This is a genomic window from Bacteroides helcogenes P 36-108 (assembly GCF_000186225.1).
Classification (GTDB): domain Bacteria; phylum Bacteroidota; class Bacteroidia; order Bacteroidales; family Bacteroidaceae; genus Bacteroides; species Bacteroides helcogenes.
This window is the reverse complement of sequence record NC_014933.1, coordinates 2,710,556-2,768,226: the sequence shown is the minus strand read 5'-3', so window position 1 is coordinate 2,768,226 and position 57,671 is coordinate 2,710,556. Positions and strand designations below refer to the sequence as shown.

At 41.4% G+C, this 57,671-nt stretch carries 48 protein-coding genes, 1 tRNA gene and 4 riboswitches (2 of these 53 running past the window's edge); of the genes, 12 read left to right on the top strand and 37 right to left on the bottom strand.

Annotation, left to right across the window (positions count from 1 at the left end):
• Nucleotides 1-1,276, top strand: partial view of a translocation/assembly module TamB domain-containing protein gene (locus tag BACHE_RS11240; protein ID WP_013547829.1) — the 3' portion only. The gene continues 3,212 nt to the left of window position 1, outside the view; only the last 1,276 of its 4,488 coding nucleotides appear in the window; the start codon falls outside the window, past its left edge; its stop codon occupies nt 1,274-1,276.
• A gap of 171 nt (nt 1,277-1,447) precedes the next feature.
• Here the strand turns inward: BACHE_RS11240 and BACHE_RS11235 are convergent, their stop codons facing one another.
• From BACHE_RS11235 to BACHE_RS11205, 7 genes are all read right to left on the bottom strand, one after another.
• Nucleotides 1,448-2,356, bottom strand: coding sequence for a Ppx/GppA phosphatase family protein (locus BACHE_RS11235; protein WP_013547828.1), 909 nt, complete (start codon nt 2,354-2,356; stop codon nt 1,448-1,450).
• Nucleotides 2,357-2,359: 3 nt separating this feature from the next.
• Nucleotides 2,360-4,408, bottom strand: coding sequence for an RNA degradosome polyphosphate kinase (locus BACHE_RS11230; RefSeq protein WP_013547827.1), 2,049 nt, complete (start codon nt 4,406-4,408; stop codon nt 2,360-2,362).
• A gap of 44 nt (nt 4,409-4,452) precedes the next feature.
• Complete coding sequence (locus BACHE_RS11225) at nt 4,453-5,592, bottom strand: glycosyltransferase family protein (RefSeq protein WP_013547826.1); 1,140 nt, start codon at nt 5,590-5,592, stop codon at nt 4,453-4,455.
• Nucleotides 5,593-5,616: 24 nt separating this feature from the next.
• Complete coding sequence (locus BACHE_RS11220) at nt 5,617-6,405, bottom strand: UDP-2,3-diacylglucosamine diphosphatase (protein ID WP_013547825.1); 789 nt, start codon at nt 6,403-6,405, stop codon at nt 5,617-5,619.
• Between the two features lie 222 nt (nt 6,406-6,627).
• Nucleotides 6,628-6,810: a hypothetical protein gene (locus BACHE_RS11215; RefSeq protein WP_013547824.1), complete on the bottom strand. Its 183-nt coding sequence runs from the start codon at nt 6,808-6,810 to the stop codon at nt 6,628-6,630.
• A 146-nt stretch (nt 6,811-6,956) separates the two neighbouring features.
• Entirely contained in the window at nt 6,957-8,450 is a 1,494-nt protein-coding gene (gene proS, locus BACHE_RS11210) for a proline--tRNA ligase (protein WP_013547823.1), read from the bottom strand.
• Nucleotides 8,451-8,600: 150 nt separating this feature from the next.
• Nucleotides 8,601-8,673: transfer RNA gene (locus BACHE_RS11205), tRNA-Gly, on the bottom strand.
• Nucleotides 8,674-8,823: 150 nt separating this feature from the next.
• Here BACHE_RS11205 and cobU point away from each other — a divergent pair.
• From cobU to cobC, 4 genes are read left to right on the top strand one after another with little or no spacing between them, the layout of a single operon-like run.
• A complete protein-coding gene (gene cobU / locus BACHE_RS11200) occupies nt 8,824-9,333 on the top strand; it encodes a bifunctional adenosylcobinamide kinase/adenosylcobinamide-phosphate guanylyltransferase (RefSeq protein ID WP_041579810.1) in 510 nt (169 codons plus the stop codon).
• 34 nt (nt 9,334-9,367) lie between these two features.
• Nucleotides 9,368-10,405, top strand: a complete 1,038-nt coding sequence (gene cobT / locus BACHE_RS11195) for a nicotinate-nucleotide--dimethylbenzimidazole phosphoribosyltransferase (protein ID WP_013547821.1) — start codon at nt 9,368-9,370, stop codon at nt 10,403-10,405.
• A gap of 3 nt (nt 10,406-10,408) precedes the next feature.
• Nucleotides 10,409-11,164, top strand: a complete 756-nt coding sequence (locus BACHE_RS11190; RefSeq protein WP_013547820.1) for an adenosylcobinamide-GDP ribazoletransferase — start codon at nt 10,409-10,411, stop codon at nt 11,162-11,164.
• A 5-nt stretch (nt 11,165-11,169) separates the two neighbouring features.
• Entirely contained in the window at nt 11,170-11,700 is a 531-nt protein-coding gene (gene cobC, locus BACHE_RS11185) for an alpha-ribazole phosphatase (RefSeq protein WP_013547819.1), read from the top strand.
• A gap of 8 nt (nt 11,701-11,708) precedes the next feature.
• Here the strand turns inward: cobC and BACHE_RS11180 are convergent, their stop codons facing one another.
• From BACHE_RS11180 to BACHE_RS11150, 7 genes are all read right to left on the bottom strand, one after another.
• Entirely contained in the window at nt 11,709-13,664 is a 1,956-nt protein-coding gene (locus BACHE_RS11180) for an ATP-binding protein (RefSeq protein ID WP_013547818.1), read from the bottom strand.
• A complete protein-coding gene (locus BACHE_RS11175; RefSeq protein WP_013547817.1) occupies nt 13,661-15,547 on the bottom strand; it encodes a tetratricopeptide repeat-containing sensor histidine kinase in 1,887 nt (628 codons plus the stop codon). The genes BACHE_RS11180 and BACHE_RS11175 overlap by 4 nt, the downstream gene beginning before the upstream one ends.
• Nucleotides 15,548-15,659: 112 nt before the next feature.
• Nucleotides 15,660-16,628: an adenosylcobinamide-phosphate synthase CbiB gene (cbiB, locus tag BACHE_RS11170; RefSeq protein WP_013547816.1), complete on the bottom strand. Its 969-nt coding sequence runs from the start codon at nt 16,626-16,628 to the stop codon at nt 15,660-15,662.
• A complete protein-coding gene (locus BACHE_RS11165) occupies nt 16,625-17,656 on the bottom strand; it encodes a threonine-phosphate decarboxylase (RefSeq protein WP_013547815.1) in 1,032 nt (343 codons plus the stop codon). The genes cbiB and BACHE_RS11165 overlap by 4 nt, the downstream gene beginning before the upstream one ends.
• On the bottom strand, nt 17,649-19,160 hold the full coding sequence (locus BACHE_RS11160) for a cobyric acid synthase (protein WP_013547814.1): 1,512 nt from the start codon (nt 19,158-19,160) through the stop codon (nt 17,649-17,651). The genes BACHE_RS11165 and BACHE_RS11160 overlap by 8 nt, the downstream gene beginning before the upstream one ends.
• Before the next feature lie 6 nt (nt 19,161-19,166).
• A complete protein-coding gene (locus BACHE_RS11155; protein ID WP_013547813.1) occupies nt 19,167-19,589 on the bottom strand; it encodes a Riean_0653 family protein in 423 nt (140 codons plus the stop codon).
• 12 nt (nt 19,590-19,601) lie between these two features.
• Nucleotides 19,602-20,267: a hypothetical protein gene (locus tag BACHE_RS11150; RefSeq protein WP_013547812.1), complete on the bottom strand. Its 666-nt coding sequence runs from the start codon at nt 20,265-20,267 to the stop codon at nt 19,602-19,604.
• 292 nt (nt 20,268-20,559) lie between these two features.
• Between BACHE_RS11150 and pncB the strand changes: the two genes are divergently transcribed.
• Nucleotides 20,560-21,732: a nicotinate phosphoribosyltransferase gene (gene pncB, locus BACHE_RS11145; RefSeq protein ID WP_013547811.1), complete on the top strand. Its 1,173-nt coding sequence runs from the start codon at nt 20,560-20,562 to the stop codon at nt 21,730-21,732.
• Nucleotides 21,733-21,775: 43 nt separating this feature from the next.
• Here the strand turns inward: pncB and BACHE_RS11140 are convergent, their stop codons facing one another.
• The 18 genes from BACHE_RS11140 to BACHE_RS11055 all read right to left on the bottom strand — a co-directional run bounded on the left by BACHE_RS11140 (nt 21,776) and on the right by BACHE_RS11055 (nt 39,928).
• Entirely contained in the window at nt 21,776-22,348 is a 573-nt protein-coding gene (locus BACHE_RS11140; RefSeq protein ID WP_013547810.1) for a cob(I)yrinic acid a,c-diamide adenosyltransferase, read from the bottom strand.
• Between the two features lie 127 nt (nt 22,349-22,475).
• Entirely contained in the window at nt 22,476-23,426 is a 951-nt protein-coding gene (locus tag BACHE_RS11135; RefSeq protein WP_041579368.1) for an MraY family glycosyltransferase, read from the bottom strand.
• Nucleotides 23,427-23,523: 97 nt separating this feature from the next.
• Nucleotides 23,524-24,420, bottom strand: coding sequence for an NAD-dependent epimerase/dehydratase family protein (locus tag BACHE_RS11130; protein WP_013547808.1), 897 nt, complete (start codon nt 24,418-24,420; stop codon nt 23,524-23,526).
• Nucleotides 24,421-24,439: 19 nt separating this feature from the next.
• Nucleotides 24,440-25,582 (bottom strand): glycosyltransferase family 4 protein, encoded by a 1,143-nt coding sequence (locus BACHE_RS11125; protein ID WP_245530872.1) that lies wholly within the window; start codon nt 25,580-25,582, stop codon nt 24,440-24,442.
• Between the two features lie 75 nt (nt 25,583-25,657).
• Nucleotides 25,658-26,842 (bottom strand): non-hydrolyzing UDP-N-acetylglucosamine 2-epimerase, encoded by a 1,185-nt coding sequence (wecB, locus tag BACHE_RS11120; RefSeq protein ID WP_013547806.1) that lies wholly within the window; start codon nt 26,840-26,842, stop codon nt 25,658-25,660.
• Between the two features lie 31 nt (nt 26,843-26,873).
• Entirely contained in the window at nt 26,874-28,022 is a 1,149-nt protein-coding gene (locus BACHE_RS11115; protein ID WP_013547805.1) for a capsular polysaccharide biosynthesis protein CapF, read from the bottom strand.
• Nucleotides 28,023-28,065: 43 nt separating this feature from the next.
• Nucleotides 28,066-28,470 (bottom strand): putative toxin-antitoxin system toxin component, PIN family, encoded by a 405-nt coding sequence (locus BACHE_RS11110; protein ID WP_013547804.1) that lies wholly within the window; start codon nt 28,468-28,470, stop codon nt 28,066-28,068.
• Nucleotides 28,467-28,688 carry a hypothetical protein gene (locus BACHE_RS11105; RefSeq protein WP_013547803.1) on the bottom strand — a complete coding sequence of 74 codons (222 nt, stop codon included), beginning with the start codon at nt 28,686-28,688 and terminating at the stop codon, nt 28,467-28,469. The genes BACHE_RS11110 and BACHE_RS11105 overlap by 4 nt, the downstream gene beginning before the upstream one ends.
• 100 nt (nt 28,689-28,788) lie before the next feature.
• Entirely contained in the window at nt 28,789-29,862 is a 1,074-nt protein-coding gene (locus tag BACHE_RS11100; RefSeq protein WP_013547802.1) for a polysaccharide biosynthesis protein, read from the bottom strand.
• A gap of 28 nt (nt 29,863-29,890) precedes the next feature.
• Nucleotides 29,891-31,102 (bottom strand): glycosyltransferase, encoded by a 1,212-nt coding sequence (locus BACHE_RS11095; RefSeq protein ID WP_013547801.1) that lies wholly within the window; start codon nt 31,100-31,102, stop codon nt 29,891-29,893.
• Nucleotides 31,103-32,272 carry a glycosyltransferase gene (locus tag BACHE_RS11090; RefSeq protein ID WP_013547800.1) on the bottom strand — a complete coding sequence of 390 codons (1,170 nt, stop codon included), beginning with the start codon at nt 32,270-32,272 and terminating at the stop codon, nt 31,103-31,105.
• Complete coding sequence (locus BACHE_RS11085; RefSeq protein ID WP_013547799.1) at nt 32,269-33,189, bottom strand: glycosyltransferase; 921 nt, start codon at nt 33,187-33,189, stop codon at nt 32,269-32,271. The genes BACHE_RS11090 and BACHE_RS11085 overlap by 4 nt, the downstream gene beginning before the upstream one ends.
• Nucleotides 33,182-34,291: a hypothetical protein gene (locus BACHE_RS11080; protein WP_148229841.1), complete on the bottom strand. Its 1,110-nt coding sequence runs from the start codon at nt 34,289-34,291 to the stop codon at nt 33,182-33,184. Before BACHE_RS11080 ends, BACHE_RS11085 begins: the two co-directional genes overlap by 8 nt.
• Before the next feature lie 125 nt (nt 34,292-34,416).
• On the bottom strand, nt 34,417-35,424 hold the full coding sequence (locus tag BACHE_RS11075) for a hypothetical protein (RefSeq protein WP_013547797.1): 1,008 nt from the start codon (nt 35,422-35,424) through the stop codon (nt 34,417-34,419).
• Between the two features lie 23 nt (nt 35,425-35,447).
• Complete coding sequence (locus BACHE_RS11070; protein ID WP_041579363.1) at nt 35,448-36,779, bottom strand: lipopolysaccharide biosynthesis protein; 1,332 nt, start codon at nt 36,777-36,779, stop codon at nt 35,448-35,450.
• Between the two features lie 116 nt (nt 36,780-36,895).
• Nucleotides 36,896-37,381 (bottom strand): UpxZ family transcription anti-terminator antagonist, encoded by a 486-nt coding sequence (locus BACHE_RS11065; RefSeq protein WP_013547795.1) that lies wholly within the window; start codon nt 37,379-37,381, stop codon nt 36,896-36,898.
• A 27-nt stretch (nt 37,382-37,408) separates the two neighbouring features.
• The gene (locus tag BACHE_RS11060) at nt 37,409-37,942 is read right to left on the bottom strand and encodes a UpxY family transcription antiterminator (RefSeq protein ID WP_013547794.1); all 534 of its coding nucleotides are present in this window, start codon (nt 37,940-37,942) and stop codon (nt 37,409-37,411) included.
• A gap of 648 nt (nt 37,943-38,590) precedes the next feature.
• Nucleotides 38,591-39,928, bottom strand: coding sequence for a cobyrinic acid a,c-diamide synthase CobB (locus BACHE_RS11055; RefSeq protein ID WP_013547793.1), 1,338 nt, complete (start codon nt 39,926-39,928; stop codon nt 38,591-38,593).
• 81 nt (nt 39,929-40,009) lie between these two features.
• On the opposite strand from BACHE_RS11055, the gene BACHE_RS11050 reads away from it, so the two are divergent.
• Together BACHE_RS11050 and BACHE_RS11045 are read left to right on the top strand one after the other, a co-directional pair.
• On the top strand, nt 40,010-41,437 hold the full coding sequence (locus tag BACHE_RS11050) for a RapZ C-terminal domain-containing protein (RefSeq protein ID WP_013547792.1): 1,428 nt from the start codon (nt 40,010-40,012) through the stop codon (nt 41,435-41,437).
• The gene (locus tag BACHE_RS11045; protein ID WP_013547791.1) at nt 41,434-42,168 is read left to right on the top strand and encodes a nucleotidyltransferase family protein; all 735 of its coding nucleotides are present in this window, start codon (nt 41,434-41,436) and stop codon (nt 42,166-42,168) included. The genes BACHE_RS11050 and BACHE_RS11045 overlap by 4 nt, the downstream gene beginning before the upstream one ends.
• On the opposite strand, the gene BACHE_RS11040 is transcribed toward BACHE_RS11045, so the two are convergent.
• The 4 genes from BACHE_RS11040 to accC all read right to left on the bottom strand — a co-directional run bounded on the left by BACHE_RS11040 (nt 42,165) and on the right by accC (nt 47,542).
• Nucleotides 42,165-43,850, bottom strand: coding sequence for a putative transporter (locus BACHE_RS11040; protein ID WP_013547790.1), 1,686 nt, complete (start codon nt 43,848-43,850; stop codon nt 42,165-42,167). The genes BACHE_RS11045 and BACHE_RS11040 overlap by 4 nt on opposite strands.
• Nucleotides 43,851-43,954: 104 nt before the next feature.
• Nucleotides 43,955-45,487 (bottom strand): acyl-CoA carboxylase subunit beta, encoded by a 1,533-nt coding sequence (locus BACHE_RS11035; protein ID WP_013547789.1) that lies wholly within the window; start codon nt 45,485-45,487, stop codon nt 43,955-43,957.
• A 2-nt stretch (nt 45,488-45,489) separates the two neighbouring features.
• A complete protein-coding gene (locus BACHE_RS11030; protein ID WP_013547788.1) occupies nt 45,490-46,005 on the bottom strand; it encodes an acyl-CoA carboxylase biotin carboxyl carrier protein subunit in 516 nt (171 codons plus the stop codon).
• A gap of 25 nt (nt 46,006-46,030) precedes the next feature.
• Complete coding sequence (gene accC / locus BACHE_RS11025) at nt 46,031-47,542, bottom strand: acetyl-CoA carboxylase biotin carboxylase subunit (protein WP_013547787.1); 1,512 nt, start codon at nt 47,540-47,542, stop codon at nt 46,031-46,033.
• Nucleotides 47,543-47,721: 179 nt separating this feature from the next.
• Nucleotides 47,722-47,929: riboswitch (cobalamin riboswitch) on the bottom strand.
• A gap of 131 nt (nt 47,930-48,060) precedes the next feature.
• A riboswitch (cobalamin riboswitch) is annotated at nt 48,061-48,262 on the top strand.
• 62 nt (nt 48,263-48,324) lie between these two features.
• Between accC and BACHE_RS11020 the strand changes: the two genes are divergently transcribed.
• Both BACHE_RS11020 and BACHE_RS11015 read left to right on the top strand, forming a co-directional pair.
• Nucleotides 48,325-50,418, top strand: a complete 2,094-nt coding sequence (locus BACHE_RS11020; protein ID WP_013547786.1) for a TonB-dependent receptor plug domain-containing protein — start codon at nt 48,325-48,327, stop codon at nt 50,416-50,418.
• Between the two features lie 47 nt (nt 50,419-50,465).
• Entirely contained in the window at nt 50,466-51,491 is a 1,026-nt protein-coding gene (locus BACHE_RS11015; RefSeq protein ID WP_013547785.1) for a sirohydrochlorin cobaltochelatase, read from the top strand.
• Nucleotides 51,492-51,638: 147 nt separating this feature from the next.
• On the opposite strand, the gene BACHE_RS11010 is transcribed toward BACHE_RS11015, so the two are convergent.
• Entirely contained in the window at nt 51,639-53,996 is a 2,358-nt protein-coding gene (locus BACHE_RS11010; RefSeq protein WP_148229840.1) for a TonB-dependent receptor, read from the bottom strand.
• Between the two features lie 184 nt (nt 53,997-54,180).
• Nucleotides 54,181-54,382: riboswitch (cobalamin riboswitch) on the bottom strand.
• 94 nt (nt 54,383-54,476) lie between these two features.
• Nucleotides 54,477-54,743: riboswitch (cobalamin riboswitch) on the top strand.
• Between the two features lie 53 nt (nt 54,744-54,796).
• On the opposite strand from BACHE_RS11010, the gene BACHE_RS11005 reads away from it, so the two are divergent.
• Together BACHE_RS11005 and BACHE_RS11000 are read left to right on the top strand one after the other, a co-directional pair.
• Entirely contained in the window at nt 54,797-57,037 is a 2,241-nt protein-coding gene (locus tag BACHE_RS11005; RefSeq protein WP_013547782.1) for a TonB-dependent receptor, read from the top strand.
• Nucleotides 57,038-57,047: 10 nt separating this feature from the next.
• Nucleotides 57,048-57,671, top strand: partial view of a sirohydrochlorin cobaltochelatase gene (locus BACHE_RS11000; RefSeq protein ID WP_013547781.1) — the 5' portion only. It continues 321 nt past the right edge of the window; the window shows 624 of its 945 coding nt (coding positions 1-624); the start codon lies at nt 57,048-57,050; its stop codon lies beyond the right edge, outside the window.

The following is a 57,671-nucleotide window of genomic DNA, read 5'->3' as shown; positions in this document are numbered from 1 at the left end:
TTTCACCTATATAAAAGACAACATATCTACTGCAACCAGTACCCAGTTTATCAAGTTTGTGGATAAGACACCACGCCGTGCCGTGCAAGATTCCATCCGGCTTTCCGACTATGAAATCGCCCAGAAAGAGAATGAAGAAAGGGAAGAAAAAGAAAGTGACACAGACATCCGGCTGAATCTTCTGGTAGATGCCACTCCCGATGCCACCATGAAAATTATCATGGACCCCATTGCAGGTGATTATATCAGCGGACGGGGAAACGGAAACATACGTACGGAGTTCTTCAACAAAGGAGATGTGAAGATGTTTGGCAGCTACCGTATCAGTCAAGGAGTCTATAAATTCAGTTTGCAGGAAGTTATCCGCAAAGACTTTACCATAAAAAATGGAAGTACCATTGCCTTCAATGGAAATCCTCTTGATGCCAACCTTGACATACAGGCCAGCTATACCGTGAACTCTGCTTCCTTGAACGACCTGATGCCCAGCAGCATCACGACGGACAACACTTTTATGGGGCAGACCAGCGTCAAAGTAAACTGTATAATGAACCTGACCGGACAGTTAACCTCTCCAGACATCAAATTGGGCATCGAGCTTCCCAATGAGCGCGAAGAAGTGCAAGCTATCGTACGCAACTACATTCCCACGGAGGAGCAAATGAACATGCAGATACTATACCTGTTAGGAATAGGAAAGTTCTATACTTCCGAGTACGCAGATGCCGCACAGAACTCAAATATGATGTCCAGCGGAATTTCCTCCATTCTTTCCGGGCAACTGAACAACGCCCTTTCGCACATCATCAACAATAATAACTGGAATGTCGGAACCAATTTCAGTACCGGTGAAAAAGGCTGGACGGATGTTGAGTTTGAAGGAATTCTTTCCGGACAATTACTGAACAACCGCTTGCTTATCAACGGTAACTTCGGTTATAGGGACAATCCGTTGGCAAACACGAACTTTGTGGGTGATTTTGAAGCAGAGTGGCTTGTCAATCGCTCCGGAGATATCCGTCTGAAAGCGTACAACGAAACAAACAACCGTTATTATACTCGCACCAATCTTACCACTCAAGGTATCGGCATCATCTTCAAGAAAGACTTCAATAAATGGAATGAACTGCTATTCTGGAACAGGTGGAAACTCAAAAGACTAAAAGACCGGCAAACCGGAAAGCGTGCTTCCGTTCCCTCTACCGACAAAAACCATTTGACTGAAATGCATGACAGTACACTTCCTGAAGCACAATCCAAACGGGAAAGAAGATAAAGTAAACTATATAATCCGTCCGTACGCTGCGGATATGTATTCACACGGCCCGAATATATATCCGAGCCGTGCGTTTATCCGTTCGCGCACTGCGAACAGAGATTGCATCAAATACCTTTGAGGTTTTCTACCTGTATCAAAGGATTTTATCATTAATATCTTGCAGGTTTTCTACCTGACTTCCACGGACAGAGTCTTGGCATAGAGATTATCAATGATACCATCTGCCAGACCGATAATAGGTACATGCACATATTCGGCTTTGACGATACCGGCAATCGCCAGAAATATCTCGGCGGCAGGTACGATTACATCCGCACGGTCCGCTTTCAAATTGAATTCTTGCATGCGTTGTTCCGGTGTAAGAGGCTGCAAGACATCATATAAGGACCGCAAAGACGAAACAGGCAAACGTTGCTCCTTCTTATCTTTCTTGTCGGCGAGACGATAGAGCTTGTTGATGTTTCCACCCGAACCGATGATATTGATGCTTTGGAAATCAGCAGTCAGCCGGGAAAGGTCATCTTTCATCTGCTGCCAACTTTCTTCCTTTACGGCATTGCTCAGCATCCTAACCGTACCTATATTATAGGAAAGAGACTGTATTAATTCTCCATTAGCCAGAAGGTTTATTTCTGTACTGCCACCGCCTACATCCACATATATATAATTCCCGGTACGGTCTTCCAGGCACTCCACATGATTGTTGTAAATCATGCGCGCTTCTTCCTGGCCGTCGATAACCTCAATATCAATACCCGTATCCTGCAGAATCTTCTTGATGATGTTTTTTCCATTCTTGGCATCGCGCATGGCCGAAGTGGCACAGGCACGATAATCCGTCACCTCATAGATTTTCATCAATTGGCGGAAGGCCTTCATCAACCTGCGCAGCTTAACCGCCTTTGTATCAGAAACCTCTCCCAAAGAGAAAACATCAAAGCCCAAACGCAAAGGTACACGAAGAAGCATTGCCTTGTCAAGACGTTTACTGACTAAATTCTCGTCATCCTTAACTTTCTTGATCAATAGCCGCACGGCATTGGAGCCAATGTCAATGGCTGCATAACATTTATCCATAAATCACAAATTATAATTCTTATAAAGTTCTTCCTGCGAACGGAAAGCTTCCTCACTGCCCGTCACCCAAGGATGGTTTTCGCCGGTTCCATCCACTATACACCCCTGACAATTGTCCCTCAGCCCGAAGTCTATGACTCTCCACAGGTCTTCTTTGATTTGCGGATCATATACAGGAGTAACCACTTCGACCCTGTTATCCAGATTACGCGGCATCCAGTCCGCCGAACCGATGAAAGTTCTGTTCTCTCCGCCTGCCGCAAAAATAAAGATGCGCGAATGCTCAAGATAACGGTCTATAATGCCGTTTATACGGATCGTATCACTCAGGCCGGGAATTCCCGTCATCAAAGAACAATTGCCACGTACCAGCAAATCGACAGCAACTCCGTTGGCAGACGCCTCATAAAGCTTCTTCACCATAACGGCATCGGTAATATGGTTGATCTTTATACGGATGTATGCAGGTTTACCGGCTTGCTTATTCTTGATTTCCTCATTTATCAATTTGATGAACTTCTGCTTCATTTCATTGGGAGATACCAGGAGCTCTTTGAAGTGAACGGGTGCATATGGTTTCTCGATGAAAGCAAACACAGTATTCACTTCATGCACCACGTTGCGGGCAGCAGTCATCAGCATGCAGTCCGTGTACATACGGGCATTGCCTTCATGGAAATTTCCGGTACTGATGCAGGCAATGTCATTCCCTGTCCTCATGCTGATATGCGTAATTTTAGAGTGTACTTTTAGTCCTTCCACCCCAAAGATAACGTGAATGCCGGCATCCTGCATTTTCTTGGACCAGCCGATGTTGGAGGCTTCGTCAAAACGGGCCAACAGCTCGATTACAACAGTCACTTTCTTACCGTTGCGGGCCGCACAAATAAGTGCCTTCACTACTTTTGAATCTTTGGCAAGACGATAAAGGGTAGTTTTGATGCTTCTCACCTCCTTACTGATAGCAGCTTCCTGCAACACACGAATGTAGTAATCAAAACTATGATAAGGCACATGAATGAAGCGGTCTCCTTTCTGTATCAACTTCAAAAGACTTTCGCCGCTATTCAATTCGGGCTTCACAATCGGCTTCCATACAGGATATTTCAGGTCACTGCGTCCACAATCGGGAAAAGACATCAAATCCTTGTGATTATGATAACGCCCACCGCCCTGGACTGTATCCAACTTACCCAAATTCAATTTATTCATAACACGTCTCAGCAAATCCTTCGGCATTTCGGCATCATAAATCACCCGCAGTGCATCTCCCTGCTTACGGCTTTTCACACCTTTGGAAATTTTCTGCAACATGCCGTTGCGGAGATCATTGTCTATTTCCATCTCTGCATCCTTCGTAAACTTGAATGCATAAGCATTGAAAGACACATAGTCCAAACCGGAGAAAATCATTGGCAGGCAATAGCGGATTACATCGTCCAGATACATCAGGTAACTTTTCCCGTCTTTGTCCGGCAATTGCACAAAACGTCCGCATTCGGTCACAGGAAGCGCAATCAGAGCATAGTCGAAACTTTTCTTTCCGAATGCCTGCATCTTGGCCGCCAGATAAATATTCTCGTCTGTCTCATCCGTCAACTGCCTCACAGCCGACAACCAGACAGGACTGACAAAGCCACTCAACCTCTGCCGATAGAACCGGCGGACAAATTCTTGTTGTTCCTCATCCAGTTCATCCTCTTTCAACAAGCAAATATTTTCTTCCCGCAACTGGCAAGTTACTTCGTAAATAGCATGCTCATATTCTTTGGAATACTTGTTATTCAACTTGTTCAGTTGCTTAATCAGTTTTTGTGCATGCTCTTTTGCGGCATGCAGACTTCTGTCTTCACACTCTGTAATACGGCTGAGGGTAGCCATGCGGACACGGAAAAATTCATCAAGGTTGTTGGAATAAATACCAAGAAAACTCAATCTATCCAATAATGGGACTTGCGTTTTGGTAGCCTCCTGCAAAATGCGGTGGTTGAAGTACATCCAGCTTAAATCGCGGTCTATATATGCTTCCGATACATTTTTTTTATTAACCATTTTCTATTTATCAATAATTATCCGGCAAAAATACGCAACACCAATTACAAGGAGGTGTCGGAAATATTACAATACGAATACGGAAAATCCGATACAGGATAATGAGACAAGGACACCGTTGTTTCTATACTGTGCAATATTCTCCGATCGCAACTGCGCACCCAATACCTGAATGTAACGTCTGGAAAATAATTCTCCGAAAATGCCAGCAATCGTTCCAAATCAAATCCATCAGAAATGATTCCGACACCGGTACGTAGTGCATCATAAGCATTACAGTCCTGTTCAATATGAACGGGAACCATCAATAAAGGCTTCCCCAAATACATGGCCTCACAAACCGACTCAAATCCTGCTGTCGTAGCATAAGCCTTGCATCCGGCCATGTAACGCAAAAATTTCACATCATCAATCTGGTGGAAACTCAGCGTATCGTCAATCCGGCAAACCTCCTCCTCATCCTGTTTATCCCAAAAGAAATGAAGCGGCACTTCTGGATGGATGCTGTGCCAGCCCTTCACATTTTCACTGAAACCTGCATTTACCATATAACCGTGAAGATAATCTCCCCGCATGCCTTCGCACGAAAGGACTTCCCGGCGCAACAATGGTGGTACGACACGGATATGCGCCGCACTGTCATCTTCCATCTCGCGAAAAGACAATGCCAGCTTTTCCTTTGCCCCCAAACAAGTGAGCCGGGTGAAAAAGCGCAGAAACCACAGGCTGCACCTGTTCTTATCGGGAAACTCGAAATCCCGATGTAGAAAGAGATACTGATGCCCTATACTGATTTGAGGCACGGAAGGATGGTAAAACAGATAAGTCAATCCGGTAAGCAATTCGTAGAAGTTAATAACAAGCTCCGCACCGCTTTCTTCAATACGGGTATGTATATAGTGCATGCTTTTTACATAAGCAGGTATCTTCACAATATTATATGCCACACTGCGAGATAAACTGACCCGCTTATTGGCAGGTGCGGGCAAGAAGTTAGGGCTCAAAAAGCGTTTTATCGGTGCTTGAATACTACGGTTGAAGAAACCCGGCAAACGGCGTGAATTGCTTTTTCCGACTAATACTTCCACAACCTCATGACCGTTACGACGCAACAAGTCTTCCATGGTGATTGCTTGGGTGAGATGTCCACGACCTTCTCCCTGAACTATAAAAAGGACCTTCATCGGTTATACGTTTTTAATTATGGGTTATGAGGCAACCGGAACATTGGTAATATGCTCATCCATCTGCATCTCATCATAGCGGACAATATCCCAATTACCATTCTCATCTTCCGTCAGAGCAGAAAGTGTTTCTACCCAATCACCGGAATTCAGATAGTGAATATCGCCATAATAAGTATTGGCAGGATGGTGAATATGGCCGCAAATCACTCCGTCACATTTGCGCGCCCGTGCAAATTTCACCAATTCTTTTTCAAAATCCGAGATGTAGGAAACTGCTGATTTCACTTTTTGTTTGATGGCTTGTGACAGGGAATAGTAAGGTAGCCCATGCTGCATGCGGTAATTGTTATAGATACGGTTTGCCCATAACAAGAAGTCATAGCCTACTCCACCCAATTGAGCCATCCATTTCATTTTGGTAGTCACCGTATCAAAAATATCTCCATGCGTTACATAGTATCGTTTACCATGACTCTCGTGAATAAATTCCTTCACTATCTTGATGTTATAGAAAGTCATCGGCGCAAGGCTGTCCAGAAAGTCATCATGATTTCCACGTATATAAATGACCTCTGTTCCCTGTTTCTCCATCATCTTCATGATGACTTTGAAGAAATCCGTATGCTTTGCCTGCCATTTACGAGTACCGCCTCTTTTTAGAGCCCATCCGTCAATAATATCGCCATTCAATATCAAACGGCGGCAATTCACCGTTTTCAGAAAATTGCTGACCTCAACAGTCTTAGAATTTGATGTGCCCAGATGAATATCAGATAGCACAATCGTAGAATAAAAAGTACGTAAGCGCATAGCATTGTATTTTTAGTTGTTGCAAATATCACGCTTCATTGTTACAGGAACGTGTACGGAATATGACAATTGCGTTATCATTGCAAGCAAGCCGCCTCCTACCGTACAGATATAAGTTAAAACAAAAGCCACACCGGCATCACACAGGCATGACTTCAAGAGAATTTATGGAATTGATACATAAAAAGGATGAAATTATCAGTATATTATAGAACCGAAACTTCAGACAAATTCCTCGACCATATACATATCACTGACAAAATCATCAACAATCTGCTCCAGATTTTCGCAGGCTTCGTCCGGTGTTTCACCGTAAGCGCTACACAACATGTTATTCATAAAATAAGCAAAAAAACCGCCACCGGCTGCCGCCTCTACGGTATAATCCTTTCTGTTTAGTTTCATAATCTACTCTCCTTTTATTTTTACACTGCAAAAATGTTGGAAAGTTGTTTCAAAATGATGTGATAGAAGTTACAAAAATGATAAAACAAAAAGGATGTAGCCTATACAAGCCACATCCTTATGTACAAGAAATAAAAAGATCCTGATTAATAAGAGCGTGCGAATATCACGCGACAAGCAGACGGTTTACCGGTAACCATACATTTTCCCGGTTCTTTATCACCCGGAATGAAAGAGTCGAACGGAATGCAGCGGATGGTTGCCTTGGTATCTTCCTTGATCTTCTCTTCCGTCTCAGTGGTTCCGTCCCAATGGGCCAAGATAAATCCACCTTCTTCAATCTTTTCCTTGAATTCGTCGTAGCTGTCCACGCTGACAATATGACTATTGCGATAGTCAAGTGCTTTCTTATAAATGTTTGCCTGTATATCTTCAAGTAAATCCTTTATGTACTCTTCAATACCTTCGCAAGAACGGGTCTCTTTCTCCAGAGTATCACGACGCATCACTTCCATCGTGCTATTTTCCAAATCACGTCCCCCCATTACAAGGCGCACAGGTACACCTTTCACTTCATAATCGGCAAACTTGAATCCCGGACGCTTATTGTCGGCATTATCATACTTCACGGAAATTCCCATTGACTTCAGTTTTGCAACAATACCTGCCACTTTCTCGTCAATCTTCGACAGCATCTCCGCATTCTTGTAAATGGGAACAATCACTACCTGTATCGGAGCCAGATGCGGAGGCAATACCAGACCGTTATCATCGGAATGTGTCATGATAAGAGCCCCCATCAAACGGGTAGAAACGCCCCAGGAAGTAGCCCATACATATTCCATCTTATTTTCTTTATTGACGAACTGTACATCGAACGCCTTGGCAAAGTTCTGACCGAGAAAATGAGAAGTACCACTCTGCAAAGCCTTGCCATCCTGCATCATCGCTTCAATGGTATAGGTATTAAGTGCACCCGCGAAGCGTTCATTGGCAGACTTCACTCCTTTTACAACAGGTACTGCCATATATTTCTCTGCAAACTCGCCGTAAACATTCAGCATTCTTACCGCTTCTTCTTCCGCCTCTTCACGAGTGGCATGGGCAGTATGCCCTTCTTGCCACAAAAACTCTGCGGTACGCAGGAACAGACGGGTACGCATTTCCCAACGGAATACATTTGCCCATTGGTTACACAGAATAGGAAGGTCACGATATGAATTAATCCAGTTCTTATAGGTATTCCAAATGATGGTTTCGGAAGTAGGGCGGATAATCAGCTCTTCTTCCAGCTTTGCAGCAGGGTCAACCACCACTCCACCGCCATTCGGATCATTTTTCAAACGATAGTGCGTTACTACGGCACACTCTTTGGCAAAACCTTCTACATGTTCTGCTTCACGGCTAAGGAATGATTTCGGAATCAGTAAGGGGAAATAAGCGTTCACGTGTCCTGTTTCCTTAAACATATCGTCCAACTGACGCTGCATCTTCTCCCAAATAGCGTATCCGTAAGGCTTTATCACCATACAGCCACGCACAGCCGATTGTTCTGCCAAATCGGCTTTTACCACCAACTCGTTATACCACTGAGAATAGTTCTCACTGCGTTTGGTAAGGTCTTTCAATTCTACTGCCATTCTGTTTTGCTTTTAAAGTTTTCATTCAGTTCTTTTAAACAGTCGGCAAAAGTACAAATTTTAAAGGAAATCTATTGGAAATTCAAATAGTATTTTGAGTATATAAATAAAAAGCAGCCACATTTACTGTAGCTGCTTTTTATTTATCAGAGCGGCAAGCGAGACTCGAACTCGTGACCCTCAGCTTGGGAAGCTGATGCTCTACCAACTGAGCTACTGCCGCAAACCGGATTTTTAATCCTTCACTATCAAAACGGTGGCAAAGATAATGAAAACCTTCTGAAAAAGACAAATGTTTTCTCCATTTTTTATTATATTCCTTGTCTCTACCATAGAATTCGTGTACATTTGCCCTGCAAAATATCCAAGCGTCATGAAGGAAATTATACTAATCACCGGAGGAGCCCGTTCGGGCAAAAGCACGTATGCTGAAAAATTAGCGCTCAGCCTCTCTCCCCACCCTGTTTACCTTGCCACAGCACGGATTTGGGATGAGGAGTTTCGCAAACGGATTATCCGGCATCAAGAACGTCGTGGTCCGGAGTGGATTAATATAGAGGTGGAAAAAGAACTTAGTCTCCATAATTTGGAAGGACGCATAATACTGATAGATTGCGTCACTTTGTGGTGCACTAATTTCTTTTTTGATCTGAAATCGAATACAGATCTTGCACTTATTGCTGCCAAAGCGGAATTTGACCGCTTTACGGCACAGGACGCTACTTTTCTTTTTGTGACTAACGAAATAGGAATGGGAGGCACTTCTGATAATGAGATACAACGAAAATTTACCGATATGCAGGGATGGATGAATCAATATATTGCTGCCAATGCGGACAAAGTCATATTGATGGTATCCGGCATTCCCGTGCAAATAAAATAAAGACAGCTCCAGTCATAATATCAAAATCATCAAAATGAAAAGATTTCATATCACCACTCCGGATAACGCCATCCGTCCGGCACTTATCAATAAAATCAATAATCTGACTAAACCTAAAGGTTCATTGGGAACCTTGGAAGAACTGGCATTACAAATAGGGCTTATCCAGCAAACACTTACCCCAGCACTACAACATCCTCAAAACATTATTTTTGCTGCCGACCATGGTATCGTAGAAGAAGGCGTCAGCCTTTCCCCTAAAGAAATAACCTGGCAGCAGATCAGTAATTTCCTTCATGGAGGCGCAGGAGTAAATTTTCTCTGCCGCCAGCATGGTTTTACTTTAAAAATTGTAGATGCAGGCGTAGATTATGATCTGCCTTACGAAAAAGGAATCATTGATATGAAAGTGCGTAGAAGCTCCCGGAATTATTTGCATGAAGCTGCCATGACCGAAGAAGAAATGGAACTCTGTCTGGAACGGGGAGCCGAAGTCGTACGCTGTTGCCATGCAGAAGGAAGCAACGTTCTCAGTTTTGGTGAAATGGGGATCGGAAACACTTCTTCTTCCTCCATGTGGATGACGTGCTTCACCGGTATTCCTTTAGAATTATGTGTTGGCGCAGGCAGTGGACTGGACAATGCAGGTATCCGTCACAAATATGAAGTATTGAAACAATCTCTTGATAATTATAAAGGTGATTATTCTCCCCGTGACATTATCCGCTATTTCGGCGGATTGGAAATGGTAATGGCTGTAGGTTCCATGTTGCAGGCTGCCGAACTGAAAATGATCATCTTGGTAGATGGCTTTATCATGACTAATTGTATTCTTGCTGCGGGCAAATTATACCCCGAAGTATTAGATTATGCAATTTTCAGTCATTGTGGAGATGAAACAGGACATAAATTGGTACTTGAAGCTATGCATGCTAAACCATTATTGAGCTTAGGATTACGACTTGGGGAAGGAACCGGAGCTATCTGTGCTTACCCCATTATCGACTCTGCCGTACGGATGATTAATGAAATGGATAATTTTGCACATGCCTCCATTACGAAATACTTTTAAGCGATGAACAATATACTTGCCGCATTTATCTTTTTTACACGTCTGCCTTTCTGGAAAATCAAGAAAGTACCGGCAGAATCCTTCAAACATGTAGTTCCCTATTGGCCGTTAACCGGATGGCTGACAGGTGGCATCATGGCAGGTGTGTTGTGGCTGGCAGGACAAGTCATGCCTGTATCTCTTGCTTGGATAATAGCCATTATAACGAGGCTTCTCATCACAGGATGCCTGCACGAAGACGGTTTGGCCGATTTCTTTGACGGTTTCGGTGGAGGTACTACCCGCGAAAAGATTCTTTCCATCATGAAAGATTCCCATATAGGCAGTTATGGAGTGATCGGGCTTATTCTTTACTTTCTTTTATTATTTCAACTGAATAGCCTGCCTCTGAACTTTCTGTGCATCCTTGTCTTCAGTGGTGACTGCTGGTCTAAGCTCTGCGCTTCTCAAATCATCAATTATCTGCCTTATGCCCGGAAAGAAGAAGATAGTAAAGCCAAAATAGTATATAACCGTATGAGCTGTGCTGAGCTTCTGACAGCTATTGTTTGCGGAGTTATTCCTTTTGTGTGGCTTCTACCTCTCAAGGTATGGCCTGCCACTCTTTTTCCACTACTCATCTTTATATTACTATACCGGTCTATGAAACACCGTCTGCAAGGATACACCGGTGATTGCTGCGGAGCCGCTTTCCTGCTTTGCGAACTTTCGTTCTATATAGGAAGCCTATGCCTTTATATATTCACTAAAACCCAATAATAATTATGGAGATATTTTTAATCCGCCATACTTCGGTAGATGTGCCGCCGGGAGTATGCTACGGACAAACGGATGTTCCTCTAAAGCCTACTTTTGAACAAGAAGCTGCCATTACAAAAAAAAATCTGCAAACCAGTCTGCCTTTCGATCATGTTTACAGCAGCCCTCTCACCCGCTGCGTACGCCTTGCCACCTATTGCGGCTATCCGGACGCTGAAAAAGACAAGAGAATCATGGAAATCAACTTCGGCAGTTGGGAAATGAAACCTTTCGACTGTAATGATGATCCGCGTCTGCAGCAATGGTATGCCGACTATCTGAACGTAGCTGCTACCGGTGGCGAATCATTTGCTATGCAATACCAACGTGTCAGTCAGTTTCTGGACGAACTGAAAAAGAAGTCCTATAAACGGGTAGCCATTTTCGCCCACGGCGGAGTGCTGATTTGCGCACAGATTTATGCAGGACTCATTAAAGCCGAAGAAGCCTTCAATAACCTGACACCCTATGGAGGTATTATCAAGATTGGATTGTAAAAGCTATCTTATAAAGGAAGGGTAAATGAAATAGTAGGTCCTTCTTCCGCTTCGGCCTGTACCTTATATATGCCTCCAAAATAATGGATAAAATGCGCATTGATTTCATGCCGAATTAAACTTGTCTTACTTTCAAAGCGTACCTTCGCCAACGGGCTATTGATGACATCAAAATATAATATAGATTTGTTTTTTTCATAATTAATGCGAACAGTTGTCCGGTAACATTCCATATCTCCTTCTGTCGGTGTCAGTAAACTGGTAAGAAATGATACGAACCTCTCCTTATCCGTCAAGATTATCAGGCTATCTATCCCAACCTGTAAACTTACCATTCCATTCAACACATCTTTTTCCGTCACCATCTGTATGACATTATGGCATAATCTCACAATATCGCATTCTTCCTTCTTATACTGAATCTTTCCCGACTCCAAGCGAGATAACTCCAGAATAGTATTGATATAATTCAGCAGACTTTCTGCATTGGTTTGAATCATTTGCCCATATTCTCTTTTAGCCTCACTGTCCAGTATTTCCGAACTGGTAATCAATTCGGCAAAACCCACCACCACATTCAGCGGTGTCCGCACGTCATGGCTGATTTCAGACTTCAAGCGATCTTTCGCCATATTATCCGCCTCTGCTTGCATAGCCGCTTCAGTTGTCTTCTTCTCTACAATCACAATTTTTCGAGAAAGATGACGTGTATAAAGGTAGAATGCCAACATCAGTGACAGAAGAATTGTCAGCACTATCACCACTCTGTAATAAATAGAGTCCTGTATCTTCTGCTTTTCCAGCAACAGTTCATCAATGTGGTAAATCTCCTTCACCTGCTGCAACTGGTCAGTAGAGAAAGCACTATCCAGTGAATCTTGTGTATGTATCAAATAACGTCGAGTGGCGATAGCGCCATCAATATCTCCTTTCTCGTATTGCTTTTTAGCCTTAAAATCAGTCAGGATTCCAAAAGTGCTGCTATGCCTCTGCAATATGATAGGAGTTATCTCATCAGTCAGAGCAATGCTCTTGTCCCAGTCACCTTGTGCTCCGTATAGCTGAAGTTGAACCAACTGAATGTTTACCCAAAATACAGGATCCACATAAGGTTTCAGCAAACTCTTAGCCTTGTCAAGATGTCGCTGTGCTTCACCAAACTCTTTACGGTTCATAAAATGCATCTCATATTTTGTTTCGCAGTCTATTGCAAAATTAGTCCAATTATCCTGTGTTTCAGGATCGTGACAAATGATGTCACGCAATGTGCTATCCATTTCCTGAATAAAAGAAAAGCGTTCATCAGTTTTGCCCATATTGCCATACATACTCGCCAATCGCGACAAGATGTCAATTTTTAAAAATGGTACAGTCTGTGAAGTAAAGCTATTATATGCCTTCTGAAAGACACTTAATGCTTCCTTGTGGCGGCTCGACACGGCATAAGCACATCCCAAACTATTATAAGCTGCTATTTTCCCATTTTCACTATGATGCTCCATTGATTCTTTCAGCGTTTCTTTAGCCACATATACAGCTTTTTCTATCTGCCGTTTAGAGGCGAGCGCACGACTTATGGCAGCCTTTTGTTCCAGATAATAATCATAAGTCCCTACTTCGGGCGCAAATCTCTCCAGTATGTTCACCCAATAGGCCAAACTGTCAGCATCATGCTTTTTATCATAACATCCAGCCATGTAATATGCTCCCCAATTCTCATATATCATATTTTTCTGCTTCTTCGCTTCCGTATATAAGCGAGTGGCAAAAAACATATTGTAAGGTATATATTGATGTCTATGAGCCATACGCTCCAGATAAGCCAGCCTAACCGGGGTAGCTGGTAAAGCATCCACTATCTTCAATATACTGTCCCGGTAATGAAAATCAATGAAATTCTGCCCTGCCAATGAATAGAAATATCCGCAGAACAAAGCGAATATGATGGATAATATTTTTTTCATGATTTTGTATTCTCTTGTAAAGCGGGTTTGTATTTCATAGGATGAGTGAAACAGAAGCGTGCACCCTGTGTATATTCACTGTCCACCCATAGCCGTCCATTCATATACTTCACTATTAACTGGCAAATAGACAATCCCAATCCAGAGCCTTGCACAAAGTCATTCAGTTTCTCGAAACGCTCGAATATCAGTTGTTGCTTTTCCATTGGAATACCACATCCTGTATCAGTCACGGTGAAAAATGCCGTATCGTTATCGGCCATATCCAACTTCAGGACAATGGAACCTTGCTTCGTAAATTTAGTGGCATTCACCAGCAGATTAATCAATACTTGACGAAGGCGTCCATCATCCGTCTCCAGTGACAAGACCGATAAATCCGTATCAAAACGTATTTCCACCCCCTCCAACTTATGAGATGCAATAACTGTTTCTACAGTCTCATGGCACAATTTCACAGCATCATAGCTCTGTATATGGAAAGTTATGTTATCATTTTCAAAATCAGAGAAATCCAAAATATCATTAATCAATTTCAGCAATTGAAAAGAATTGACCTTAATGATTTCACAAAACTCTTTTCGCGACTCATCATCAAATGTTTCATCTTCATCCGTCAATATAGCAGAAAATCCAACAATAGCATTCAATGGAGTACGTACTTCATGGCTCATATTCGAGAGGAACATATTTTTTCGCTGTATAGCACGTTCCGCCTTCCCTATCATCACTTCTTGCAACTTCTGCGAGTGTCTCAAACGGAATATTTTTTTCCAACCCAAAAAGATAAATAATATCATCAATAGAACACAGACGGCAATGCCCACTATATAAAAACGCATGGAAACAATGCGCACACGCTCATTCTGATAAATCAGTTGGTCTGCCTGAAAATGGGTACAGAGCTGTTCGATTTCTTCCGGATAATTTTTCTCGAAAGAAGTCTTTATATAATTATAAATATCCCCATACAGTTCATAAGCTTCTTCTTTCCGTCCCGTCTTTAACAGCAAAGCGGCTTTCTCCTCCATAACATCTTTATAAACATTATGGCTGACTTTCGCATATTCCGTACCCAAGAATTGATTATAGGTAGCCAAAGCCTCCTCCGTATTTCCGGTAGCAGCCGCATATCTCGCTTCTGTAATCAGCAGAAATTGCTGAATACTGGATATGGTATAGCCTTTAAGTTTTTCCGCCTTGCCCAAATATTCCCGAACTGCCTGTAAATTTCCAACCAGAAGCTGGAAAGAGGCATTGGCTATACAACGTAGCATTTGTTCCTGTATTGAAAGCTGCTCCTCTGGATAAGCATTGATATAACCAATGTAATGCGCCGCTGCATTTTTGTCTTTTATCTGTATGCTATAATTTATCAGTTCGTCCAGCAGCATCCGTTTATGTATGGCATGCCCGCCCAATCCACTCAATATTTCAAAAGATCGTTCATACGCTTCTCCTGCTTCCTTTATACGCCCAGTATAAGTGTAAACTTCTCCTAATGCACTCAAGGCAAGTACATTGCCCAAAGGATTAGAAAGAGCCAATGCTTTGGAATACATCCGGTCACTTTGGGCAATAGCCATACGTATCTCTCCACGAAAAAGATAGGATTTGACAAGCATTCGATCAAAGTCAAAATAAATATCATATAGGCCAGCCTCCTCCAATTGTTCAAGCAAGCCATCCACATTCAAAGAATCGCATGCTCTTTTATCCAAATATTCAAAACCTAAGCTATTGTGAAAGTCAGAAATCGCCTTTTGCACTACACTATCCCTATTATATTTTTTCAAAGTGTCTTCCCCCACTTCTGCCACCGCAAAAAGGGAAAAGCAGAAACAGTATAGTAATAATAGTAGTGTGTAGTGCAATTTATTCATTTATAAAACGTCTCATACGAGGTTTATTTTCCGCCATCAGATATAAGAGACACACAAAGATATTATAACATCTCCAATAAACAAAGAAAAAATAAATGAAATTATAACAATTTTAAGAACAAAAGGAAATCAGTGTGGCAGTGAATATCACTGCTACTACCATCAGCCATTCCGCACGCCTATTGATGTGAACCGCAATATTCATGTCGTCAGTTGTCAGAGGACGGTTATTATATCCGATATAAGGTTTCCAAATTTCTTCTCCGAAATAGTTGTGAGGACCGCCAAAACGACAATTCAAAATACCGGCAAGAGCAGATTCCGGATAACCGGAATTGGGACTGGCATGCTGACTGCCATACTTCCCCACAAAAGAAAGTAGTCTGGGACGTCCGGAAGCCAGTATCATAAGAAAGGCAGTTAGACGGGCAGGTATATAGTTGGCAATATCATCCAGGCGGGCTGCAAAGCAACCGAAATGACGATAACGTTCGTTTTTATAACCCGTCATTGAGTCCAGCGTATTAATCATCTTATATGCAAGCATACCCGGAACTCCTAATAACAAATACCAGAACAAAGGAGCTATAACTCCATCGCTGAGATTTTCTGCCAGTGTTTCCAAAGCAGCCATACGCACTTCCTGAACGGACAAATCAGAAGTGTCACGGCCTACGATGCGTGCAACCTGCTTCCTGCCCTCATCCAGCGAACGATCCGTCGCCTTGAAAACCTCACGCACTTCGCGCACTAATGTAGTACCTGCCAAGCAGTAAAAAATCAGAAGAATCTGTAAAGTGAGCAGTAAACCGGGAGAAAAATATGCCGCTTGGCGAAGCAGGAAGAAAGTGATGAAATATACACTCACAACCAATATAACAGACATCAACGCACCTTTCAGAAAGCGCCCGTTCCCTTTGTTCAGCCGATGCTCGCAAAAAGAGATTGCCTTACCGAAAGCCACTACAGGATGCGGCATCCAAAGCGGGTCTCCCAGCCAATGATCAAGAAGCCAGGCAGTCAACAAAGGTAAGTTCAGATTGAAAATAAGCCCTAAAAGTATAAATACATCTTCCATCATATTACCATCCATTGTTTTATTGCATCCACAAGCCTATCATTTTCTTCACGTGTCTGTGTGGCGATACGGAAAAAATGTTCATCAAGTCCGTCAAAATTAGAAGCGTCACGAATAAGAATACCATGCTCTCCGGCAAGATACTCCTTCAGTGCAGAAGCCTTGCCGAAACGAAGCCGTACCAACATGAAGTGCGTTTCAGTGGCCCATACCTCCAAACCGCCGACACTCCCAAGAACCGCACACAACCGGGCAGTTTCCTGTAAATATCCGGAAACATCCAAAGAGTTAGGCACATCGTTCTCCAGCAGATAAAGTCCGGCTTCAATGGCAAGCTGATTCACAGACCAAGGCATTCGATTGACTCGCAAACGCTTCAACAACCCTCCGTTACCGGTCACATATCCCAAACGCAATCCCGGAACTGCATAACGCTTAGTCATAGAGTGCAACAAGAGCACATTAGGAAATTCCACAGCTTCAGATGGAGAAAACAACGGGTGTAAGGTGAAATATTCGTAAGACTGGTCTATGACAAATCCCACCTTCGAATTATGCCTGATAAGTTCCGTCAAATACTTTTTATCAACCACTGTCCCTGTCGGATTGTTCGGATTGCAGAGCCACAACATCTGCACTTTTTCCGGAAGAAGATAACCATCTTTGGCTTCTGGAAGCCGATAGAGTGAAGTTATCTTATGCCCATGCATGCGGCACGCATCGGCATACTCACTGAACGTAGGCTGCACGATAGCAGTATTTGTACCACGAAAAGTCTGTGCTATCAAATAGATTGCCTCGGTTGCGCCGTTTGTCACACATACTGCATCAGCCGGCAGATGGTATTCGGTTGCCAGGCGGGCCTCAAGCGTATATGGCTCCGGTTCGGGATAATTCCCTATACTTTCGATGTGGGCACATAAATGTGCTTTCAGGCAGGAAAGATCCACTTTGCTGTAAACATTTGAACTGAAATTCGCCGTTATCGGGCGCTTATATTTATAGGAGTCATCTCCATGTCCTTCAATCATAATTTTCTGTAAGTATTTGATAGATAAGTGGCATATTCACATGACGACGTACGTGTTCGGCAAGCTTGTCATATTGTTCTTCTTTAAAGCTATGGTAATCAAAAGTCTTTGCCGTTCCGGCAAGTTTATCCGCAAAAGGTTCGAGCAGGAAATCAATAAATTCCGGATTATCAAGAATGCCATGAATATATGTACCCATACAGGTAGAATCCACGAAATACCCATCTGCAGTGCCTCCTTCCAATATATTCAGAGGAGAAGCGGGAGTGTCTCCTGCCGGAACAGTGGTTCCCATGTGTATCTCATAGCCTTGCAATGGAAACTTCTCCATATTCCGCTTTTCGCCATCCATTAACCGGAATCGTACCTGTCTCGTCACTTTCTCTCCCATCATCCGGGTGCTTACTGGTAGCAGTCCCAGACCTGGCAGACGCTCTATGTCCCCCTCCACATGAGCCGGGTCAAGCACTTCCTGTCCCATCATCTGGTAACCACCGCATATACCCATTACCGTAACTCCTTCACGATGTGCACGAATGATGGCAGCAGCCACCCCATTGCGGCGCAATTCATATAGATCATCAAGCGTACTCTTGCTACCGGGCAGTAGGATAATGTCGGCTTTTGCCAATTCCTCCACATTATTAGTATAAAACAAGTGCACACGAGAATCACGTTCCAGTACATTGAAATCCGTAAAATTACTGAGATGGCGCAACAGAATAACAGCCACGTTAACTTTACCACATTCTGCCTGCACGGATTTTGTGGCAAGAGCCACCGAATCTTCTTCCTCTATATAGATATCTTTATAGTATGGAACAATCCCCACCACAGGAATACCGCAAAGTTCTTCCAGCATCCTGACTCCGGACTCAAAAAGACAAATATCTCCGCGAAACTTATTGATAAGGATACCTTTTATACGTTCCCTTTCATGAGGACGGAGCAACATCATAGAACCATAAACACTGGCAAAAATACCACCACGATCAATATCTCCCACAAGGATAACATCTGCTCCGGCATGCAGCGCCATAGGCAAATTTACCAGATCTGTATCGCGCAAGTTAATCTCAGAAATGCTTCCAGCTCCTTCCAGCACCACAGGATTATACCGTGAAGACAGTCGGTCGTATGCATCACAGACTTCACGGCGTAACTCCTCCCGTCCTTCTTTACGGAAATAATCATAAGCGTTCCGGTTGCCGATAGGACGGCCATTAAGAACCACTTGCGAAGTATGGTCAGATTGCGGCTTCAATAATAAAGGATTCATGTCTGTGTGACAGGGAATACCGGCAGCTTCAGCCTGTACAGCCTGTGCACGTCCTATTTCCAGACCTTCGGGAGTTGCATACGAATTCAAAGCCATATTCTGCGCTTTAAATGGAGCAGGCCGATGACCGTCTTGTCTGAAAATACGACAAAAAGCGGCAGCAATAATGCTCTTACCCACATCGCTACCGGTTCCGGCAAACATGACGGGATGAAGTTTATTCATAATATATCACTCTTTATATCTCAAATCGAAACGACCTTTTTTCAAACGCGTTCCTTCAAAAGTCCCGCTGATAATGCCATCACTCATACGGGTAACGATGACCTTCCCGTCTTCAAGTTCCTGAGAATCAAAGCTGGCTTTAATATAAGCGACAGCCTTTTCTTGCTGAGGATTGACGATACTGATACGTATATGGGAGGTTGGTCCTACTTTTGCATCTATCGTCAGATAAGTGTTTCCATCCTCCTTCGAAACACTTGTAACGGGTGTTCCCCATCTGCCGCTTACATACACCCAGCCATCTATCAAACAGCCGAAAGTGTTCTCACCGGTAGTAGTTTCCTGCGGCATGAGTGTCGGGTCAACAGACTTATCTTCCTCGCAGGAGAGGCAAAGCAGGAGTGTACAAATAAGCAATATATATTTCATAATCTGCCTGTATTAAAAATGAAAGTTCAAACCTATTAAAAAAGATAGTTGGGAAAATGCCCCACCTCCATCGCTTAATTGAGGAGTTTCCACCTGCCATTCCCTACCATGATATTTGACGGAATAAGTGTCCGAACCTGAAGTAATCCAGTTCAATTTTACCGCAATTCCTACATGGGAAGTAAACAGATACTCTCCTCCTGCCGAAATATTAAAGGCCAGTTTATTCATTGACACATCACGAGGCTTGTCAAACACGGTACTCTTATCTTTATATAACTGATACCCTACACCGACTCCTGCAGAGAAGCTATATTGGGGCTTCACATAATAGAATGCTGCCTGTGGAGCAATATAATGCATTTGTATCTTGTCCGTCCCTTCTTCATAATAGTTGTTGTATCGACTCCCCTGATACATAAAACCGGATGCAAACCTGCAGGAAGAAGTACCGATGCCCGTATAATAATAATCCGCACTCCAGACTGTACCATTTCTCAGACCGTTCCGATAGGAAGAAGAATTATTGGTAATGCCGACGAATTTGCCCATATAACGGGATGTACCCGCATAAACAGATAGCTTAGAATTCCCTCCAAAAGTGTTTTGGGCAGAAAATGGTACACCTTGCATCAGCAATCCAAACAACAGGAAACAATGTTTAACAGATATTTTCATGATAGTTTTTATAAGTAATCGCCTTCAATATTACAAGCGCAAAAGTACAAAAAAAAAGGCTATCTATCCCAGACAGCCAATCTTTTGTTAACCTTAAATCTAATACTATGAAAAACACAGTACAAATGTACGACATTCTAAAAAACTTCCAAAATTTATATATCCAACAAGTGATCTTATAACATGGTTTAATAAGAATATTCGGTTGTTAACAGATTGATGGCAATAAAATGAAAAAAAGTCACTATCTTCATGCCCGAAATAAATTGTCATAACTTAGAAATATCAGCTAATGATTCATACAATATTAGATACAGACCTATATAAATTCACAACTTCGTATGCCTATATCAAATTGTTTCCCAATGCTATGGGGACATTCAGCTTCAAGGATAGGGATGAAACGGCTTATACAAATAAATTTTTGAAGATTCTCAAAAAGGCAGTTATCCAACTTGCACAAGTGACACTCACCGGCGATGAACTGGACTACATGACCCGCCACTGCCGTTTTTTGCCCCCTGTTTACTGGGAATGGTTGTCCTCTTTCCGATTCCAGCCCGATAAGGTCAAAATACATTTGGATGACGAGCATCACCTCAACATTGAAATAACAGACTACTTATATAAAGCAACCCTATATGAAGTACCCTTACTCGCCATCGTATCGGAAATCAAAAACAAATTTCTTGGAAACATTGCAGACTTGGACAGTATTATCTGCAAGCTTTCCGAAAAGGTAGCCCTATCTAATGAGCATCGGCTGCCTTTCTCTGAATTCGGGACACGCAGGCGTTTTTCCTTTGACGTACAGGACAAAGTGATAAACTATCTGAAACAAACCTCTCAATATTGTACCGGAACTTCCAATTGTCACTTTGCCATGAAGTATGGTATGAAGCCTATGGGCACGCATCCTCATGAATGGTTCATGTTTCATGGTGCACAGTTCGGCTATAAGCATGCCAATTATATGGCACTGGAAAACTGGGTGAATGTATATGACGGTGATTTAGGTATCGCCCTGTCGGACACCTACACTTCCGGCATCTTTCTGAGTAACCTGAGCCGCAAGCAAGCCAAGCTATTCGACGGAGTACGCTGCGACTCCGGTGATGAATTTGATTTTACCGATAAACTTGTTGCCCGCTATCATGAATTAGGAATTGACTCAACCACCAAAACCATCGTATTCAGTAATGCTTTGGATTTTGACAAAGCGCTCGACATTCAGGAACATTGTCGCGGAAAGATACGTTGTGCTTTCGGCATCGGCACAAATCTGACCAACGATACCGGCTTCAAGCCTTCTAATATCGTAATGAAACTGACCCGGTGCAAAATGAATGTCAACCAGGAATGGCGGGAATGCGTGAAGCTATCGGACGATGCGGGAAAACACATCGGCAGTGAGGCAGAGGTACAGGCTTGTTTGTACGATTTGCGGCTGATGGTTAATGATTGATTGTCATATACCGATATACCTGAATTGTATCAATCATTAGTCATCATTTCCCGTTCTTTCTTTTATATGCAAATTCCTGCCACTTCTCCTCCGGCCATTTCTGGCGCTGCATCTCCATGCGCGCCATCACAAAGAACAAATCAGAAAGACGGTTTACGAGGCACAGAATATCTCCGTTGACAGGTTCCCGATGCTTGAGTGTCCATAAGCGACGTTCTGCACGGCGAGCTACGGTACGGGCAAAATGAAGTTGGGCAGATACGGGTGTTCCGCCCGGCAAAAGAAAATAACCGTTCTCTTGCAATTGCCCTGTCATGCTATCCATTTCTTTTTCACAACGCAAGACAAGTTCCGCTGCCGAGACAGGATTAGGATTCACCACCCCCGGAGGAGTTGCCACGTGACTCATTACAACCATCAACTCCCGCTGAACCGTATGCAACAGATTCTGCCACTCATCATCAGCCGGGAGCATGGAACGTATAATGCCGATTATAGCATTCAGTTCATCCAGACAACCATTAGCTTCAATACGAATATCATCTTTCGGAACACGTGCACCACCGTGAATGCCGGTCATTCCTTTATCACCGGTTCTGGTATAGACTCTTTTCATTATAATTCTGATCTTTATTGTGCAAATATACGCAAAAGGCGGTGAAGATTCAAAATCCCCACCGCCATATACAAAGAAAGTAGCCTATTAAGACTACTTTCTAAATCTAATATATAAAATACTGACATTACGTAAATTGATGAAGTTTAAAATATCTCTTCATAAAACAGATGTAAACCAGACTCAGTAACAGAACAACTACCGATAAATAGAGATAGCCATGATTCAGACAGAATACATATCCTATTATAATGGCAGCTTGAACCGCCATATAAACAGAAGAAACCACCACATGAGGGATCTGCAGTTCATTCGCCATAAGCTGATACAAATGCTTACGGTGAGGCAAACCGATATTCTCATGAAGCATCAGGCGGTGAATGATAGTCAACACGCTGTCAACACCATAGACGGACAGCAAGACAATCCAACTGAAATCTCCTGTACGGATAATCAGTTTGCCTATCAGGAAAAGAAGAATAAAAGCAATACTTACAGAACCCACATCACCCGCAAAGCATTTCGCTCTCTTGCGGAAATTAAAGAAACAGAAGACCACGACAGAACAAATCACTGTATAAATGAAATCTGCTTCAACAAAAGGAATAATTTTCGCATTGATGATCGCCAAGGCAATTAGCACAACCAAGGAATAACCACCCGTGATGCCGTTGATCCCATCCATGAAGTTATAGGCATTGATGATACCCGTACAGACAATCAAGGCAATGACAATCCACCACCAAGACAAGGAGAACAAGCCCCATTGGCAGAACATCAATCCCATAGCCGAGAAATGAAAAATCAATCTCGTAATCTGTCGGGTGGACTTGATATCATCCACAAAGCTGATGAACGTGACCAGTGTCAAGGCAAGCATAAACAAAGGATATTCAAAGCCACTTGTCAGAAAGTAGGCCAACGCACCGAAATAGAAGATGATGCCACCGCCGCGCAAAGTGACCCTTGTATGGGAACTGCGCTCATTCGGCTTGTCAATGATATTACACTTGTCAGCCACCCTGAAATAAAAAAGTTCTGTCACGAATAGCAGAACCAGAACTACCAAATAATACATCATTCGTTTCTGTCTATCAGATAAAACCAAAGCTGAATACAGGCAAACAGGAAAGAGACAATTCCTGTCACAGCCAATATGATCCAAAAATATACGCTCATTCTATCTTGAAATTCTCCAATACGCTGGTCGGCCTCCATCCCAACTCATGTATCGCCTTCTCGTTACTGAAAGTCAAGGACTTCGTTATCTTCCTTAATTTCAGAGAATTGATCGGAGCTTTCTTCCCCAAGCAATCACCTACCAAAGCCATACATTTAGCTATCCAGTACGGAATTGATAATGGCAGATTCCTATTAAGCTGCCTGCAAATGACAGTTTCAAGTTCCCTGAAAGTGGGCTGATAGCTGTCACATACATTATAGACACCTCCTTTTTCCGCCAGCAGAGGAACTAATTTTGCAATGTCCTGCACCATCAATACGCTTTTCCGTGCCCGGCTTCCGGCAATGCTGAGATATCTGCCGCTACGGATACCGTAAATCATGGCACCTAAATTACCCGGAGGATTGGGACCGGCAATTAGGGAAGGACGAACAATACCCAAAATAACGTTATGCTCATAGCACCATTTCTGCAAATACTCTTCAGCAAGGCGCTTGCTCACAGCGTATGGAGTAACCCCGTCCAAAGAGTGTTCTTCCGAGATGTTCTCTCCATAATCACAGCCATATACAGCTACGGTAGATATAAAGATGAAAACCCGTGGCATTCCTCTTCTCTCCAATGCAGTACAAAGATTCTTTGTGCCTTGCAGGTTCACGTCAAAGAACACCCGTTTCTCCTCTTCCGTTTTAGGCACAGAATGCGCCTTTCCGGCTGCGTGAAGAACAACATCATACTGTTCACGCAGTTCCGGAATTTCCCTCGCTATGTTTACGGTATAGTTATCCTGCGGCAGCAAGCCAACAGTAGTAACGTCGTACATCCTCTCTAAAAGAGGATACACGTTATTACCCAAGAACCCGGAGGCTCCTGTGAATAAAAGTTTCATGAAAAATGAATTAATAATACTAATTCAACAACTTATAATATTCTTCTAATATACGTTTCTTTGCAAAAATAGTATCAGCTACCATCCTTGTGTTATTTTGTATTGCAGATAAACCATTTTTACAAAAGAAAATATATTCCATCACTTTAGCAAGTTCTTTTGGATCATTTGGTTCTACAACCCAGCCTAAAGAGTATTCATCAATACATAGAGCTATCTCTGAATTTCTGTCACCTATATATAGGATTGGCTTACCAGCTGCCATTATATTATATGATTTAGAAGGAACTCCTAAGCCAAACATTCCATCAGACAACGTAACAATACCAATGTCACAAGCATTCAGAAAATCATTTTGGTTAGCACGATCCTGAAAACCCAATAAAGATACATTCTTATGCATTCCTGCTTTTATGTATGAAACTATTTCATTTGATTTAGCACCATCACCTATAAACAAAAAATGAATATTATCATTTTCAACCAATTTTATAGCCTCCAAAAGATTATCCAAACCTTGAGCGCTACCTAAATTCCCAGCAAATTGAAAAATAAATTTGTCTTGCAACCCTAAATCCAAACACGTCTTTGTATCTTCTTTCTTTACAGGAAAAACCTCTTCATTTTCGGCCCAAATTGGTATAAAGCAGATTTTAGAAATATCCTGTACTTTTTTACCCAATACTTCACTCATATCTCTACCTATAGAGATACAAAGTTGAGCTTTAGAATATGCAGCATCAAAAATTTTCTTTAGATTGCAGTAAACAAAAGATGAGGAAGAAAATTTTTTTATAGCTACCAAATTTTCAGGGAATATATCATGTACAAGAATTTTATATGATATACCTTTTATCCACGCAATAAATGGCATCATAAGAAGCAAAAAAGCAGGATTGGTTACTACTAATATTTCATCATTCTTCCTTACTGCCCCCAACATTCTTACAAATAACAGCAAGCTTGATAATAGCAATCTAAAAGTTCTTTTTATAAAGTTATTCTTATTAATATTGGGTACATACACCCTATGAATATTTACTCCATTATGCAATTCTTTCTGTGAACAAGATTGCTTTTCACCACTATTATATACAGCACATGTGCATAGCACATGTACATCCATTTCTTTAGCAGCCAAATATTCAGCTATTTCAGTCATATAATACGCTGTAGAAGTTTTTACAGGATAATATATCTCAGAAATAATCCATATCCTTTTAGAAAGCATTTCTTTTCAAAATTTTCTCCAAACCATTTTGTTTACTACTCCCGTATAGCTCTGAATCAATTTCACAACCTTGGTCGATACATTCTCATCAATATAGTTCGGAACAGGCAAACCATTATCGCCGTTACTGTTCATCTCAACTGCCGTACCAATAGCCTGCAACAACGACCGTTCATCAATACCCGCAAGAATAAAGCAGCCCTTGTCCATCGCTTCCGGACGTTCCGTACTGGTACGGATACAAACTGCCGGAAAAGAACGGCCTACCGAAGTAAAGAATGAACTCTCCTCTGGAAGGGTTCCACTATCCGACACTACGGCATAGGCATTCATCTGAAGGCAATTGTAATCATGAAAACCGAGCGGTTCATGTTGAATTACGCGTTTGTCCAACTCGAAGCCGCTTGTTTCCAAACGATTCCGGCTACGAGGATGGCAGCTATAAAGGATAGGCATATCGTATTTCTCAGCCATGGCATTGACAGCCCTGAATAAAGAAAGAAAATTCTTTTCAGTGTCTATATTCTCCTCCCGGTGAGCGGAAAGCAATATGTACCGTCCTTTTTCCAGGTTCAGGCGGCTGTGAATGTCACTGTCCTCAATCGCTGCAAGGTTCTCACGCAGCACTTCAGCCATAGGGGAACCCGTTACATAAGTACGCTCCCTCGCCACACCCGAAGCATTGAGGTATCTGCGTGCATGTTCCGAATAGCAAAGGTTCATATCTGAAATAATATCTACAATCCGGCGGTTCGTCTCTTCCGGCAGGCACTCGTCAAAGCAACGGTTGCCGGCCTCCATGTGAAAAATAGGGATATGGAGTCTTTTGGCACCTATCACGCTCAGACACGAATTTGTATCACCCAACACCAATACGGCATCCGGCCTTGTCTGTGCCATCAGCTTGTAGCTCGCATTGATGATATTCCCCATCGTGGCACCAAGGTCATCACCCACGGCATCCATATACACTTCGGGTTCTTTCAGCTTCAAGTCGTGGAAAAACACACCGTTCAGGTTATAGTCATAATTCTGTCCCGTATGGGCCAAAATGGTATCGAAATACTTGCGGCATTTGTTGATGACGGCAGCCAGGCGGATAATCTCCGGACGGGTGCCCACTATGATCAAGAGTTTCAGCCTGCCGTTCTCTTGAAACTTGATATCAGAATAATCCAATCTTATTTCCATTTTTTATTTTGTCCTTTTGTTCTTGATGTCCTCAGACTTTTTCAAAATAAGTGTCCGGACGGTTCGGGTCAAAGCACTCGTTGCACCACATGAAAGTCACCAAATCATCCGTCTCGGAAAGGTTGACGATATTATGCGTATATCCGGGAATCATCTCCACAACCTCAATTTTCTCGCCGCTCACCTCAAAGCTTATGACCTCTTCCGAACCTATCCTCCGGAGCTGTATCAGGCCATGTCCGCTCACTACCACGAACTTCTCGTTCTTGGTGTGATGCCAATGATGGCCTTTCGTTATACCGGGCTTGGAGACATTCACAGAAAACTGCCCGCGGTCCGCTGTACGGATAATCTCGGTAAAGCTGCCACGCACGTCCACATTCATCTTTAGAGGATAGCAGAACCTATCTGCCGGTAAATATGAAAGATAAGTGGAATAAAGTTTCTTGGTGAAGGCATCGCTTAAATCAGGGACATCCAAATTTCCCGGCATCTCCCTGAAAGACTTTATCAGGTCCACGATGCCGCCCAAGGTTATCGTATGCACCACGGGTACTTCGCAATAGTCATCTTTCCGGTGTTCCCTGCCGTCCAATGCGGCGATAAGCTCGTCCACAACATCATCCACATACACCAGGTTCATCACCGCTGAAGGGTCATTCACCTGGATAGGCAAATCATGGGCTATATTGTTACAGAATGTAGCGACCGCACTGTTATAGTTGGGACGGCACCACTTGCCGAAAACATTGGGGAAACGATAGACCAATACCTTAGCACCCGTCTCCCTGCCATAGTCAAACATCAGCTGCTCACCCGCCCGTTTCGACTCACCGTAAGGATTATCCAAGGCGGCCTGCGTGGAAGAGGAGATCATCACCGGACACGTATTTCCATATCTCTTCAACGTATCAAGAAGCGTGGAGGCAAAGCCGAAGTTCCCTTGCATGAATTCCGAAGGTTCTTTCGGGCGGTTCACACCCGCAAGGTTGAACACAAAGTCGGCCTGGCGGCAATAAGCATCAAGTTCCGAAGGGTCACTGTCCAGATCATATTCATAGACGGTCATCTCCTCCCCCGGCACTGCATAATTACGGGCCTTCCCATCCCGGATATTATGCAGTTGGGATACAAGGTTTCGACCGACAAACCCTTTGGCGCCGGTCACTAAAATTTTCATAAAATGATTTGGTTCTGTTTATCACAGAAAAGAAAAGGGAATTTTACAATGAATGATAAAAGTCATCCAAGCCTATAAAATCTATTTTGGGGAAATTATACTGTTTCAATATATGAAAATGATGATCCTCTGTAACAATAAATTTGGCATTAGCCACAACTGCACAATCCACAAACTTGTTGTCGTCCGGATCAGATTTTATCAGATTGAAATTATAATAAGGAGTAAAGAACAAAGTGTAAGGATTATTAAGAATAACATCAATAACCAACTTAACGATTTCTACACCCGCCAAACGTTCTAATATTTCCTCATATTCATTAAGAATCTCATTAGATACACATAGCTGATTCGTTCCATCCAAAAAGCAATCCCAAATCTTACGGTATCTGCTTTTAGGAGAAATGCACTGTACCAGGCTATTTGTATCCAATACTATTCTATTCATCTCTTTGTAAGGGTTCGAACGTCAATCTTTCTCAGTTCATCAAGTTTTTCTTGATCCAAAACTCCCGAATCCCATAAATCATTCAGGCGGTCATCTAATTTCTGAGAAAAATATTTGGTCAACACCTCTTTCACTTCATTCAATCGTTCCTCCGAACCATCAAAAGCAAACATCTTCAGAAGATGTTGTTGAACTGAATTTAATACTGTTGCTGCCATATTCTCAATTATTAGTTTCAATATGACAAAGATAGGATTTTCTTTCTAAAGAAACGATACTTTTCCTCTTTTCTTTTCCGTTGTATTATTCAAATAATGATTATTCACTCTTTATTTCCGTACCCTTGGCCTTTTCTTCCAAACCGAGGTCTTCACGGATAAAACGGAGTTTAAGAAGAAGTTGTTTCATGCCCTCCACATCAAGACGGGCGGTATTATGGCTATGGTAGTCCTCTATCTTCGCCATTTCCTCGTTACCTTCCGTAAAGAACTTGTCGTAGTTCAAGTCACGGGTATCACAAGGGATGCGGTAATAGTCGCCCATGTCAATGGCCTTGGCCATCTCTTCACGTGTAACCAGCGTCTCGTACAACTTTTCACCGTGACGGGTACCGATAGTCCTCACTTCCGTGTCACCGTATGCCGGATCTATCCGGGCGTATGTCTCCTTCAGAGCCTGAGCCAGAACATCCAAGGTAGCAGCGGGAGCTTTCTGTACGAACAGGTCACCGTTATGACCATGTTCAAACGCATAGATTACCAGATCCACAGCATCGTCCAAGGTCATCATGAAACGGGTCATGTTGGGATCCGTTATCGTAATGGGCTTGCCGTTCTTTATCTGCTCCACCCATAAGGGAATCACGGAACCGCGGCTTGCCATCACATTGCCATAACGTGTACAGCATATTGTCGTACCGGCATTATCGCCAAGGGCACGGCCTTTGGCGATGGCAACTTTCTCCATCATCGCCTTGCTGATACCCATGGCATTGATGGGATAGGCAGCCTTATCCGTGGAAAGTACTACCACATTTTTCACTCCATGCGCTATGGCGGATTCCAATACATTGTCAGTACCGATTACATTGGTCTGCACAGCCTGCAAGGGAAAGAATTCGCAACTGGGGACTTGTTTCAAGGCAGCAGCACTGAATACATAATCCACTCCTACCATTGCACCATCCACTGACTGGCGATCACGCACATTACCAATGTAAAATTTCACTTTGGGATTCTGCAGATGATGACGCATGTCATCCTGCTTTTTCTCATCTCTCGAAAATATACGAATTTCCTTAATATCAGAATCAAGGAAACGACGTAGAACAGCGTTACCGAAAGAGCCTGTACCTCCGGTAATTAAGAGGGTTTTGTCTTTGAATATGGACATAACATTTTATAAAATTAAAATTATCTTTTTAGAATTTAGAAGGAAGCAATTCTTTATACAAGTCTATATACTTCCGATACAAATCTGATTTATTATAAAAAGAGGTTACTCTATTACGACATGCATTTGAATAAGTATGTTTTCCCTTCTTTCTTATCAATTCCAAGATAGAACATAAAGAACTCAAATCTCCTTTATTAATCACAAATCCCGTGTCCGCAGACACAACTTCCGGACAAGCTGTAGAATCATAAACAATGGAAGGAGTTCCACAAGCCATAGCTTCAACCGTTGTCAAGCCAAACGTCTCCTCAACAGAGGTATTTATATAAACATCCGCCACAGAGTAATATATGGATAATTCATGAACACTATTAGTCCTTTTAATGCCTATAATACCTTTAGGTAGATTCCTTATTTGCCTGTCATTAAGTCCAATCAATACAATAATGTATTCATCAGAAAGAACTTCGCGCAAACGAATAAAATCATCCAATCCTTTATGCAAAGACCACACACTGGCCACCCCCAACAGCATAAACTTATCCTCAATTCCCAAGTCTTTCTTTTTAACTTCAACAGGAGTAAATACATTTGTATCAATTCCATTATGAATAATCCTAATCGGATATTTTTTTAAAAAAGATTTCTTTACTTCCTTTGACAGCCATTCCGATACAGTTACTAACGTCAAATTTTCTTTTGACGTAAAGGCTTTTTGTTTATCTATAAAATTACGCCTTGAACGATCTATTAAGAAAGATGATGGATATTCACGCTTCTGAGGACAATCACGACATAATATTTGCCAACGATAACAAGAATTATACGAGTAGTGAGAACAATGACCTGTGAAGGCCCAGCAATCATGAAGAGTCCAAACTACAGGCGTATCAATTTCTTTTAAAAACTGGAAAAGAAGAGAATAATTTACATAATATCCATGTATATTATGTAAATGGATTATGTCTGGAGAAATTTCCTTTATAAAATCTATAAGTTTCAAAGTTGGTCTTTTAGATGAAAGTCCATGCCTGTCAAAAATACGTGTCTGCAGTAAATGCATATATACATTTACATTTGTTCCTATCCTATAAACCTTTGAATTCGACTCACTTGCATATCGTCCATACATAATATAACTATCACCTCCACAAGCTATAACTTCATTAGCAATCCCTTCCACGATACGCCCGGTAGATCCCCAATTCGCAGTAACATTAATTTGCAAAATTTTCATTTAACATCTATTAAAAATAGATTCGATTGATTCGAATATTTGTTTACCTATAATGGACGGATAAAATTGCTCTATTTGAGAATAATTCAATCTTGAATCGAAAAGCGTTCTATTTTTTATCATTGCCTGTAGTGTTTGAGCCAGCTTATCCTCATCATATTGGTTAAAACAAAGCTCTGGACATTCCATAAACAGACGACGAGATTCACTAATTTCTGGCGTTATTAAAAGAATCGGCTTTTTAAACAATAAATACTCACAAATTTTCGATGGAAAGAAAATGTTACAATCATCTTTAAAGCTATCAATAACAAGTAGGGCATCTGACTTACATACATAATCATATAGATTTTTTTTATCCATGAATGCCAACAATTCAAATACATCCGTATAAGGAGACTTCTTTATTTGACTCTTGATACTTGCAGAAATATTTCCTATTAGCTGAATTTTAATTGCTGTAATCTCACTTTTGGGAATCCTTTTTAAGGATTTAAATACCAAATCCAGATTTCTTTCCCTTTGTAAAGTTCCAGCATAAAGCAATGTCACAAAATCCTGCTTAATCAAAGAGGGGGCAGGCAATAATTTCACATCATCCGTAGCAAAAGGAATAAATTTAAATTTGTGTGAGAACATTGGATATCTATCACACATCTTACGGAACATTAAATACGAATGAACAATAATCAAATCCGAACTACAAACAATTTTTTTCTCTAATAAAGATCTAAAAAAATTAATTCCTCCCATGTAATTATTGTCTAGTAGAGGATCATACATCTGAACCACCAACTTTGCTTTGTGCTTTCTTGCCAGTAATGTCGTAATACCAAATAGTATATAGGGAGTCCCCGTTAAAATAACCACATCAAAATCTTTTATATTTTTTTTGACATAAAGAGCCATTTTACATCCCCAGAAAAAGATATCAACTCCCCAAACCAACTTTAAAGATTGAAATATTTTCAGAAATACTCTATCGAGAAGCAAAAAATTAGGCGAACTTATCCCCTTCATATTGTCTCCGTATTTCCTATTAGAGAACCGCCTGTAAAGAACGGTAATTTTTGCAAGAGAAGCCAATCCTATATATTGTCTGTGATTCTGATTACTATTTGCATTACCCAATTCATCCCAACAATAGTATATGCAAAGATATTTTCTCATAAAAAAGAAATATATTTTTTTAGTAAAACTTTCAATAAAAGATTCATCCGAGAGTTATTTAAGGAAAAACCATTTTTCACAATAGACATAAATCGAATCAGAGGAGATTTATTAGGCAAATCAAGGTATATTTCAACTACTTTTTTATCTTTCGGTGATAACTCATTGACATATTCATCATAAAAAGCTTTCACCCCCAAATAATAATCCTCGTCAATAACACATCTCTTTTTATTTATAGTAAAAGCATTCAATATTCTTCGAAATAGGTTAGAAGCCATATGTGGTGTGACATTATTAAGGTGTTGCCTATAATAAAAAGTAGGAATTTCAAGGTATGTAACAGCATGGTTTGCACATCCTATGAGTGTAAGTAAATGATCATGCATCGCAATATGGTTATACTTTCTCAACATTTCGGTTCTCATAGCAGCATTAAACATACTAAGTGAACCATGTATTCCACCATTACAAAACAGGGCCTCATGTAACTGTCTCGGACGTGCTTTCAAAAGTCTTGGTAAGTCATTTCTTCGTTCCCCATAATACAAGAAGCCATCAGAGAATAACAATTGTGGACGAGAGTTATCTAATTTCTTTATACACTCCAACATTAATATCAATTTATCCTTTAACCAAATATCGTCTTGGTCACAAAAGCAGACGTATTCTGAAGATGAAAATAATAGTAATCTCATAAAATTACTTTCTGGACTACCACATATAACCGTGTCTTCCACCAAATGAATACGTTTATCTCTTTCCACATAAATTTTAACAAGTTCTACTGTACCATCAGAAGAATCGTCATCACGGATTAATAAACGCCAATTGCTATAAGTTTGATTAATTATGGAGTCTAATTGTTCCCTAAGAAAAGAGCCACCATTATAAGTAGCCATTAATATGTCAATCATATACATTTCCCTTAAAACGTTTAATAAAACTACCAATATTTAACACAAGAGGTATTAAAATAACATTGGCATAGCCCCCATAAGCAAACATATTATTAAATAGATTATAGGATATAATTACATTTACAATGGCAATACTCACCACAAAATATTCAGAAGAAGGAGATATTACCATGAATACAACAATAATATAAACGATTGTATAAAAAAAAATCAAAATCATTCCCCACCATCCCATTATTAAATAAGGACGTGCATAAATAGTACTCACATTTAAAGGAGGAATAACCAAATCTTCTTGACGCTTTTCAAAACTAACTAAACGTTTACTCACTGTTTCACTAAACATTTCTATAGAACAAAGCTCAAACAGAGAATTTAGGGTAGGACTTATATCATCATGCTCATTTATATTATATTGCAAATTCCCAATCGGAGATATAGCATAAATATATCCCCACATATATTCATGTGGTATCCAAGAATCTTGAAACTCTTGTGTAGCTTCTCCTAATACTGTAATGGAAACTCCATTTTTTCTATTTACAAAACGAGAATCAGAAGCACCTATTCGTATATCTCCTAAAACCCCAAAGACAAATAACAATGTCATTCCTAAAAAGATACAAAAAAGAAGCTTTTTTCGAATTTTTGACAACGACATTAAGTAAATAAAAAAGCACCCTGTTAGAGTCATAAATAAAATTCCTCTTCCATAAATAATAATAGGTGCAAGAAATGAAAAAACAAAATAGGGAAATAGTCTTCTTCTAGTACCTTTATCACTCCTCATTTTATGAAAAATCATAAGTGATAAAAAAGCCCCAAAACTAAGAACTAAAATATGAAACATAGGGATTCCAAAGAAATTCACATCATCAGGTAGTTCTTCTCCTTGTAATCCACGTAATAATGGTATATGACGACTATATAGTATTTCTACTAAATTTGCTAATAAATAATACTTAGTCCATTTTATTAATTTCTCAGGAGACGATTTAGAAGGATAATATATAAAAAACTTTCTCCTATAAAAGTAAATTCCCATTAGCAACATCACACTAGAAGTTCCTAAAATGAAAATTAAAAGGCTAATACTCATCTCAGGATATAAAGTTGACCAATGTAGTATATAGAATACAAATAAAGTAATTAAACTTAAAATATAAACGAAAAATGGAGAGATATAAGTATTATGAGTATTCAATATTTCTTAATTTATAATATTCACAATCTAAAAAAACGCTTATACATTGTCTTTGTAAAACTTTCCTCCATATCAATACGAAATAACCATTTAAGAAAGTTCGATATTTTACTCTTTAGCCTATATAATAATGGCATGGTAATAATATGAGCAGTAGCCTTCTCGTATTCAGAATCCGTTTGAACAGCCAGAGGATGTTTTAGAGGGAATTCCAACTCTTGTGTTGGAAGGCCACAAAAACGACGAGTCATTATATTATCAAAAGAGGAACCACCATGAATAGAATCAATATCTACTCCGATATTGGTTATTTGATTATATTTTGGAACTATGCCATACAACCCATGTACCCTCAACGAAAAACTCATATGATAATCCCATGAATCAAATTTCAAACCTTGCTTTTTACGTTTCAATTCTCTATTCCAATTTTCTATATCTTGAGCACGAAGCAGGTTATCGTAAGGTAGATTTTTCACTACCTCTTGAATATAAGGATTTTCCCACAAAGAAAAGTCTTTATCATAAAAACGGTTAAATTTGTTACTCCATGAAGCCCATCCACAGGGCATCATGTGATGAGTAAAATAATAACTACTATCACTAGGGAAAGAAAAAGATTTTAAATAGTTCGTACCACATATCCACAGAATTCGCGTGTCATCCTTATACTTCAAAAGCATTTCTTGGCAAAAAGGGAAAAAAGACAATGCGGGCAAGTTATCATCCTCCAGAAAAATGGCATATTCTTCTTGCTCAAATACCCATTTCACCCCACCTGCAATATTAGCATATACACCTATATTACAAGATGCGTATCGTTTAACGACCTCGCAATCCCAATCAATATGAGCCTCTATTTCACTTCTGCATTTATTGACCTTATCCCACTCTTCATCCGTACGACCTCCATCACTAATTATATATAACTTCTGAGGCTTTACTTTTGAAAGTCTTTCGACTATTAACAATGTTTTATCTATTCTTTTAAAAGAAAAAAGAACTACAGGTACTTGAAATAAATCCATTATCTATTTTCAAAATTAGGTAGTTATAAAGATTTCATATGAAGTATATACTGAACAGGTGCCAATAAATATCCATTAAAGCTACTGATGATCATAGCGATAAGAAATCCATGTACACCTAATCCCATATTTATAAAAATATAGCACAATCCCAAGAATACAAATGGAGAAAAAAAACAAGCATACATCTGGACTTTTAAAAGCCCCATCCCATTCAGTATGGTTACATAAATACCGGAAAACATTGAAACGAGACAATAAATAAAAACCCAAAAAGACAGTATGCTTGTTATCACAACCTTGCTTCCTACCCAAAGGTCATATACATAGGACGAAATGAAAAACATGAAGGCTCCACCTAAGACAAATAACATAAACAATTTCAAATACTTTCTTTCAGCATTCTTTACCCAAGCATAATCCTGCTTTACTGTAGCATCAGATACAGCAGCCCACAATGGAGTAATGATGATTGTCCATACCATAGTCAAAACGCTGAAGTATTTGTACGAAATATTATAAGATGTCACTTCAGCTGCTCCATAGTATCTAATAATCAAAAAATTAATCAATTGACACTGAACAATGCAAGCTGTTTGTATAATAAAGAATTGGATGCCCAATTTCATTAAATCAGAAGAAACACTAAAATCCACAGATTTGAATGTCGGTGCTATTTCCTGATACCTTTTTTTATATAACACCATGTTGGCACCTAAAATAACTACCAAAGGAGCAACACACAATGCCAAGCATAGATACACCAAACTACCTTTAGTGGTTAGAGTCAATATATAAATAATAGTCAACGAAACAAGCTGTTGAACTAAAGTTATCATGGAAGAAATTGCTGGTTTTTGAACTGCTAAAGTTACTATATTAATAGTACTAAAAATAAAGTTGATACAAAAATATGCTATGACAATGCATATCGCAATAAGTAATCCTTCCACATTACCTTGATTTATATTAAGTAATGAATACCAATTTACAAAAGGAGCAACAAGTAAAAGTAAGCACATCAAAGGTATAAAGATAAGAAATAATATGGCATAAGTGGTACTTACATATTTTCTTCCTAATTCATAATCATTATGGGCCAAAGCTTCTGTCAACCTATTGCGTAAGCCATTATTTATGCCTATATCAAAGAAACTTATCCAAACCACCATTGAGCTAAGGGTTAACCAAACGCCATAACATTCATTATCTACATAATTCAACGTTAATGGCACTAATAATAAACTCAATAGAATACTCCCTCCTTTAACCAGAATCATCAAGGCAATGTTCTTCTTTACATTAAGAGAGCGCTCATCCCCTTGTGTAAAAAAATTCAAGACATTTTCTTTCATAAGTAAATATAAGGCAAGCACATATGACTTTATTATCAAGTTGAGTAAAAAAGTTTAGCCTTAGTCTGCAAAGACCATACCCCTCTTTTTCATTTTACGTTCCAATGTATCATATATTAATCTTCCAGCTCCTCAAAAGGATAAGGATTCTCTTCTATATTCTTCAATTCTCCAATAATCTCCATCTGATCAGAAGTTAATATATTCTTATCCCAATTATCAATAATAGAATGAACCTCCTGAAGCATGGATTCCTCATAAACCTCCCCATAACAATAAGTCAACAGACGAACTTTAAGAAGAGAATTTGGAAGTTGTTCCAACACCTTACAAATGCGTTCTATAACTGCTTGTTTCTTTTGCTCCTTGTCCCCATTATCATAGATAGTGGCATTATAGCCCATCAAAAGGGCAAGACAAAGATTGGCTTCTTCTTCAATATCAGCACCTTTGGAGGAATAGAGAGAATCGGATTTCAGAAGCACCTCCTTATTCAGTCGGCTAAAAGCGTCTGAGTAAATAGGCGCGCCGTCTGTGCCAAGATACATAAGCCCGTGAGCCAGATGTTGAAGCTCAAGAGCACGGGAAAGCAAATCATTCATTGAATATGAGTATAATATGAATAAAATTTATTTTATTATCTTCAGATAGGATTTGGGTACTTTGACACTGGCGGACAGAATGTCTTTGATACGAATGATGACATACGTTTTATTGGCTTCCGTGGCAACCTCACCTTCAATACCGCAAAAATCACCCTTTATGACTTTCACTTTATTACCCACTGCAAGAGAATCATTGTCAAAACTGACCCCGTTGGGATTCAAATCCATGACAAACATGAAATCTTCCATCTGCTTATTGGGGACAACCAACATGGAATGGGAAAAAAGGTCTTTCATGTAGAAAAGCTGCACACCATAGACATTGGAAATGTCACAGGCTATCTGTTTCGTGGCATGGACAAAAATCAAGTTGCGAATGACGGGCACTTCACTCCGCTTCCGGCGATATTTCAACTGAGTTATTACACTCCGGGTAGGAAGATAGCAGTCAATATCCAGATTTTCTTCTGCTTTCAGCTTTTCAAGGGAATTTCGGATTGCAAATTCTTGCTTGTCGCGAGTACGGGCTGCAAACCAATATTTCTGTGTATCAATCACTTGCTATGAATAAAATCAAGGATACTACTTCGGTTCCGGGTGCGCTTCGCGGTTTGAACGAGACATTTTTCTCTTTCAAACCGATTGCACTATTTCAGCATATATAACGTACTATGAACAAGAAGATTAGACAAATAAAAACGTTCATTAGACGTACGTTTAATGGACACCCTTTAAAAGCAAAGTTCAAAGATTGAAAATGTATAGAAAAGAATGGATACAAATAAATATTTCTAAAGTAATTTACCTCTCATTATCAGTAATTTATAATCGAATGAAGTAATCTGATGAAATATTTTTTATCAAACATTTTGTTTATATAAAAAACGCCTTTATCTTTGTGTCCATTAAACGTACGTTTAATGGACACCATAATATACTACTCTTCAATACCTTACAAAGCGTTTCTTGCTTTACCAGTTTTATTAGAGAGACAGTTATCCGTTATCTAAAAAGAAATGTGTTAAGTCAGGAAACAATCATGTAAAACTTCGTCCCACATGCGTGGGGTGAAATTCTGTATGAACCTTCTGCATATTCAGTAAGGTTCTTTTGTGTATTATACACTGACAAGAGAAAGAAAAAGCATAAATGTCCAGAGAATCAAAGTCCTTCTATCCGTATGCATGCATACGTGTAGGAATACTTTCAAAATAGAGCCATCACATCGATTTCTCCCCAATACAAATGGGTATAGCTGGCAATCACATTTTTGTATCGGAATACAGGTGTAGTCACTGATTCTCCCTTAGCGTTATAAACTTGCACAATGGAAGAAGGAATAGATTCTTTGTCAGTATCCAGAAATGTGGTATAATGAAATTCGTGTCCCCGAAGATGCTGACCTTTATAGTTGAACTGACGATAGCCCAACGTCAGTTTTCGGGAACGATTGTTATTGGATATGTAAAAAGGAAAAACGCCCGACAATCCGGCTGTTTTACAACAGCATTTACCATAATGGCAGGCATCTGTGGTAATACCTCGCGACAAGTAAATCATTCCGCCACATTCGGCCAATACTTTACCGCCGGCTTCTATATACCGACGAATCGAATCCTGAGCACGCCAGGCTGTGGCCAACTTTTCGGCATGTTCTTCCGGATATCCTCCCGGCAGATAGAGCAAATCGGTCTTTTGGGAAATGGGACGGTTGTGTTCGGGATTAAAGAAGGAAACTGTACCCAGACGGCGAAGAATATCCAGATGTTCTTCATATAGAAAAGAGAATGATTCTTCATTACGAGCCACCAAGATGCGCAACCCGCCGGTTTGTCCTGTCACCGCCTGCCGTACTTCGGGCAAAGAAAGGGTGGTTTTCTCCAACAGCAACTGCCAGTCCACATGTGTTTCCAGCAAATCGGCGAGCAGATCCAATGCATCCGTCTCTTTCGAACGGCTGAAATCAAGCCCCAAATGACGAGATTTTTGCTCCAAATCTTTTTGTTTAGGTAAATATCCCAAGCAGTTGACATTTAAATCCTCACATACCTCCCGTAACATTTCATAATGACGAGGTGAACCGACACGATTGAAGATTACTCCCGCAATACGTATATCCGGACGGAAATTGATAAACCCGGACAATAAGGGAGCCATGGAATAAGCCGCAGACTTGGCATCAACCACCAGCACAACCGGAATACCCAAGAGTTGCGCCACTTCCGCCGAAGATCCCCTATCACGATCGTACCCGTCATACATCCCCATCATTCCCTCGACGATGGAAATGTCTGCATCCACCGAATAGCGTGCATACAGTTCACAGACATGTCTCTTGGATGCCATAAAAGTATCCAGATTTACAGAGGGACGACCACAGACAGCCGTATGATATTTGGTGTCTATATAATCGGGGCCACACTTGAAGGGTTGCACTTTCAAACCTTTTTTCACAAACAATGCCATCAGCCCACGGCTGACCGTTGTCTTTCCGCTACCCGAAGCAGGAGCCGCTATCAAAAATTGAGGGTTATTCCTTTCCATCTTCTTGCAGATTATTTCGGGCAAAGGTAAGCATATCTCCGACAAAAGCCTTACCTTAGCCGCCAAAATAAAACATTTGCTATGATAACCGAAGAACTTAAAAAACTCTACATCTCACATACCGGACACGAACCGGAACAGATTGACGAACTTCCTTCTTCCGGCTCCAACAGACGCTATTTTCGTCTTTCCGGCAGCCCCACACTAATTGGTGTCAGCGGTGAATCTGTCGAAGAAAACCGCGCATTTCTCTATATGGCCGAGCACTTCCGCGAAAAAGGTCTGTCCGTTCCACAGGTATTCATCCGTTCGGAAGACGGCGTGTATTACTTACAGGAAGATTTAGGAGATACGCTTTTGTTCGACGCCATAGAAAAAGGACGTAAGACCAGCGTATTCGGTGAAGACGAAAAGCAGCTTCTGCGTAAAACAATCCGCCTGCTGCCTGCCGTACAGTTTGCAGGGGCTGACGGAATGGATTTCTCCTATTGTTATCCACAGGCTGAATTCAACAGCCGCAGTATTCTTTGGGATTTGAACTACTTCAAGTACTGTTTTCTGAAGGCCACAGGCATGGATTTTCAGGAAGACCGTCTGGAAGACGATTTCCAGAAGATGGCTGATGTATTACTCCGCAGCAGTTCGGCAACTTTCATGTATCGTGATTTCCAAAGCCGCAATGTCATGATTAAGGATGGTGAGCCTTGGCTCATTGATTTTCAGGGCGGCCGTAAGGGGCCGGTCTATTATGACGTGGCGTCGTTCTTATGGCAGGCCAAAGCCAACTATCCCGACAGCCTGCGAAAGGAACTCTTGCAGGAATATATAGATGCCCTGTGCAAATATCAGCCCGTAGACGAGGCTTACTTCCATGCACAGCTCCGTCACTTCGTTTTGTTCCGCACCATGCAGGTACTGGGGGCCTATGGTTTTCGCGGCTATTTCGAGAAGAAACCCCACTTCATTCAAAGTGTACCTTTCGCCATTGAGAACCTACGTCAATTGCTGCAAGAGCCTTATCCCGAATATCCGTATCTCTGCCGAGTATTGCGGGAGCTCACCGAATTGAAACAGTTTACGGATGACCTGCAAAAACGCCGGCTGGTAGTAAAGGTGACGAGCTTTGCCTATAAGAAAGGTATTCCCGAAGATTCGTCCGGCAATGGAGGCGGCTTTGTATTTGATTGCCGTGCCGTGAATAATCCCGGTAAGTACGAGCGTTACAAACCTTTCACCGGACTGGATGAACCCGTCATCCGTTTTCTGGAAGAAGACGGTGAGATTGCTGTCTTTCTGGAGCATGTCTATGCACTTGTGGATGCTTCCGTGAAGCGGTATATGGAACGTGGGTTCACTAATCTTTCCGTCTGCCTCGGCTGTACGGGCGGACAGCACCGTTCCGTCTATTCGGCACAACATCTTGCCGAACATCTGAACAAGAAGTTCGGCGTACAGGTCAACCTGATACATAGAGAACAGAATTTCGAACAAACTTTTAAGGCAAAATGAAAGCAATGATATTTGCCGCCGGACTGGGCACACGTCTGCGTCCGCTGACAGACAATATGCCCAAAGCACTTGTTCCCGTAGCAGGTAAGCCGATGCTGGAACGAGTGTTACTACGGTTGAAAGAGGCCGGATTCGGTGATATAGTCATCAATATACACCATTTTGGAGAACAGATTATTGACTTTCTGCATGCCAATGACAATTTCGGCATGAATATCAGCATCAGTGACGAACGTGACATGCTGCTCGATACCGGAGGAGGCATCAGGAAGGCCAGACCTTTTTTGGACGGGGATGAACCGTTTCTCGTCCACAATTCGGATATTCTGACAGATATGGATCTATCCGCTTTCTATCAACAGCATTTGGAAAACAATGCGGAAGCGACACTACTTGTCAGCGAACGAAAAACCTCCCGTTATCTCTTGTTCGATGACTCTTACAACCTGCATGGCTGGATCAATAAATCTACCGGAGAAGTAAAACCGGAAAAATTCAGTTATCGCGAAGGAAAATATAAAGAACTGGCATTCGGAGGCATTCACGTTATTTCTCCTTCCCTTTTCCGTAATATGGATAATAATCCGTGGAAAGGAAAGTTCTCCATTATCTCCTTTTACCTGTCGGTCTGCCGGACAGCGCGAATACAAGGCTATCCGCTTCAGGATTTCCGATGGTTTGACATCGGCAAACCTGAAACGTTGAGCCAAGCAGAGAAATTCTGGCACTAAGCAAGTGCCAGAATTAATAACTGTGCCGTAAGTACCCTCAGAAACATCGCTAATGGATATACAGTGGCATAGCCTACGGCCGGAGCATCACAAGATGTCAACTCTGAAGAATAGGCCAAAGCCGGAGGGTTGGTATTTGTACCGGAAAGTACACCGATAAGAGTATAGTAATTCAATTTCCAAGCATATCGTCCGATAAGTCCTCCCAACAATATAGGAACTACCGTAATAACGGCTCCATAGGCAATCCAGATATAGCCGCCTTCATAGATAATGGTATCTACAAAACCATTACCTGCCCCCAATCCCACACACGCCAGGAAAAGGGAAATACCGATTTCACGTATCATCAGATTAGCGCTCATAGTAGTATAAGTTATCAGTTTATATTGAGGTCCGAAACGGCTGATAAGAATAGAAACAATCAATGGTCCGCCAGCCAGTCCAAGCTTCACTGGTTGAGGAATACCGGGGAAGGCAAAAGGAAGACTCCCCAGAATACATCCTAAGGCAATGCCCAGGAAAATAGGAATTAGATTAGGATGATTCAGACGTTTCAGTGAATTACCCAACACCTTTTCTGCATGGCTTACGGCAAGCTCACTACCCACAATCGTCACACGATCCCCCATCTGCAACTGTAAATGAGGAGTAGCCACCAAATCGACCCCCGAACGATTTACACGAGTGATGCTGGCGCCGAAATTATTGCGTATTCTCAACTGTAAAAGTGACTTTCCATTCAGTTCTGGCTTGGTGATGAGAATACGGCGGGATATCAGATTCTTATCCACTTGTTCCCATTCCACTGCGATTTTCTTACCAAAAAACGCAATGATAGCTTCCACATCTATCGGATTGGCAATAAATAAAATCTGATCCTCCACATGCAGCACCGTATCGGCATTTACCAATTCGGATTCCATGCTCTCTTTATGGCGTATGCGGGAAATAACAAAAGCACGGTTCAGTAAAGGCTTTACATCCTTGATCATCTTTCCATCTATGGCCTCATTGCGTATCTCTACCGAAATGGGACGGACGGTAAGTTCCTGTAAATGCCCCAACCCGCGCTCAGCTTCATTTTCTTCCTGCTTTGTATTGATATGAAGAAGATATTTCAACGCCAACAGAGCCAAGATGCATCCTATAACACCCAAAGGATAGGCAACCGCATATCCTAAAGCAATCTCCGGTGCATCTACCCCATTAAAATCACTGTTTGCCTGCTGGGCAGCACCCAGACCGGGAGTATTGGTTACAGCCCCCGACAGGATGCCGACCATAGTAGTAATGGGAATTCCTGTAACAAGGTGCAGTATTATAGTAATCAGCACACTGATAAAAATTACCAGCATGGCCAATACATTCAATGTAAGCCCGCCTTTTTTGAAAGCAGAAAAGAAACCGGGCCCCACCTGCAAACCGATGGAATATACGAACAAAATCAAGCCGAATTCCTTCAGAAAATGAAGGAGATGTTCGTCCAGATTCAAATTGAAATGTCCGAACACAATGCCGACAAAAAGAATCCACGTAACACCCAATGATATGCCGGCAACCTTCAACTTGCCAAGCATAATACCGAAGGCAATAACAAGTGACAGGATAAGGACAGAATGAGCCACTCCTCCACCCCAAAGATTAGGGTAACCTTCAAAAAGGTTTCTCAATAGTTCCATAGTTTCAAACGTATATATTATGATTCGACAAATATTCGAGTAAAAAGTATCCCCACAGAAATCACTTCTCCGGGGATACGCATTTCACACATTAAAATAACTATTTATAAAGGCATGTTGCCGTGCTTTTTCGGTGGATTGCTCTGATTCTTGTTATGAGCCATCTCCAATGCCTGAACCAGCTTATAGCGGGTGTCTCGCGGCATAATCACTTCATCAATAAGCCCACGCTCGGCAGCTCGATAAGGATTGGAGAATTTCTTTTCATACTCCTTGATAATCTCTTCTTTCTCTTCGGATGATGCTTTTCTATAAAGAATATTCACAGCACCCTCAGCCCCCATTACGGCTATTTCTGCCTGCGGATACGCCAGATTCACGTCGGCGCCGGTAGGTTTACTGGACATCACGATGTATGCACCGCCGTATGCCTTGCGGGTAATCAAAGTTATTTTGGGTACGGTAGCTTCGGCATAGGCATATACAATCTTCGCTCCATGACGGATAATACCATTATGTTCTTGCACCGTACCAGGCAAGAATCCAGGAACGTCCTCAAAAGTTATTAAAGGGATATTGAAACAATCACAGAAACGGATAAAACGAGCCGCCTTGTCTGAGGCATCAATGTCGAGCACTCCTGCCAGGTAAGCAGGCTGATTAGCGACAATCCCCACCGAACGGCCATTTAAACGCCCGAATCCTATCACTACATTTTTAGCGAAGTGAGGCATCACTTCAAAAAAATACTGATCGTCTAAAACGGGTTCAATGATGTCCTTAATATCATAAGGTATGTTGGGATCTTCCGGAATAACAGTCTGGAGGACTTCTGCCTGACGGTGTATATCATCCGTAGAGGGCTTGAAAGGAGCGTCTTCCATATTATTAGAAGGAAGGAAACTCAGTAATTCACGGATACTCATCATCGTCTCTTCCTCCGTATTGCACATGAAGTGAGTTACCCCACTCTTACTACTATGTGTATAAGCGCCTCCCAATTCTTCTTTATCCACCTCCTCATGAGTTACCGTTTTTACAACATCAGGCCCGGTAATGAACATATGGCTTTGTTCCTTCACCATGAAAATGAAATCTGTCAGTGCCGGGGAGTAACATGCGCCTCCTGCACATGGCCCCAAAATAGCAGAAATCTGCGGAATGACTCCCGAAGCAATGGTGTTCTGGTAAAAAATAGACGCATAACCCGCCAGGCTATTCACCCCTTCCTGAATGCGCGCTCCGCCTGAATCATTAAGGGCAATAACTGGAGCGCCATTCTTCAAAGCCAACTGCTGAACTTTTACAATCTTAGCTGCATTGGTTTCACTCAACGAACCGCCATGTGCTGTAAAATCGTAGGCGTACACAAACACCAAACGTCCATCCACCTTGCCGTAACCACTTACCATGCCGTCACCGGGAATCTGTTTTTTCTCCATGCCGAAATTACCGCAACGATGGTTCACAAACTTATCCAGTTCATTGAAAGTACCTTTATCAAGCAATAAATCAATGCGCTCGCGAGCTGTCAGATGACCGGAAGCATGCTGTTTCTCTATCTTGTCCACACCTCCACCCAGTAAGGCACATTTATCCAGTTCTTCAAACTGTTTATATGTTTCTTCTCTATTCATAGTTATTCCTCTTTAAAAAGTTCCAATTCTACCAATACTTGATTAGCATTCACAGGATCGCCTTCGCTTACCAATATGTTCTTCACTGTGCAATCCGCATTCACTTTATAGTTACTCTGCATTTTCATAGCTTCCAGCACAACGGCAATATCTCCTGCCGTCAGCCGATCACCCACATTTACGGGAATACTGATGACTTTACCCGGCATAGGAGCTGTTATTTTATCACCTTGTTTCTCCTCCACCCCTTTTCTCGTGTGCAGATATTTGGCCTGTGTATCTATGATATCCACATGATATGAGCGATTGAACATACTCACATCATAGTTCTTTCCTCCTTCTCCACGTACCAGTCCCGCATTAAAAGAATTCCCGTCATGCAAAATGGAACAACTTCCATTTTCCGCCATTACAATATCTACGTCGTACGGCTTTCCGTCAATGGTAAGCTGCACTTTATTTCCCTCTTTACTGACCAAAGTGACATCAGCTACCCGATCTCCAATATGTATTTCCATTCTTAAAATCTAAATATTCCATTAATTAAATTCTCAGTACTCCCTTCTGCAATCCAAACTCCCTCCAACGACTGATGGGACGTCCGTCAGGAAGTTGTCCAGAGGCATTTTCTTCCAGATTTACCAGATAATCCATGTATGCCGCAATCATAGAAACATTCTCCAGCTCCTCATTAGCCGTATTGGTACGAACCAGCATACGTGCATTTTTCTCTATGAACAAAGTGTTATATTCACCTTTCACAAAATCGGGTACATACATGATACGTTTCAGATAACCCAAATTTGTTTTCAGACCTGTTATCTTATACTCATACAACACACGGCGCATACGCTCAATAGCATACTGGCGAGTAGTAGCCCATACAATCAATTTACCAATCATCGGGTCATAGTAGATAGGAATCTCATAGCCCTCATATACATAGCTGTCAATACGCACACCGATGCCGTTCGGTTCCGTCAGTTGCCTAATAATGCCGGGTGAAGGCATAAAGTTGTTTTCCGTATCCTCTGCACAAATACGGCATTCTATGGCATGACCGCGCTGAAATAATTCTCCCTGCCTGAGATGCAAAGGCTCATCATTGGCTATACGAATCTGTTCTTTCACCAGATCTACACCGACTACTTCTTCCGTAATGGGATGCTCCACCTGCAAACGGGTGTTCATTTCAAGAAAATAAAAATTCCTATTTTTATCCACAAGGAACTCAATCGTGCCAGCACCCAAATAATTTACTGCCTTGGCGGCAGCAACAGCTTTCTCTCCCATCTCCTTACGAAGTTCGGGAGTGAGGAAAGGTGACGGGCTTTCTTCCACAATCTTCTGGTTACGACGTTGCACTGAACATTCACGATCGAAAAGATGGATCACATTCCCATGATTATCACCTAAAATCTGAAATTCAATATGATGGGGCTCTTCCACAAACTTTTCCAAATAAACCGTATCGTCACCGAAAGATGACATAGACTCCGAACGGGCAGTATTATAAGCCTCTACCACTTCATCCTCATGGTGAATAAGACGCATTCCTTTGCCACCGCCTCCCATAGAGGCCTTCAACATTACCGGATAACCGATATCGTTACAGATGCGTATTGCCTCCTCGGCACTCTTCAATGGTTGTTCCGTTCCGGGAACCACAGGTACTCCTGCAGCTATCATACGCTGGCGGGCTGCTATTTTATCACCCATAGCCTCCATTGTCTCAGCAGCGGGACCAATGAAAATGACGCCTTCTTCCTTGCATCTCCTGGCAAATTCGGCATTCTCGGACAAAAAGCCATATCCCGGATGAATGGCATCGGCATTACAATGTTTGGCAATGGAAATAACCTTCTCAATATTTAAATAACTGTCTTTTGCCGCTGCCCCTCCTATCGGATAAGCTTCATCGGCATACATTACATGGTGTGAGGTGCGGTCGGCATCAGAAAAGATCGCTACTGCAAGTAATCCCATTTCACGGCACGAGCGCATTACGCGCAATGCAATTTCGCCCCTGTTGGCTATCAATACTTTCTTTATCATTTCTTTTTTCTTTAAAGTATATAAAGGTATATTCTGTCATTGCTGACAGAACAATATATCATCGTGCATACATTCAATTTGCTGCACCACAACCCGGACATACCTTTTGCATAGGCATCTCTCTTAGATTTTAATGTTAACTTATTCTTTCGTACTGTCTTCCTAATCCCACGAGTAAAGGCAGCCTTTAATGAATGGCAGGTCTTCTGACTGACTCCTAATCTTGAAGCCTTCCCGATATTACACAATAAACTATCAGTGGCAAAGGTTTTTTCCAAGATTTTAGCAGAGTTTCACAGCAGCGGGACTGTCCGGGATTTGCACCCGATTCCCTTTTAATCCGAATGACAGAATCATTCATTCGGAACCAATTCGGGGGCAAAGATAATGGAAACAACATGCAATACAAAAAAATAGCTGTTTATTTTTCCTTCACTCAGATACGGACAATTTTATGAAAAGACATAGAAAAACAAAATTAAGTCCGAGTAAATATTGAAAAATGTATAAAAGTCGTTATCTTTGTTTCTGGAATTGGCAATCGGAAAGCATACCTGCCTACCGATGCAAGGGAATCCGGTGTAAAACCGGAGCTGTACCTGCAGCTGTAATCCTCTCAGATAAATGTCTGTAACTACAAAGCCACTGTAACTGAAACCTTATGGGAAGGCTGTGCGGACAGAGGAAAGCCAGAATACCTACCAACTTCCATAACCAAAGCACGTAGCTTTCAGGACAAGAAGCGACGTACCGTATTATTTATCAAAGAAAATCGGTAAACGATGAAACACAAGTATTGGCTTGGGACAATGCTGCTATGTGCTGTGCAGCCCATTATGGCACAAAGCATCATTGAGAATAAGAGCGAAAAAGAATTGTCGCTCATGCTACAGGAAGTAGTAGTAACCGGAACCGGTACAGAACATTATTTAAAAGATGTCCCTGTACAGACAGAAGTTATTAATCGCAAAATGCTGGATAACTACGGTGGCGCTTCTCTGGAAGATATTTTGACCGGATTATGTCCGGCATTCGACTTCAACCAAAGTGAAATGGGCTCTAATATGCAACTTGGTGGATTAGGAAACGGATATGTGCTACTGCTCATAAACGGCAAAAAAATACATGGTGACATAGGTGGACAAAATAATCTGGGACTGATAGATCCAAACCGCATAGAACGTATTGAAATCGTGAAAGGAGCTTCATCAGCCCTCTATGGGAGTGATGCCATAGCCGGTGTGGTGAACATTATCATCAAAAAACACCAAGAGAGTCTGTTGATAGAAAACACTACCCGCAGCGGTTCTTACGGTGAAGTGCGCCAATCCAACACTCTGCAATTCAAATCCGGAAAATGGACTTCAGGCACAGGTTTCCAACTGAAGCATTCTGACGGATGGCAGAACACTACCTATGAAAATCCAAATCGTTTTGAAAAACCAGTGACAAATTCAAATAACAAAACCGTAAACCGATATACAGATTGGGAAGTGTCACAACATTTCGACTATCAAGCCACCAAGAAACTTTATATTTATGCAGACGGAAGCTTCTATCGCAAACGTATCTATCGCCCTTGTGGACATCCCGAATACAAAACCTATGATTTCCTCTATCGTAATGTTTCCACCTCGACAGGCGGAAAACTGAAACTGAAAAACAGCAACAATGTCACAATGGATCTCCATTATGACAGCCATGCTTATTATTATGCCTACACCCAAGATACTTGGGACAAAGTATATGATGAAAACGGCAAGGAAATCAGTTTTCCATATTATCCCGGTGATGAAGGGCTGCAAAGTAATCAGAAGCGACTGCTCATCCAATTGAAGGGAGTGTTCAATCTGCCCCACTTCAACCGCCTAAGCGTAGGAACCGATACAGAAATAAACTGGCTGGACGCTCCACGCAGATTAGACGAAGAAGATGTATCTGACTGCACTACCTCATTCTATGCCCAAGATGAATGGTCGCCAATCAATCAACTGAACATAACTGCAGGCGTACGGCTAACCGTGAGCCAAAATTTCGGCACACGACTGACTCCCAAGATCTCCGCCCTCTACAAACTGGGACAATTTAATCTGCGTGCAACCTATTCAGAAGGTTTTAAAACACCCACCTTAAAAGAACTGCACTATCGTTATATTCGCCAGATGTCCCTCGTCATACTGAATTTGGGAAACAAAGATCTGAAGCCACAAAACAGCCGTTACATTTCCGGTGGTGCGGAATATAACGATAAACATTTTAATGTCAACATCACAGGTTACTGTAATTGGCTTGATAATATGATCACCCTCATTACCATTCCTATATCCCAAGCACCGGGAGACCTTGTCGTCACATACGCTCCGGCCCGTGTGCGTCAATATCGGAATATGGAAAATGCCTGTACTTATGGCATTGATATCAATACCAAATGGATTCCAATTCAATCGTTAACCATTGCCGGAGGATATAGTTATCTGAATACGAAAGCAAACCAATATGATGAAAAAGACGAAGTAATGAAGCATGTGGTAATAGACGGTACAGCACATCATCGTGCCACAGTAAGCGCGATCTGGACTTATATCTGGAAACGACATGACTATCGTATCGGATTCGGTATTCATGGACGCATACAGAGTAAACGATATTATCAGGATGATGGCGACGGTAAAGGGTACAACCTTTGGAGGCTGAATACCCGGCAGCAGTTCAGCCTCAACAAATACTGGAAAGCTGAAGTAAATGTAGGCATAGACAATCTGTTCAACTATTATGAAACCACCTATCACGGCCTGCATTACGGAACAACCACAGCGGGACGTACATTCTACGCCTCACTGACACTGCAATTCGGGCAGAAAAAGAAACAGACCTGATACTTAAGAATTCACTTTATATTAAACCATTTAAAATGATTAATGACATGAAACAATTCAAATTTATGATGATGGCAGTTTTTGCTGTTTTAGCATCTTTCTCTGCAATTTCCTGCTCAGATGATGACAATGTAGCACAGTCTAACCATGACAGGAAAATGGAAGCTGTCACTGCTGAGGTAAAAGCCGGCAAACAACATGACACAGCTTTGTTGCTCGTAACTTTCGGCAGTACATGGGATGCACCACAAGAAACTTTCAAAAGCATGAAGAAGCAATTCGCCGAAAAGTTTAACAACATGGATGTATATTTCTCTTTCACATCCGAAATCTGTATGACACGTTGTGCGGCCAAAGGCTGGAATTATTATGCTCCTTCTTTCTACTTGGAAGCTATCGGTCTTGCCGGCTACAAAACAGTTTGCGTACAGTCACTTCACGTTATACCGGGTGAGGAATATCTACGTGTACAGAGTGTTGTAAAAGACTTTCACAACAGTGGAGATCACCCAGAATTCGGTGATGTGAAAGTTTATCTTGCCGGTCCACTGCTGGAATCAGAAGCTGATGTAAAAGCCGTGGCACGCCTTTTAAATGATGTATATGAAAACAAGGTAACTGAAGGCAAAATAGTTACTTTCATGGGGCATGGTAATCCCGAAGGCTGGAATTATGGCAATGGAAATTCACGCTACACCATGTTGGAAGAAGAATTACAGAAACTGAATCCGAACTATTATGTTGCCACGGTTGATATGAAAGATAATTATGTCGATGACATGATTAACCGTATGAAAACAGCAGGCAAAACTTCCGGTAACGTTATCTGTCACCCTTTGATGTCTATTGCTGGCGACCATGCAAACAACGACATGAAAGGTGGTGTAAGTGAAGCTGAACCAGAAGAAGGGAGCTGGCGTTACGAGTTGAATAAGGCCGGATATACATGTCCAATCGGCAACTGCAACATTAAAGGGCTGGGAGATTATAAAGAGATAGTAAATGTATGGATAAGCCATATGCAAAATGCCTTACAAAATGCCCCGATGTATGATCCGAGCGCAAAAGAATAATCAGTATAATTTCTCTTTATAATGCAAAAACGGCACATTTTCCGACACGTTTTCGGATAATGCGCCGTTTTCTTTAGAATCGGCATTTGTCATCCGTCATCTGAAATGAGAAATAATATCATTCATCTTTCCGGATTCAATAATGAACTAAAAGCTATAAGCAATTGTAGCTATAAAGTTACGGGGTTTTGCAAGCTTGGTTGTACTGCTGAAGTAATGATTGTTAAAAATATTATTGATATTGCAAGACAGTGTGATACTATTTTTTATGGGGTAATAAATACCTGCATCTACAATGTAACGTGACGGATCATAAACATTATTTTCAATGTTATTATATATACGGTCGGTAAATGTACCACTCAAATGGAAAGAGAGACCTTTTAGGATACCACAGGGAATAGCATAATCAGCATACGTATAGAAAGTAGTGCGCGGAACACCGGTCGCACGGATGTTAATCTTTCCTTCTTCATCTAAAGTAATCCAATCTGCATCTTTAGGAACCCAATCCATATTACTTGCAATTTGGCGATAATCAGACCACCCAAAACCACCGACAATCTGGAGGTTGGTTACAGGATGCAGAGTAATATCAAAATCAAATCCTTTGGAAGTAGCACGCCCCACTTGTGCCTGCACTGTTTTCTTTATAACCTCATCGCCTTCCTGCACGGTTTGTTCACCAATCTTGGTGACTACATTGAATTTACGAATATAATAAACACTGGCATTTACATCTAATAATTTACTTTCATATCGTACCCCTAATTCAAACTGATTGCCACGTTGCGGTTTAAAAACTTCTCCTCCATTATCATCCGGGATAAATTCATGACCATTACGGTCATAATATATTATGTTTTTACCATACATGGTATTATATGGTTTGAAGAAAGAAGCCGCTGAAACATAAAGCGAAACTTCCGGAACGGGTAGATATACCAATCCGGCGCGATAGGTAAAAGCAGAGGTGGAAACTTTTTGCCAGTCTGTACGATTAGCGTCATCATAATGCTGACGTCCGTCACTGATGGTTGCCGTTGCCTTTTTGTATCTATAGATATCAAAACGACCGCTAAGCATGCCTTTCCAATGTTCGTTAATATCAAAAACATCTGTCAGATAAACAGCATTTGTAGTATAGTGGTTGATGGAAGCGGCTGAAACTTTGCTATCCCACCAATCGCGTACATAATGAGGATTGACTACGGATACCATTTCATTCAATCCAGGCCCCCACACATCTCCTGCACCATAACCATTATATTGGGTAAAATTGAAATAGGAATAAGCCCATCCTAATGTATAGTTATGTTTGATGTTGCCGGCTTCGAACTTACCGGTAAAATCAAGCATATTGCTGGTAGTGCGGTGATCAGGATTAAAACAAAGAGGATCCCCACTACGTACTGAATCCACTTCTATGTACTTTGTTTTTCCGGTTTTACTGTCTTTATAATACCAATCATATATAGGTTTGTCACTGGTACGATAACTGACTCGTTCTACACAAGAGTAATCAAGGTTACTATGACTATAAGAAAAACGGTCACGTAGAGTCAGCCAGCCTGCCAATTCGTAAGTATAAGTGGCCATTACATCTACATTGCGGCGACGCATACTATTGTTTGCAATGTCATTGAACACATCTTCGTAATTACAAAGCGGATTACGTTCGCCGTTTTTGGCAAATAGTTTGTCTCCGTTAACGCTATAAACATCTCCGGGCATTGTGGGAGCACCGCCTATATCAGTGGTATAATAGTCGTCATTAAAATTTATGCTTGCATCCAAATACCCTTTCTTTCCGACTTGGGAACCAATGGCAAACATTCCGGAGAAACGGTCGGCATTTACCATACGATAACCGTCCCCGTTTGCATAGTAAATATTGGCGCGATAATTTATCGGTCCCAACAACTTACCACCGAAACCTACATTAGCCTCTTTTTGCTCCCAACTGCCGTAGCTTATGCCAGCATTGCCTGTAAAACGTCCTGTTGGTTTCTTACGAATGATATTGATGATTCCTCCCATCACAGAATGTCCTGCCAGTATAGATGCAGGCCCTTTGATAACCTCAATGGATTCAACAGAAGAAAGGTCACCAAAAGGTATTGTATTAGTCAAAGAACGCTCATCACGTATTCCGTCATAAGCAATCACAGCATCAGAAGTACCACGAATACTATACCGTTGAAAAGCCCCCAACTGATTTGAACTCATAATTACGCCCGGCAAAAAGCGTACGGCATCCTCCATATTAGTTATATGCTTACGCTGCAAGGTAGCATGATCTATCTTGGTCACTGTCATAGGAAGATACTTCAACGGGACAGGCATATTCAACATACCCACCGGTTGGTCCTGCAAAGGTTTCCTCTGCTTAGCTGTAATCTCCACCTCACTAATGTTGAAAATACTGTCTGTAATACTTTTTCCCTGTCCGAATACCAATAGCGGACAAGCAACAGCCATTGATAAAAAAACTTTTTTGTTCATCTTTAAATCTTAAAATTAAAACTATATCATAGAATCCGAATCAAAAAACACGCAAAGGAATAATCTCAATATCAGATGAATATTAAAGATAATTTCCCTAATAACGAATTTAATAAGAACTTTAGTATAAATTCTTTTGTTGACTCAACAGATCATCAGTCATTTCCTATCCCCGGGAATTTGACATCTAACAGCTTACTTTTGGCAGGTTTCCTGACTTCACCTGAGAAATAAAACCTTCCCATCTTGCGATAGTGGTATGCGAATAGAATATTCCTCTCATAAGGTGTTTACAGTAGCGGGTACTGTTCCGGATTCTCACCGGATTCCCTTTTAAAACAATTAGCTTGAAATGCTATTATCTCACCAAAAACGCCGCAAAGGTATTATTATTTTTATAAAAGAAGAAAAAATAAGAAAATATTTTAAAACCAAGTAAACAAAAGATATGCGTTTAATTTTTCTCTCTAAAAAAGTAGGTATATTTGCACCCATTCAGGTGATATGACATTCTTTCTGTCTGTCATATAAAAGGGAATTCAGTGAAAAGCTGAAACAGTGCCCGCTACTGTATGGTCCTATTTGCTTATCTATCTAAAAAAGATGGAATAAAGCAAACGAAAAGTATTCTCATCTATAACCACTGTCCTGAAATTGCAGAATGTTTTCTCTGAAGTCAGAAGGGCGGGAAGGTTGGACTTTTCGGAAAGGCTGAGTCAGGAAACCTGCCTGAGACATTGCATAACAGAAAAAGACTTCCCGGGTCAGGCAGTCAAGTATTAACCATATTTTATTAATCAATGAAGAAAAATATCTTATTGACAGCCATACTCTGCTGTCTGATGGTATCTCTCCATGCCCAGGTAACTTTAAGCGGAAAAGTAACGGGCAAAGAATACGGCGAACCTTTAACAGGCGTCAACATCCGTGTAGATAATAGTCTTACAGGTGGAACAACCAATGGAAAAGGAGAATTCTGTATCAGTAACCTTCCTGAAGGGAAACATAACCTGAGTTTTACGTATGTGGGGTATGCTCCCTTGCATTTCACTTTTCAAGGCAGCAACAAAGATATTCACATAGTCATGGAAGAAAGCTACAACAACATTGGGCAAGTAGTAGTAACCGGTACAGGTACACATAAACGCATGACAGACAGTCCCGTTCCGGTTTCAGTAATTACAGCCAAGGAAATAAGCAGTGCCAATGTATCAACCTTAGAAGAGGCATTGGTAAAACTTACTCCCAACATATCTTCCTATACCAATGGTATGGGCACTACAATGAGCCTAAACGGAATCAATGAAGATTATGTTTTGATTCTTGAAAATGGTAAGCGACTGGCAGGAGAAGACAGATACACCCGTATTAATGTAGCAAACATCAAGCGTGTCGAAATACTGAACGGAGCTGCATCCGCCCTTTACGGTAGTGACGCCATAGGAGGTGTCATAAATATCATCACGGATGATGCCAAAAACACTTTGAATATATCCAACTATACACATTATTCCAGTGAAGGACGTTGGACAGAAGCTTTCAATGCGGACGTCAATGCAGGTAAGTTATCTTCTTACACCTCCTATCAACGCCTCCAGGCAGGTAGCTGGCAGAACAACAACATTGATGAGAACGGAAACCTTACAGGGAAACCCACTTCCGTAGGTTTCTACTCCAATACCGTGAACCAGCGTTTCGTGTTTAATGCTACGGATAAATTATCGTTCTATGTACGCGGTACTTATTATGATAACAAAACCCGCCGTCCGCAAGATGCCACTTACTTCACTTATGATAAAAAGAAAAAAGAATATGTGGAGAAAGGTGCATATACTTATAATCTAAAACATGAAACGTACACCTATGGGGCAGGAATGAAGTATATGATTAACCGTTCCGCATATATTGATGCAGAATTCTATTCCGACAATTTTTCGTCCGACTATGTTTATTTCAAAAAATCAGGCAGCTTCCAACCGGGAGATGAAGTGACGCGCAAAAAAGTACATTACTATAACGGAAACGTAAAAGGTATCTTCAGAATAGGCAGTCACAACAGATTGTCTGTAGGAATGGAGTACGTCAATGAGCAATTAAAAAGCGAATCGGATAACATTCCATTCAAGAATATGTACACGATGGCTCTCTATGCACAAGATGAAATCAAGCTGATGAAAAATCTACAGGCGGTGTTAGGACTGCGCTATATCTATAATGAGAACTTTAAGAATCATGCTACACCCAATGTAGCCCTGATGTACAAACTTGGAGATCTGAATCTACGTGCCGCTTATGCTGCCGGTTTCCGCACTCCTACCCTCTCACAGCTTTATGCAACGGATGAGTCGAAGACATCCAGCCGATATACAGTGGGCAATCCTAATCTGAAACCGGAAAAGAATAATTACTATTCACTGAATGCGGAATACAACTACCAATGGATTTCAGTCTCAGTAACCGGTTTTATGAATGACATCCGTGACATGATAAACTACCGTACCCTCTCCGACAAGGAGATTGCAGCCATGGGATTGGATGAAAAGCATGCTGCGTTTGACGAGATACGCCAACGTGACAATGTGGATAAAGCAAAAACCAAAGGCCTCAGTTTCAATGCAACCATAAACCTTGGAGCCGGCTTCAGAGTCAGCGGAGGCTATACCTACATGGACACCAAAGCCAAACAGCTACAGACAGACGGTACATATAAAGAATCGCCTATCGACAAAAGCATCAGGCACATGGGAAACATCAACGGCCAATGGGAACATAGTTGGAGCTTCTACCGCCTGAATGTAAACCTGCACGGACGCCTTCAAGGAGAACGGTATTCGCAAACCTACGGATATGCCCCCAAGTATCAGCAATGGGATTTGAATACCCGCCACACATTCAATTTGAGATCTTTTATTCTGGAACCCGGCGTGGGTATAGAGAATATCTTCGACAAGATAGACGACCGCCCCTGGAACAATAACTTCTCCACACTGAATCCGGGACGTTCGGTATATGTAAGTCTGGCCGTGCGATTCAATAAATAATCAATTATATATGAGAATTATATCACTCTTTATCCTGTTGACCATCTCCCTCCTCTGCCATGCGCATGAGGGAGGCAACTACGAACACAGCGATATGCTGGCAAGTATGAAACCCGGCGACAAAGCCGCCCTTCTCATGGTACACTTCGGTACTACACACGATGACACCCGTGCCCTTACCATCGACGCAATCAATGCAAAGGTGCAGGCGGCTTTTCCTGAATTGAAATTCCAGGAAGCCTACACATCCCGTATCATTATCCGCCGCCTCAAAGAACGAGGCATCGAAAAGGCAACCCCACTGGATGCACTCCTGAAACTTCGTGGAGAAGGCTATACACACGTTATCGTACAAAGCACCAACATCATTGACGGTGTAGAAATGGAATCGCTGCGCAAGGACGTAGAGAGCGTACTGCCCTTCTTCAAAGAAATTCGTGTAGGCACTCCCCTGCTCTATTCCACAGAAGATGCCGAGAAGGTTGTTGACATATTGGGAAAACGCCTCAATACATCCATGCAGGGAAAGAAAGCAGCCAAGGAAAATATTGTCCTCGTAGGTCACGGAACTTATACACCCAGTACCGCCATCTACAGCCAGATGGACTACATGCTGAAGGCAAACGGACTGACC

Excerpts from the sequence above, each read along its gene's own strand:
- BACHE_RS11235 (WP_013547828.1), bottom strand. The coding sequence starts at position 2,356 with ATGGATAAATGTTATGCAGCCATTGACATTGGCTCCAATGCCGTGCGG.
- BACHE_RS11230 (WP_013547827.1), bottom strand. The coding sequence starts at position 4,408 with ATGGTTAATAAAAAAAATGTATCGGAAGCATATATAGACCGCGATTTA.
- BACHE_RS11225 (WP_013547826.1), bottom strand. The coding sequence starts at position 5,592 with ATGAAGGTCCTTTTTATAGTTCAGGGAGAAGGTCGTGGACATCTCACC.
- BACHE_RS11220 (WP_013547825.1), bottom strand. The coding sequence starts at position 6,405 with ATGCGCTTACGTACTTTTTATTCTACGATTGTGCTATCTGATATTCAT.
- BACHE_RS11215 (WP_013547824.1), bottom strand. The coding sequence starts at position 6,810 with ATGAAACTAAACAGAAAGGATTATACCGTAGAGGCGGCAGCCGGTGGC.
- proS (WP_013547823.1), bottom strand. The coding sequence starts at position 8,450 with ATGGCAGTAGAATTGAAAGACCTTACCAAACGCAGTGAGAACTATTCT.
- cobU (WP_041579810.1), top strand. The coding sequence starts at position 8,824 with ATGAAGGAAATTATACTAATCACCGGAGGAGCCCGTTCGGGCAAAAGC.
- cobT (WP_013547821.1), top strand. The coding sequence starts at position 9,368 with ATGAAAAGATTTCATATCACCACTCCGGATAACGCCATCCGTCCGGCA.
- BACHE_RS11190 (WP_013547820.1), top strand. The coding sequence starts at position 10,409 with ATGAACAATATACTTGCCGCATTTATCTTTTTTACACGTCTGCCTTTC.
- cobC (WP_013547819.1), top strand. The coding sequence starts at position 11,170 with ATGGAGATATTTTTAATCCGCCATACTTCGGTAGATGTGCCGCCGGGA.
- BACHE_RS11180 (WP_013547818.1), bottom strand. The coding sequence starts at position 13,664 with ATGAAAAAAATATTATCCATCATATTCGCTTTGTTCTGCGGATATTTC.
- BACHE_RS11175 (WP_013547817.1), bottom strand. The coding sequence starts at position 15,547 with ATGAATAAATTGCACTACACACTACTATTATTACTATACTGTTTCTGC.
- cbiB (WP_013547816.1), bottom strand. The coding sequence starts at position 16,628 with ATGATGGAAGATGTATTTATACTTTTAGGGCTTATTTTCAATCTGAAC.
- BACHE_RS11165 (WP_013547815.1), bottom strand. The coding sequence starts at position 17,656 with ATGATTGAAGGACATGGAGATGACTCCTATAAATATAAGCGCCCGATA.
- BACHE_RS11160 (WP_013547814.1), bottom strand. The coding sequence starts at position 19,160 with ATGAATAAACTTCATCCCGTCATGTTTGCCGGAACCGGTAGCGATGTG.
- BACHE_RS11155 (WP_013547813.1), bottom strand. The coding sequence starts at position 19,589 with ATGAAATATATATTGCTTATTTGTACACTCCTGCTTTGCCTCTCCTGC.
- BACHE_RS11150 (WP_013547812.1), bottom strand. The coding sequence starts at position 20,267 with ATGAAAATATCTGTTAAACATTGTTTCCTGTTGTTTGGATTGCTGATG.
- pncB (WP_013547811.1), top strand. The coding sequence starts at position 20,560 with ATGATTCATACAATATTAGATACAGACCTATATAAATTCACAACTTCG.
- BACHE_RS11140 (WP_013547810.1), bottom strand. The coding sequence starts at position 22,348 with ATGAAAAGAGTCTATACCAGAACCGGTGATAAAGGAATGACCGGCATT.
- BACHE_RS11135 (WP_041579368.1), bottom strand. The coding sequence starts at position 23,426 with ATGTATTATTTGGTAGTTCTGGTTCTGCTATTCGTGACAGAACTTTTT.
- BACHE_RS11130 (WP_013547808.1), bottom strand. The coding sequence starts at position 24,420 with ATGAAACTTTTATTCACAGGAGCCTCCGGGTTCTTGGGTAATAACGTG.
- BACHE_RS11125 (WP_245530872.1), bottom strand. The coding sequence starts at position 25,582 with ATGACTGAAATAGCTGAATATTTGGCTGCTAAAGAAATGGATGTACAT.
- wecB (WP_013547806.1), bottom strand. The coding sequence starts at position 26,842 with ATGGAAATAAGATTGGATTATTCTGATATCAAGTTTCAAGAGAACGGC.
- BACHE_RS11115 (WP_013547805.1), bottom strand. The coding sequence starts at position 28,022 with ATGAAAATTTTAGTGACCGGCGCCAAAGGGTTTGTCGGTCGAAACCTT.
- BACHE_RS11110 (WP_013547804.1), bottom strand. The coding sequence starts at position 28,470 with ATGAATAGAATAGTATTGGATACAAATAGCCTGGTACAGTGCATTTCT.
- BACHE_RS11105 (WP_013547803.1), bottom strand. The coding sequence starts at position 28,688 with ATGGCAGCAACAGTATTAAATTCAGTTCAACAACATCTTCTGAAGATG.
- BACHE_RS11100 (WP_013547802.1), bottom strand. The coding sequence starts at position 29,862 with ATGTCCATATTCAAAGACAAAACCCTCTTAATTACCGGAGGTACAGGC.
- BACHE_RS11095 (WP_013547801.1), bottom strand. The coding sequence starts at position 31,102 with ATGAAAATTTTGCAAATTAATGTTACTGCGAATTGGGGATCTACCGGG.
- BACHE_RS11090 (WP_013547800.1), bottom strand. The coding sequence starts at position 32,272 with ATGAGAAAATATCTTTGCATATACTATTGTTGGGATGAATTGGGTAAT.
- BACHE_RS11085 (WP_013547799.1), bottom strand. The coding sequence starts at position 33,189 with ATGATTGACATATTAATGGCTACTTATAATGGTGGCTCTTTTCTTAGG.
- BACHE_RS11080 (WP_148229841.1), bottom strand. The coding sequence starts at position 34,291 with ATGAGTATTAGCCTTTTAATTTTCATTTTAGGAACTTCTAGTGTGATG.
- BACHE_RS11075 (WP_013547797.1), bottom strand. The coding sequence starts at position 35,424 with ATGGATTTATTTCAAGTACCTGTAGTTCTTTTTTCTTTTAAAAGAATA.
- BACHE_RS11070 (WP_041579363.1), bottom strand. The coding sequence starts at position 36,779 with ATGAAAGAAAATGTCTTGAATTTTTTTACACAAGGGGATGAGCGCTCT.
- BACHE_RS11065 (WP_013547795.1), bottom strand. The coding sequence starts at position 37,381 with ATGAATGATTTGCTTTCCCGTGCTCTTGAGCTTCAACATCTGGCTCAC.
- BACHE_RS11055 (WP_013547793.1), bottom strand. The coding sequence starts at position 39,928 with ATGGAAAGGAATAACCCTCAATTTTTGATAGCGGCTCCTGCTTCGGGT.
- BACHE_RS11050 (WP_013547792.1), top strand. The coding sequence starts at position 40,010 with ATGATAACCGAAGAACTTAAAAAACTCTACATCTCACATACCGGACAC.
- BACHE_RS11045 (WP_013547791.1), top strand. The coding sequence starts at position 41,434 with ATGAAAGCAATGATATTTGCCGCCGGACTGGGCACACGTCTGCGTCCG.
- BACHE_RS11040 (WP_013547790.1), bottom strand. The coding sequence starts at position 43,850 with ATGGAACTATTGAGAAACCTTTTTGAAGGTTACCCTAATCTTTGGGGT.
- BACHE_RS11035 (WP_013547789.1), bottom strand. The coding sequence starts at position 45,487 with ATGAATAGAGAAGAAACATATAAACAGTTTGAAGAACTGGATAAATGT.
- BACHE_RS11030 (WP_013547788.1), bottom strand. The coding sequence starts at position 46,005 with ATGGAAATACATATTGGAGATCGGGTAGCTGATGTCACTTTGGTCAGT.
- accC (WP_013547787.1), bottom strand. The coding sequence starts at position 47,542 with ATGATAAAGAAAGTATTGATAGCCAACAGGGGCGAAATTGCATTGCGC.
- BACHE_RS11020 (WP_013547786.1), top strand. The coding sequence starts at position 48,325 with ATGAAACACAAGTATTGGCTTGGGACAATGCTGCTATGTGCTGTGCAG.
- BACHE_RS11015 (WP_013547785.1), top strand. The coding sequence starts at position 50,466 with ATGAAACAATTCAAATTTATGATGATGGCAGTTTTTGCTGTTTTAGCA.
- BACHE_RS11010 (WP_148229840.1), bottom strand. The coding sequence starts at position 53,996 with ATGAACAAAAAAGTTTTTTTATCAATGGCTGTTGCTTGTCCGCTATTG.
- BACHE_RS11005 (WP_013547782.1), top strand. The coding sequence starts at position 54,797 with ATGAAGAAAAATATCTTATTGACAGCCATACTCTGCTGTCTGATGGTA.